At 50.6% G+C, this 57,671-nt stretch carries 49 protein-coding genes (2 of these 49 cut by a window edge); 25 read left to right on the forward strand and 24 right to left on the reverse strand.

Annotated features, from left to right (window positions below):
• The 3 genes from GU926_RS10110 to gldB form a co-directional block, all read right to left on the reverse strand.
• Positions 1–563, reverse strand: the 5' end (the start) of a protein-coding gene (locus GU926_RS10110) for a CHAT domain-containing protein (RefSeq protein WP_160691474.1). The gene continues 2,284 nt to the left of window position 1, outside the view; the window shows 563 of its 2,847 coding nt (coding positions 1–563); the start codon lies at positions 561–563; the stop codon falls past the left edge of the window.
• A 105-nt stretch (positions 564–668) separates the two neighbouring features.
• Positions 669–1,871 carry a glycosyltransferase family 4 protein gene (locus GU926_RS10115; protein WP_160691476.1) on the reverse strand — a complete coding sequence of 401 codons (1,203 nt, stop codon included), beginning with the start codon at positions 1,869–1,871 and terminating at the stop codon, positions 669–671.
• 480 nt (positions 1,872–2,351) lie between these two features.
• Positions 2,352–3,344, reverse strand: a complete 993-nt coding sequence (gene gldB / locus GU926_RS10120) for a gliding motility lipoprotein GldB (RefSeq protein ID WP_232058290.1) — start codon at positions 3,342–3,344, stop codon at positions 2,352–2,354.
• Positions 3,345–3,409: 65 nt separating this feature from the next.
• Here gldB and GU926_RS10125 point away from each other — a divergent pair, with 65 nt between their 5' ends.
• Positions 3,410–4,111, forward strand: a complete 702-nt coding sequence (locus GU926_RS10125; protein WP_160691478.1) for a porin family protein — start codon at positions 3,410–3,412, stop codon at positions 4,109–4,111.
• 116 nt (positions 4,112–4,227) lie between these two features.
• Here GU926_RS10125 and GU926_RS10130 read toward each other — a convergent pair whose 3' ends face one another.
• The 3 genes from GU926_RS10130 to GU926_RS10140 form a co-directional block, all read right to left on the reverse strand.
• Positions 4,228–5,832 (reverse strand): Rne/Rng family ribonuclease, encoded by a 1,605-nt coding sequence (locus GU926_RS10130; protein ID WP_160691480.1) that lies wholly within the window; start codon positions 5,830–5,832, stop codon positions 4,228–4,230.
• Between the two features lie 224 nt (positions 5,833–6,056).
• Positions 6,057–6,953 carry a tetratricopeptide repeat protein gene (locus GU926_RS10135; RefSeq protein WP_160691482.1) on the reverse strand — a complete coding sequence of 299 codons (897 nt, stop codon included), beginning with the start codon at positions 6,951–6,953 and terminating at the stop codon, positions 6,057–6,059.
• Between the two features lie 61 nt (positions 6,954–7,014).
• Positions 7,015–7,320: an HU family DNA-binding protein gene (locus GU926_RS10140; RefSeq protein ID WP_066506288.1), complete on the reverse strand. Its 306-nt coding sequence runs from the start codon at positions 7,318–7,320 to the stop codon at positions 7,015–7,017.
• Positions 7,321–7,506: 186 nt separating this feature from the next.
• Here GU926_RS10140 and mutY point away from each other — a divergent pair, with 186 nt between their 5' ends.
• From mutY to recG, 13 genes are all read left to right on the forward strand, one after another.
• Entirely contained in the window at positions 7,507–8,583 is a 1,077-nt protein-coding gene (gene mutY, locus GU926_RS10145) for an A/G-specific adenine glycosylase (RefSeq protein WP_160691484.1), read from the forward strand.
• 49 nt (positions 8,584–8,632) lie between these two features.
• Positions 8,633–9,112, forward strand: a complete 480-nt coding sequence (locus tag GU926_RS10150) for a single-stranded DNA-binding protein (RefSeq protein WP_160691486.1) — start codon at positions 8,633–8,635, stop codon at positions 9,110–9,112.
• Between the two features lie 124 nt (positions 9,113–9,236).
• On the forward strand, positions 9,237–10,502 hold the full coding sequence (locus GU926_RS10155) for a transporter associated domain-containing protein (protein WP_232058291.1): 1,266 nt from the start codon (positions 9,237–9,239) through the stop codon (positions 10,500–10,502).
• A complete protein-coding gene (gene gldD / locus GU926_RS10160; protein WP_160691488.1) occupies positions 10,489–11,091 on the forward strand; it encodes a gliding motility lipoprotein GldD in 603 nt (200 codons plus the stop codon). Before GU926_RS10155 ends, gldD begins: the two co-directional genes overlap by 14 nt.
• Before the next feature lie 329 nt (positions 11,092–11,420).
• On the forward strand, positions 11,421–11,930 hold the full coding sequence (locus GU926_RS10165; protein WP_160691490.1) for a hypothetical protein: 510 nt from the start codon (positions 11,421–11,423) through the stop codon (positions 11,928–11,930).
• A 163-nt stretch (positions 11,931–12,093) separates the two neighbouring features.
• Positions 12,094–13,014, forward strand: a complete 921-nt coding sequence (locus GU926_RS10170; protein WP_160691492.1) for a M28 family peptidase — start codon at positions 12,094–12,096, stop codon at positions 13,012–13,014.
• A gap of 32 nt (positions 13,015–13,046) precedes the next feature.
• Positions 13,047–13,574 carry a GNAT family N-acetyltransferase gene (locus GU926_RS10175; protein WP_160691493.1) on the forward strand — a complete coding sequence of 176 codons (528 nt, stop codon included), beginning with the start codon at positions 13,047–13,049 and terminating at the stop codon, positions 13,572–13,574.
• Between the two features lie 206 nt (positions 13,575–13,780).
• The gene (locus tag GU926_RS10180; protein WP_160691494.1) at positions 13,781–15,067 is read left to right on the forward strand and encodes a metallophosphoesterase; all 1,287 of its coding nucleotides are present in this window, start codon (positions 13,781–13,783) and stop codon (positions 15,065–15,067) included.
• A 233-nt stretch (positions 15,068–15,300) separates the two neighbouring features.
• Complete coding sequence (locus tag GU926_RS10185; protein ID WP_160691495.1) at positions 15,301–15,870, forward strand: Crp/Fnr family transcriptional regulator; 570 nt, start codon at positions 15,301–15,303, stop codon at positions 15,868–15,870.
• 65 nt (positions 15,871–15,935) lie between these two features.
• A complete protein-coding gene (locus tag GU926_RS10190) occupies positions 15,936–16,493 on the forward strand; it encodes a GlcG/HbpS family heme-binding protein (RefSeq protein WP_160691496.1) in 558 nt (185 codons plus the stop codon).
• 14 nt (positions 16,494–16,507) lie between these two features.
• Positions 16,508–16,915 (forward strand): hydroxyisourate hydrolase, encoded by a 408-nt coding sequence (gene uraH / locus GU926_RS10195; protein WP_160691497.1) that lies wholly within the window; start codon positions 16,508–16,510, stop codon positions 16,913–16,915.
• 533 nt (positions 16,916–17,448) lie between these two features.
• Positions 17,449–17,790, forward strand: a complete 342-nt coding sequence (locus GU926_RS10200; RefSeq protein WP_160691498.1) for a zinc ribbon domain-containing protein YjdM — start codon at positions 17,449–17,451, stop codon at positions 17,788–17,790.
• 145 nt (positions 17,791–17,935) lie between these two features.
• Entirely contained in the window at positions 17,936–20,032 is a 2,097-nt protein-coding gene (gene recG, locus GU926_RS10205; RefSeq protein WP_160691499.1) for an ATP-dependent DNA helicase RecG, read from the forward strand.
• 85 nt (positions 20,033–20,117) lie between these two features.
• On the opposite strand, the gene GU926_RS10210 is transcribed toward recG, so the two are convergent.
• A complete protein-coding gene (locus GU926_RS10210) occupies positions 20,118–20,306 on the reverse strand; it encodes a hypothetical protein (protein ID WP_160691500.1) in 189 nt (62 codons plus the stop codon).
• A gap of 443 nt (positions 20,307–20,749) precedes the next feature.
• Between GU926_RS10210 and GU926_RS10215 the strand changes: the two genes are divergently transcribed.
• On the forward strand, positions 20,750–22,168 hold the full coding sequence (locus GU926_RS10215; RefSeq protein WP_160691501.1) for a hypothetical protein: 1,419 nt from the start codon (positions 20,750–20,752) through the stop codon (positions 22,166–22,168).
• Positions 22,169–22,280: 112 nt separating this feature from the next.
• Positions 22,281–22,913: an LURP-one-related/scramblase family protein gene (locus tag GU926_RS10220; RefSeq protein WP_160691502.1), complete on the forward strand. Its 633-nt coding sequence runs from the start codon at positions 22,281–22,283 to the stop codon at positions 22,911–22,913.
• Positions 22,914–23,155: 242 nt separating this feature from the next.
• On the opposite strand, the gene GU926_RS10225 is transcribed toward GU926_RS10220, so the two are convergent.
• The 6 genes from GU926_RS10225 to GU926_RS10250 all read right to left on the reverse strand — a co-directional run bounded on the left by GU926_RS10225 (position 23,156) and on the right by GU926_RS10250 (position 31,600).
• Complete coding sequence (locus GU926_RS10225; RefSeq protein ID WP_160691503.1) at positions 23,156–24,952, reverse strand: acyl-CoA dehydrogenase family protein; 1,797 nt, start codon at positions 24,950–24,952, stop codon at positions 23,156–23,158.
• A 47-nt stretch (positions 24,953–24,999) separates the two neighbouring features.
• Complete coding sequence (locus tag GU926_RS10230; RefSeq protein ID WP_160691504.1) at positions 25,000–25,371, reverse strand: four helix bundle protein; 372 nt, start codon at positions 25,369–25,371, stop codon at positions 25,000–25,002.
• A gap of 44 nt (positions 25,372–25,415) precedes the next feature.
• A complete protein-coding gene (locus GU926_RS10235) occupies positions 25,416–26,594 on the reverse strand; it encodes an acetyl-CoA C-acyltransferase (RefSeq protein WP_160691505.1) in 1,179 nt (392 codons plus the stop codon).
• 130 nt (positions 26,595–26,724) lie between these two features.
• A complete protein-coding gene (locus GU926_RS10240; RefSeq protein WP_160691506.1) occupies positions 26,725–29,127 on the reverse strand; it encodes a 3-hydroxyacyl-CoA dehydrogenase/enoyl-CoA hydratase family protein in 2,403 nt (800 codons plus the stop codon).
• 105 nt (positions 29,128–29,232) lie between these two features.
• The gene (locus GU926_RS10245; RefSeq protein WP_160691507.1) at positions 29,233–29,667 is read right to left on the reverse strand and encodes a MarR family winged helix-turn-helix transcriptional regulator; all 435 of its coding nucleotides are present in this window, start codon (positions 29,665–29,667) and stop codon (positions 29,233–29,235) included.
• Between the two features lie 166 nt (positions 29,668–29,833).
• Positions 29,834–31,600 (reverse strand): AMP-dependent synthetase/ligase, encoded by a 1,767-nt coding sequence (locus tag GU926_RS10250; protein ID WP_160691508.1) that lies wholly within the window; start codon positions 31,598–31,600, stop codon positions 29,834–29,836.
• 151 nt (positions 31,601–31,751) lie between these two features.
• Between GU926_RS10250 and GU926_RS10255 the strand changes: the two genes are divergently transcribed.
• The 5 genes from GU926_RS10255 to GU926_RS10275 all read left to right on the forward strand — a co-directional run bounded on the left by GU926_RS10255 (position 31,752) and on the right by GU926_RS10275 (position 35,942).
• Positions 31,752–32,900 (forward strand): formimidoylglutamase, encoded by a 1,149-nt coding sequence (locus GU926_RS10255; protein ID WP_160691510.1) that lies wholly within the window; start codon positions 31,752–31,754, stop codon positions 32,898–32,900.
• A gap of 386 nt (positions 32,901–33,286) precedes the next feature.
• Complete coding sequence (locus GU926_RS10260) at positions 33,287–33,520, forward strand: cytochrome b5 domain-containing protein (protein ID WP_160691512.1); 234 nt, start codon at positions 33,287–33,289, stop codon at positions 33,518–33,520.
• A gap of 50 nt (positions 33,521–33,570) precedes the next feature.
• Positions 33,571–34,419, forward strand: a complete 849-nt coding sequence (locus tag GU926_RS10265; RefSeq protein WP_160691514.1) for an N-acetylglucosamine kinase — start codon at positions 33,571–33,573, stop codon at positions 34,417–34,419.
• Positions 34,419–35,225: an N-acetylmuramic acid 6-phosphate etherase gene (gene murQ, locus GU926_RS10270; RefSeq protein WP_160691516.1), complete on the forward strand. Its 807-nt coding sequence runs from the start codon at positions 34,419–34,421 to the stop codon at positions 35,223–35,225. Before GU926_RS10265 ends, murQ begins: the two co-directional genes overlap by 1 nt.
• Positions 35,226–35,372: 147 nt before the next feature.
• On the forward strand, positions 35,373–35,942 hold the full coding sequence (locus GU926_RS10275; protein WP_160691518.1) for a hypothetical protein: 570 nt from the start codon (positions 35,373–35,375) through the stop codon (positions 35,940–35,942).
• Positions 35,943–36,032: 90 nt separating this feature from the next.
• Here the strand turns inward: GU926_RS10275 and GU926_RS10280 are convergent, their stop codons facing one another.
• The 4 genes from GU926_RS10280 to era all read right to left on the reverse strand — a co-directional run bounded on the left by GU926_RS10280 (position 36,033) and on the right by era (position 39,165).
• The gene (locus GU926_RS10280; RefSeq protein ID WP_198001403.1) at positions 36,033–36,230 is read right to left on the reverse strand and encodes a hypothetical protein; all 198 of its coding nucleotides are present in this window, start codon (positions 36,228–36,230) and stop codon (positions 36,033–36,035) included.
• Positions 36,231–36,468: 238 nt separating this feature from the next.
• Entirely contained in the window at positions 36,469–36,690 is a 222-nt protein-coding gene (locus tag GU926_RS10285) for a hypothetical protein (protein WP_160691520.1), read from the reverse strand.
• 74 nt (positions 36,691–36,764) lie between these two features.
• On the reverse strand, positions 36,765–38,075 hold the full coding sequence (gene der, locus GU926_RS10290; RefSeq protein WP_198001404.1) for a ribosome biogenesis GTPase Der: 1,311 nt from the start codon (positions 38,073–38,075) through the stop codon (positions 36,765–36,767).
• Positions 38,076–38,274: 199 nt separating this feature from the next.
• Entirely contained in the window at positions 38,275–39,165 is an 891-nt protein-coding gene (era, locus tag GU926_RS10295) for a GTPase Era (RefSeq protein WP_160691522.1), read from the reverse strand.
• A 412-nt stretch (positions 39,166–39,577) separates the two neighbouring features.
• On the opposite strand from era, the gene hemH reads away from it, so the two are divergent.
• Positions 39,578–40,609, forward strand: a complete 1,032-nt coding sequence (hemH, locus tag GU926_RS10300) for a ferrochelatase (RefSeq protein WP_160691524.1) — start codon at positions 39,578–39,580, stop codon at positions 40,607–40,609.
• A gap of 82 nt (positions 40,610–40,691) precedes the next feature.
• Here hemH and GU926_RS10305 read toward each other — a convergent pair whose 3' ends face one another.
• Together GU926_RS10305 and GU926_RS10310 are read right to left on the reverse strand one after the other, a co-directional pair.
• Entirely contained in the window at positions 40,692–41,654 is a 963-nt protein-coding gene (locus GU926_RS10305; RefSeq protein WP_160691526.1) for a S41 family peptidase, read from the reverse strand.
• Between the two features lie 254 nt (positions 41,655–41,908).
• Positions 41,909–42,490: an LOG family protein gene (locus GU926_RS10310; protein WP_160691528.1), complete on the reverse strand. Its 582-nt coding sequence runs from the start codon at positions 42,488–42,490 to the stop codon at positions 41,909–41,911.
• Positions 42,491–42,817: 327 nt separating this feature from the next.
• Between GU926_RS10310 and GU926_RS10315 the strand changes: the two genes are divergently transcribed.
• Positions 42,818–45,055, forward strand: a complete 2,238-nt coding sequence (locus tag GU926_RS10315; protein ID WP_160691530.1) for a cation:proton antiporter domain-containing protein — start codon at positions 42,818–42,820, stop codon at positions 45,053–45,055.
• 832 nt (positions 45,056–45,887) lie between these two features.
• On the opposite strand, the gene proS is transcribed toward GU926_RS10315, so the two are convergent.
• On the reverse strand, positions 45,888–47,366 hold the full coding sequence (gene proS / locus GU926_RS10320) for a proline--tRNA ligase (RefSeq protein ID WP_160691532.1): 1,479 nt from the start codon (positions 47,364–47,366) through the stop codon (positions 45,888–45,890).
• A 211-nt stretch (positions 47,367–47,577) separates the two neighbouring features.
• Here proS and GU926_RS10325 point away from each other — a divergent pair, with 211 nt between their 5' ends.
• Both GU926_RS10325 and GU926_RS10330 read left to right on the forward strand, forming a co-directional pair.
• On the forward strand, positions 47,578–48,669 hold the full coding sequence (locus GU926_RS10325; protein WP_160691534.1) for a hypothetical protein: 1,092 nt from the start codon (positions 47,578–47,580) through the stop codon (positions 48,667–48,669).
• A 24-nt stretch (positions 48,670–48,693) separates the two neighbouring features.
• Positions 48,694–50,193, forward strand: coding sequence for an OmpP1/FadL family transporter (locus tag GU926_RS10330; RefSeq protein WP_160691536.1), 1,500 nt, complete (start codon positions 48,694–48,696; stop codon positions 50,191–50,193).
• A 111-nt stretch (positions 50,194–50,304) separates the two neighbouring features.
• Here GU926_RS10330 and lpdA read toward each other — a convergent pair whose 3' ends face one another.
• The 4 genes from lpdA to GU926_RS10350 form a co-directional block, all read right to left on the reverse strand.
• Positions 50,305–51,708: a dihydrolipoyl dehydrogenase gene (lpdA, locus tag GU926_RS10335; RefSeq protein ID WP_160691538.1), complete on the reverse strand. Its 1,404-nt coding sequence runs from the start codon at positions 51,706–51,708 to the stop codon at positions 50,305–50,307.
• Positions 51,709–52,009: 301 nt separating this feature from the next.
• A complete protein-coding gene (odhB, locus tag GU926_RS10340) occupies positions 52,010–53,656 on the reverse strand; it encodes a 2-oxoglutarate dehydrogenase complex dihydrolipoyllysine-residue succinyltransferase (protein WP_160691540.1) in 1,647 nt (548 codons plus the stop codon).
• A gap of 84 nt (positions 53,657–53,740) precedes the next feature.
• Positions 53,741–56,497: a 2-oxoglutarate dehydrogenase E1 component gene (locus GU926_RS10345; RefSeq protein ID WP_160691542.1), complete on the reverse strand. Its 2,757-nt coding sequence runs from the start codon at positions 56,495–56,497 to the stop codon at positions 53,741–53,743.
• Between the two features lie 219 nt (positions 56,498–56,716).
• Positions 56,717–57,671: the 3' portion of a hypothetical protein gene (locus GU926_RS10350; RefSeq protein WP_160691544.1), read on the reverse strand. The gene runs 650 nt beyond the window's last position; only the last 955 of its 1,605 coding nucleotides appear in the window; its start codon lies beyond the right edge, outside the window; its stop codon occupies positions 56,717–56,719.

Here is a 57,671-nt window from a genome sequence, read left to right on the forward strand (position 1 = left end):
TTATGTTGCAGATGCTGGGGCTGGTGCCTTAGAATTTGTACGGCTTTGAGGGCATACGAGACCGCCAAACCAGCTTCCCCGATGAAGAAGCGACCCAGTTGGCGGTAGGTTCTGGCCGTTTGCATATGCGCCGGGCCGTACAATTCCAAGGCCAGTTGGTTGGCCTTCTTCCAGTAGGCTAAGGCAGGATCAGCTACCAGACGCTTGTAATACAACTCGCCCATGAGGTCATACCATTCCAGCATCTGGGGACTTTTCTCCCCAAACCGGCGCTGGATTACCTTCTGGGTGGCACTCAATAGTTCCTGGGCAGCTTCGGGCGCATTCAATCTGATTAGGCAGGAAGCCAGGCCATGTTTCACGGCAATCCATTGGACAGAATCTGAGGGAGAAAGAAGGGTCATCGCCTTCTCATAGGTAAGATAGGCGGGCACGTATTGCATAGTGAGCCGGTCTTCCTCTGCGGCGGCCAACAGTTGCTGTACCTGGCTCACCGGACGCTTAACAGCCTGAGCATTTGTCTGATAGGCAGTCAGGGCAAGAAACAGTCCTACAAGAAACATAATCCGCTGGACGGGGAACACGCAAAAGGGGAAGGAGTGCCTTAAATGCAGTACATACATATGTCCTCTAAGCTAACTATTTTTCATCAGAACGCCAGTGGCTGGCTACCTTGCCCCGTGCACTGCCCTATTGAAAATGGCTTCCAGGTGAGGCACCATCTGGCCTCGGTCAAACTGGGCGGCGGCTACCTGCCCGGCGTTTTGGCTCATGGTTTGCAAAGTGGTCTTGTCAGAGAGGAGGCGTTCTAAGGAATGAGCTAATTGAGCACTGTCCCCAGACGGCACATACCAGCCGCACTGGTGCTGCTCCACCAGGTCTTTGGTCCAACCAGGATTGGTCACTACCACGGGCGTTCCGGCCGCCAAACTGTCGAAGAACTTTCCGGGGGAGTTGGCCTGCAGCACCGGCAGATCTATAAACGAAACCACAGATACTGCTGCCAAAGCAAACAAGGCAAAAACCTGATGGCGGGGCAAGGGTGGCAACAAAAGTATATTGGAAAGCTCTTGGGCCGCCTTTTGTAGCAGAGGCTCATCATAACCTTGCCCCGTGAACACAAACACTATATCTGGGTGGTGCTGCAACCGTTTGGCTGTTTCTAACAGCAAGGGCATATCATTGGCGCGGCCATAAGTGCCCGCGTATAAAACCACCTGCTTTCCCTGCACGCCAATAGACTGCCTAAGCGCTTCCTGTGCTTGCGTAGACACATGGGCCAACTCTACCTCCGTGCCGTTCACCAGGGTAGTCACTTTGTCTGCCGGCACGCCTTTGCCCAGCACATACTGCTCCATGCCCGGTGACAGCGTGATGATGTGACTAGCCGATTGGTACAAGTTATTTTCAAGCTCATACAGCGGACGTTGCAGCGGCTTAAACGGCAAGGCGCCCATCTCAATGGGAAAAGAAGGCCACAAATCCTGCACTTCAAATATCCAGGGCACCTTTTTGAAACTGGCTACTCTGGCAGCAGCCCAGGCGGTGGTCAAAGGCGTAGACACGCCCCAGATGACATCTGGCTTAACAAGTTTCAGACCTTGGGTGAAGGCATGCAGACCGAAGGAGGCAAAGGCTTGCAGCCTCCGCAGTTTTCCCATCTTGTTATGGTAAGGCACATGTACAGACACCAACTCCACTCCTTCAGGCACCCACGGAAACTGGTGCGTGAGGCGCTTGCTTTCCCAGGCATCTGAAGTGATCAAGGTAACCTGGTGCCGTTTTACCAACTCCTCCATAAACGTATAATGCCGGCACGTGGCAGGGCAGTCTGGATTATGATGGTACTGATGAAACAGGGCGATGTGCATGCAGGAATGATAAACCGTTTTTGGGCTGTTTTCTGGAAATCAGGCTAAAAACGAAGGAAATAAGTAATGAGTTGGTTAATGGAAACTGTCTCGCTATGATACGATTACCTTTCAAAAACTAACAACCATGCGCCAAATGACTTCTTCGTTTAAGGTACAACAAGGCACATAAAAGCAAGCGGATGCCTGCCACTTGTAGACCAATCTGCCGCCAAGTGTTTTATCAGAAAGCTATAATACCCCATGCTGCCTTTTTTCTTGAACCTAGACTATGAGTGATAACACCAACCATGACAAGGACCCTAGGTATGGCAGCGTGTATAGGCTAGAATTTGGTAATTCTCGGCTGTAAGCCGGAAATTGATATTAGCAAAGATCCAGACTTGAGGTAGATATCGTTTTTGGGCTGTTTTGGTGAAAACAGCCCAAAAACGGAGTATCAAACTCGTCTTGAATCTAATGTCTTGTGTCTCGAAAAATCTATTTCTTCTGAGGCTTGTACTTGGACTGGTCCAGGATTTTGCGTGCGTCTTTCTCATTCATAAGCTGCGGCAGGGTCACGTTTGGATTCTTTTCCATGTATTGGCGCACAATCTGCCAACCCACCCAGGCACCCACGCGGCCCGGACAGCGGGCACTAATCTCTGGGATGTTGGGCCGCTCGCCAATGTACTTTCTTATGGTGAACTGGCTGGTCTCATACAATAGGCCCTTCTCAATAAAGTGGGCCCAGATTTTCCCTTCGTTGTGCTGCACATCGGCCACGGCTTGGCCGGTGTACCCAATAATGAGCGAGTCTGGCGTGCAGGGCACCATGCGTTCCACAAAATAAAAAGACTTGCCGTAGTCAATCATCTCTTCCAGCATGGTGCTGTTCACAAAGTCTGTCTTATTAAACTTGTTGGACACCAGCAGCATGACAGACGGCGCCAGGTTCTCCTTTTCATAGCGCTCCAGAATGTACTGCGGCGCCTGCGGACGGAACGCGGCCTTTCTGCCAATGAAGAAGTCCAGCCCCAGCACAATCAGGCTGTCAGACACCAGCAAGTCGCGGCTCAGGCCAGAGACGAAGGATTTTACCGGCGGCACGTAAAAATTGGGGTAGTAATGTTTCACGTGCTTGAAGCCGTTCTCCAGCTCCTTCTCCACTTCGGTCAAATCCCCGAAGGCGGCGTCTGACTGCTTGACCAAGCGGGCCAGGCTGGTGTCTGTGGCCATGCGCAGAAGGTTCTGGGCCAGCAGTTGGTCATTGGGATAGCTTTTGCGCTGCAGGAAACGGTCTGCAAACAAGGGCTCCTGCTGCAGAAACTGCTGCATCTGGGGCAGGCCGTTGATGGCGTAGAAGCGCTTCTCCAGTTGCTCCACTTCTATCTTTACCGGTACATTGGCAATCTCCTCTGGTATCTGGCAGCCTTTCTTTTGGCAACCAAACCACAGCAGTGCAGTAAAAAGCAACAGCAGACGTCCTTTCATGGGTTTCCTTCTTTATCTTTGGTCAAATTTACTTAACATTCACCAATACCTTCTTATTCTTAAACATGAAGATGATTCGTTGTATCACAGCCACCGCGTTTGCGCTGGCCTTGGTGTTCAGTTCACATAACGCAAGTGCCCAGGTAGAAATTGGCGTGAAGATCTCCCCTTCTCTGGCCTTTAGCCGAACCATTGCCCAGGACAAGTATAAGTTTGACGGCGAAGGCGCAAAACCAGGCTTTGGGATTGGCGTGATAGCCGACTACTTCTTTGGCGCCAACTACGCCGTGTCTTCTGGCTTGATCTATAACATCAAAGGCGGCAACGTGGCCTATAACTACTCGTACCCAGACCCGGCTTCTGTGGGCGGCACCATCACCAAAAGCGGCAAGGACGAGCTGAGCCTGCAGTACCTGGAGATTCCAGTGGCCCTCAAGTTGTTCACCAATGAAATCACGCCAGAGACGCGGTTTTACTTTCAGGCGGGTACTTCTTTGAACACCATGCTCAACGCCAAGGTGAACGAGAAGAAAGTAGACCCAGACGGCGACAAGTACACCAAGCGCTTCAACACCTTTGAGATTGACGTGCTCATTGGCATTGGGGCAGAAAGAAACCTGGGCCAGAGCACCAAGCTGTTTGGCGGCATCACCTACCACCGCGGCCTCACAGACGCAGATGACAGCTACTACTCAGACCTGTTTGGCGACGACAAGGTAGAGCTCAAGAACAATTCCTTCTCCCTGGATCTAGGCATTAAATTCTAAGTCGTTTTTGGCCTGTTTTCCAGAAAACAGGCCAAAAACGGAAGTCCTTGAAAAGAAGAAGCCCCTGTCTCTGTTGAGGCAGGGGCTTCTTCTTGTATTATAAGGCGCAGCAGATGTTATTCTTCTACCACGTCTCTGTCTTGTAAACTATTCACTTCTGAGTAAGCCGATTTCAGCTCAATCTCATCGCCGTGCTCGTCCATCACTTTGAAATCTGTGAGGGCCATGGCCGTATCCTTCATCACGGTCACCCACTTCATGTGCTTCAGGAACCATCTCCGTTGCTTGGAGAGTAATCCCTTGGTGTAGTAGGCGTGCAAGAACGGATGCACGTACAGCGTAATGTTTTTCTGATTCTGGCGGGTTAACAGATCTTCAATGGTCTGATCAATGTCATCCGTTACCAGAATGCTGGCCGAGATCTTGCCGCTTCCCTGACAGGTGGGGCAGACTTCACCGGTTACAATGTTTTGCTCAGGCCGTACGCGCTGGCGGGTAATCTGCATGAGTCCGAATTTGGAGATGGGCAGCACCGTGTACTTAGACCGGTCTTTTTTCATCTCTTCCTTTACTACATCCTGCACTTTTTGCCGGTTCTCGGCAGACTTCATATCAATAAAGTCTACTACAATGATTCCGCCCAGGTCCCGGAGGCGCAGCTGACGCGCTACCTCTTTGGCCGCAGTAAGATTCACATTCAGAGCGGTGGCCTCCTGGTCTGTCTCAGAGTTGGATTTGTTGCCGCTGTTCACATCTACCACGTGCAGGGCCTCTGTGTGTTCAATCACAAGGTAGCCGCCGCCTGGTATGCTCACTGTCTTCCCAAACAGGGACTTCAGCTGCTTTTCAATGTTAAAGTGTTCAAAGGTTTTCACCTTGCCCGTGTAATGCTTCAGAATCTTCAGCTTATCCGGGGCGATGGTCTCAATGTAAGTTTTGATCTCGTCGTATAACTTGGCATCATCTACCACGATGTTGTCAAAACTTTCATTCAATATGTCTCTCAACATGGAGGAGGAGCGTCCTAGCTCCCCAATCACTTTGTCGCGCTCTTTGGCGGTCTTCAAAGTGTTAATCCCTTCTTCCCAGGTGGCCACCATGCCACGCAGGTCCTTGTCTAGTTCTGCTACTTCCCGGCCTTCGGCCACGGTCCTGATAATGACGCCAAAGTTCTCCGGCTTAATGGAGGTGATGAGGCGTTTCAGGCGGGTGCGTTCCTCTTTGCTGACAATCTTCTTAGACACGCTTACCGTGTTTGAGAAGGGTACCAGCACCAGGTAACGGCCGGCCAGGGAAATCTCACAAGAAAGACGCGGGCCTTTGGTGGAGATAGGCTCTTTGACAATCTGTACCAAGATCTGCTGTCCTTTTTTGAGGACGTCTGCCATCTTGCCCAGCTTTTCTATCTCGGGCTCAAACTTGACTTGGTTTAGCTTGGCAGAGGCGTTTCTCTGGTTCTGCACCACTTTCACAAACTTGTTGAGAGTCTTAATGTTCTCTCCCAAATCATGGTAGTGCAGAAACGCGTCTTTGGAGTACCCAATGTCTACGAACGCTGCGTTCAGACCGGGCATTACCTTTTTGACGGTTCCCAGGAAAATATCTCCCACTGAGTAGTTGGTGTCATTTCTATCAAAATGATACTCTACCAGTCGCTTATCCTGCAGAAGGGCTATTCGTTCTCCATCTTGAGTAGAATTAATAATTAATTCGTTACTCAATGTGTTTGATGCTTAGATGAAAGAATATACCAAAAGCCCATCATTACCAAATACTTGGCAATGTGGGCTTTTAAGATCAAAGGACTATGCCTTATTTCTTCTTATGTCTGTTTTTGCGCAGACGCTTCTTTCTCTTGTGGGTAGCAATCTTATGTCTTTTTCTTTTTTTACCGCAAGGCATAGTCTTGATCTTTTTATAAGTGAAAAATATTTTAACTCTTGTGTTACTGGGCGTTGTTCATCTTCTGCAGATAGCTGTCTACAGAAGCCAACACCTCTGGGTCTTTGCTTAACTCCTTTACTCTGGCAAACGCCTTCTGGGCTTCTCCCTTCTGCTTGGTCTCTGCCAGCGACACGCCCAGGTAGAAATTGCCGTCTACGTGGCTAGGGTTCACCATCACCAGCTCCCTGAAACGCTCCACCGCCTTGTCATATTGATTAGACTGCATGGAAAGTACGCCCAGGTTAAAGAGCGCCTTTTCGTTTTTAGGGTCTGTGGCAATCACTTCTCTCAGCAGCGTCACGCCTTTCATGGGGTTGTCGCTGGCGATGTAGGTCATAGCCGTGTTGGTCTTGGCGTCCAGGTTGGCAGGGTTGTTTTTCAAGACCTTCTCATAGAGCTCCCGCGCTTTCTGTCCCATGGTCTGGGATCTATCTTGCGTGGCAGCAAAGGTGAAGGCTTCAAAATACTGGTCTGCCGCTTTCTGGTAGCTTTTCTCACCAGGTCTGGCCAGCGCTGCCTGCTCAAAGAAGTAGCCGGCACTGTCATACTTGCTGATGTTGGCAAACTTTTCTCCCAGTTGGGTGGCCGTCTGGGCTTTTGCCTGGCTGTTGCTTTCGCGGTTAAACTTGGTGCGCAATTCTGCGATTTCCTTTAACTGGGCGGGCGTAGCGGCGGCGTGAGCCTCTGCCGGATTACCTGGCATAGGGGCCGCTGCCTCTTCTGCGTGGTCTTCATGGCCCGGGTGATTAGGGTCATGCTCCTGTGCAACGGGGGCGGCGGTACCATCGGCGGCAAAGGTACCTTTCTTGTCTTTGTTTATAATCACTTTTGGCAAAAGGGCCAGCACAACAACCAGTACAATGGCAGAAATGACAAGCGCAACACGTCCTTTAGACATAATTCTCAGACCAATAGGTAATTAAAAACTCAGGTTTTAAGGCTGCAAAGATACAAAAAGCTTAGGAAACAACCGCCTCCTTGATTTTTTTGCTGTTTTTGATCTTAGCTACAAAGGTCTTAGACGGTTTGAAGCTAGGAATAAAGTGCTCGTCAATGATGATAGAGGTGTTCTTGGAGATGTTACGGGCTACTTTCTTGGCGCGCTTCTTATTCACAAAGCTTCCAAAGCCACGCACATAAATGTTATTGCCATCGGCCATAGAGTCCTTAACCACTTTGAAGAACGCCTCTACGGTTGCCGTAACATCAGATTTCTCAATCCCTGTCTTGTCCGCAATTTCTGATATAACTTCTGCTTTAGTCACTTGTTTAAACGATTAGTATTTGAGTGAAGATGAATATGTTTGTTGCAACTTGGCTGCACTGCTGCAGCACTCCGAAATCGGGGCACAAAGGTAACCGGCCTTTTTGGAAAGTAAAACATTTAATTAAAAAATAAACTGCGTTTTTATTCGCATAGTAACAGCAAACCAACACGTTAAAGACCGCACATGCCCGCTCCCACCCCCTCTTTCTTTAGTTCTGCGCTCATTCAATGGTACCACCGGCACCAGCGGGCCCTGCCCTGGCGCGAAACCCGTGACCCCTACGCTATCTGGCTGTCTGAGATCATCTTACAGCAAACCAGGGTAAAACAAGGCCTGCCGTACTACCTGCGGTTCATGGAACGGTTCCCCACGGTCTCTGACTTAGCAAACGCCCCGCAGGATGAAGTATTGCGCCTCTGGCAAGGTTTGGGCTATTACTCCCGGGCCCGCAACCTGCATTTCACGGCCAAACAGGTGGTAGAAGAATTTGGCGGTCAGTTCCCGGGCACGTACCAAGAGTTATTGAAGCTCAAGGGCGTAGGAAGTTATACTGCGGCGGCCATTGCGTCTTTTGCCTACAGAGAGCCGGTGGCCGTGCTGGACGGCAACGTGTACCGGGTGCTGGCGCGGGTGTTTGGCAAGTATGAGAACATTGCCGCGCCCGCCAGCAAGAAAGTGTTTGAAGAATTAGCCAACTCCCTCATTCCGCAAGACGAGCCTGACACGTTCAACCAGGCCATCATGGAGTTTGGCGCCATCCAGTGCACACCCGTGGCACCAGACTGCTTGTTTTGCCCTTTGCAGCAGACCTGTTTCGCGTTTTTGAATGGCTTGGTGAATGCCCTGCCGCTCAAGGAAAAGGCCAAAAGCAGCCGGCAAAGATTTTTCCAGTACCTGGTCCTGCAGGTGGGCGACCAGGTGTACATGAAAAAGCGCACGCAGAACGATATCTGGATGGGCCTGTATGACTTCTTTCTGGTAGAGTCTGAGGCGCCAGGTTTACCCGCACCTGAAGTAAAATCTCAGCTGGAACAAGCCCTTCAGGAAGCCGTGGCTGCATTTACCCCCGTTGACCAAACCTACAAGCATGTGCTGAGCCACCAAAAAATTATGGCGCAATTTTATCTGGTTTCGTTGCCAAACCGTTTAAGGAAAGAGGTTGAAGAATCAATAGGCCTGAGTCTATATAGTTTAGAAGCCATAGAGGAATTACCCAAAGCGGTCTTGATAAATTCGTTTTTGAAAGACCATTTATTTTAAGTATATTTAAAGTTACAGTTATATATTTTTGCACTTTTTGAACCAACATATGGCAAGCATTAACAAAGTAATTTTAATAGGAAACCTGGGCAAAGACCCAGAGGTGCGTCACTTAGAAGGCGGCGTGGCCGTGGCCCGTTTCCCGTTGGCTACTTCTGAGACGTTCAAAGACAAAAACGGCGAGCGCCAGGAGCGCACCGAGTGGCACAACATTGTGGTTTGGCGCGGTCTAGCCGAGGTAACGGAGAAGTACCTGAAGAAAGGCCAGTCTGTCTACATTGAAGGCAAGATCAGAACCAACAGCTACCAGGACAAAGAAGGCGTGCAACGCTACAGCACAGAGATTGTGGCAGACAACATGACCATGTTGGGCGGCCGCTCTGAAGGCGGTTCTGGTAACGGCAACGGCAGCAGCTATGAGCAAAGCAACAGCAGCGCCAACGCCCCGGCCAGCAGTGCCTCCACTTCTTCTAAAGGAAATACGTCTTCTTTCTCTGCAGAACAGGAGCCCGACGACCTTCCTTTCTAAACCTTATTGTTGAACCAATACCTTCATTTTGGAAAGTATACCATCCTTGGGAGAGCCCTCCAGTTGGGGCTCTCTTCTTCTCTTTTCCCCTGTCAGCTTCTGGTGGGCACCTTGGGCAGGCCCTTTGTCCCTGCTGCTCATCTTTCTGCCGGGCATCTTCTTCCTTACCGCGGCCCTGGCCGCTTTCCTAAGACAGCTTCAGTCTTACACCTCCGTAGATAAAAAATCAGCTGGGTTTAGCACCTCGGCAGAAAAGCTGTTGCAGCACCCTGACCGGGTATTGGGCGCCGGCACGCTTTTGTCTACCACCCTGCACCTGGTACTGGCCATGGTAGCCTACCGCGCGCTGGTACAACTCAGTGTTTCCTTTGCGCAACCATTAGCTGTTATTTGGGGCGGCTTTCTGGGCGCAGCCGTGGTTATGTTCCTGGTCAGAAGCCTGGCCCTGAAGTGGGGCAGACAGCTCCAGGCGACTGGGACCTACCTACCCCTGGCTCCAGTCTTGCGGCTTACCTGCGCACTAGGTACTCCCTTTGTGAAACTGCTACAGCCCCTGCAACAGATTACCGGCCATACGCGCAACGTGCTGGGCACCCCGTCAGCCACTGAAGAAGCTCATAACTCTCTGGACAACTCCCCGGCCGAACCCGCTTCGCCGCAGGAAAAAGGACTTTTAAAAGCCATCATCAACTTCAGTTCCATCACGGTTAGGCAGATTATGCGGGCCCGGGTAGACGTGGTGGGCATTCACAGAAAGATGCCCTATTCCGCCTTGATTAAGCAGATTCATCAGTGGGGCTACTCGCGCATGCCGGTGTACACAGAGGGCTTGGACAAAATTGACGGCGTGCTGTACGTGAAGGATTTGCTGCCGTATTTGGGCGCGCCCTCTGACTTTGTGTGGCAAAACCTCATCAGAACCCCTTACTTTGTACCTGAGACCAAGAAGATAGATGACCTGCTGCGCGATTTCCAGGAACGGCACGTGCACATGGCCATTGTAGTGGATGAATATGGCGAAACCACTGGCCTCCTCACCCTGGAAGATGTGATTGAGGAGATTGTAGGCGAGATTCATGATGAATTAGACGACGAAGAGGACCGCTACTACACGCAATTAGACGAACATACGTTTCTGTTTGAGGGCCGGGCCTCATTGCATGACTTCTGCAAGATCATTGACCCGCCCACTGATCTGTTTAAAGAGGTACGGCACGAGGTAGAATCTGTGGCGGGGCTCATGCTCAGGTTGTTCTCCAGAATTCCGCACACCGGCGAAGAAATTTACCTGGGGCCCTACCAGTTTACCATTGAAGCGGCAGACAGTAAGAAAATTAAAAAAGTACGCGTGCATGAAACAGTGGCGCACTCAGAGAATGAAGAAGAATAAGCTCTTTTCACTAATTGCCGTTTTGGTGGCCATGGCCGGCTTTTCTGCCTGTGAGCCTGAATACACCCCCAAGCCGAAGGGCTACAACCGCATAGACCTTCCGCCAGCCAAATACACCGTGCTCAGCCAGCCGCACCCGTATGTATTTGAACATTCTGTGTATGCCAAGGTCCTCAAAGATTCTTCGCGCATTGCAGAGCCGCACTGGATAGACCTGTATTACCCACAGTTTGACGCCAACATTCAGCTCACGTACAAAGACTTCAACCAGGATCCCAAGAAGTTCAATGAGTTGGTGGAAGATGCCCGTAGGCTCACCAGCCGGCACCAGATCAAGGCCTACGCCATTGAAGAAAGCCAAATTAAAACGCCCACCGGCATCACGGCCAGCGTCTTTGAACTAGAAGGAGAAGTGCCCAGCCAGTTCCAGTTCTACCTCACTGACAGCACCAAGCACTTCTTCCGGGGGGCCTTGTATTTCAGGACCGCCACCGCCAATGACTCTCTGGCTCCGGTCATTGAGTACATCAAGAAAGACGTGGTCCATTTGTTGAACACGCTTCATTGGTCTGACCAGATAAAAAAATAAAGCGCTTCCGTTTTTGGCCTGTTTTCTGTAAAAGAGGCTGAAAACGGGTTTGCGTATAGCCTCTAACTCTTCAGTTAGCCTTGCTAGCCGCGTTATTACGCGAGTATACTCGCGTAATAACGCGGCTATGCGGTTTCCAGTGAAATCACTATCTATAAGAAAAATCACTATATCGTTAGTACAATGCCAATTAATTAGGGCTCTTTGTCGGCATGGAAGAAAATCTTACCTTTCCTGTATACCATGCGCACCACATCACCTCCGCACATAGTACAGATAAGCGTATGTTTACGTTTATCCGGTAGTTATGTACAACTATAAAAAATTGAATGAAAAAATTATTGATACTATTTCTCTTCGTTACTCTCCTAAGTTGCCAGCGAACGGATTCCCAAGATACTGCCGATAAAAAACAAGAAACTGTACAAGCTTCTTCAATAGACCCTGCAAAAGCGGATTCTGAAAAAACCAGCGACACCTTAACTATCGACGGAAAAAGCGTTGTATTTTTTTCAATCTCGCAAACGGAGTACGACAAGATAATACAGGAAGAAGGTGAAGATTCTGGAATCAATGAAATTATCAGCGACTTCGAATACTATTCTTCAGAAGTAACCGACACTCTTAATAAAGCAGGATTCAAAACAATATTGACGACTAGTAAAACCTTTGCAATCGTAAATAAGCAAGGCGACAAAAGGTTTATCAATAGAGACATCAAAGAAGGGAAAGTAGGTATATTACTTTTCGACGGCACGAAAGAACCATTACTTGATTATGGTGTTGGGACGGACATTGATTATCTTTCCATAGTAGACGAATATTTCAAGAAGAAATAGCTGTACATAACACTGTGTAAAAAATATGCGTCGGCTGACGGCCTAGCACACTTTTTACACTAGCCGTTACCAAACCTAGAACACCTCATGCATCCAACTTCCAGGATTCACGGCAATAAGCCAATCCTATGCGCAGTTATCATTATGGCAAAAGCATTCTTACATGAGACTTTCCAGGCGGTATAGCGCATTCCTTCTTTTCCTGCTCCCTACTTTCTGCTATGCCGCTGCCCAGGCAGATACCATCCAGATAAAGAACCACCTCACCACCATCACCAAAACCCCCAAGCCCCGAAACTATCAGAACGTAGACCAGCTCAACCAAACGGCCAACTACCTGATAAGCGTCTTCAGCCAATACACTCCTAGCGTTTCTGTGCAGGAGTACACGGTAGACGGGCAGGTGTACAAGAACGTGATTGCCTCCTTCGGGATGGAGCATACCAAACGCATCATAGTCGGCGCGCATTATGACGTCTGCGGAAACCAGGAAGGCGCAGATGACAATGCCACCGGCGTAGTAGGCTTGCTGGAACTGGCCCGGCTCCTGAAAGGCCAGCAGCTGAACCACCGCATAGACCTGGTGGCCTACACCCTGGAAGAGCCGCCGTATTTCAGGACGGAGCACATGGGCAGTTATGTACACGCCAAGTCCTTGGCAGAGACTAAGGCAGACGTGTTTGGCATGGTGTCGTTGGAGATGATCGGGTACTTTAAAGAAGAGAAGAAATCGCAGACCTATCCGGTGGGCATCCTTTCCTGGTTTTATGGCAACAGAGGCAATTACATTACGCTGGTAAACAAGTTTGGAGCCGGTGCCTTCGCTAAGAGTTTCAGCAGAGAGTTCAAGGCCAGCAACCAGATTAAAACCAAGAAATTCACCGGTCCGCCGGCCCTGCCCGGTATTGACTTCTCAGACCACCTCAACTACTGGCAGTTTGGCTACAGCGCCCTGATGCTCACAGACACGTCCTTCTACCGGAACAAGAATTACCATGAGCCCACAGACACGCTGGAAACCCTGGACCTACCCAAAATGGCCTTGGTCTTAGACGGCGTTTACCAGGCCTTGCGCCAACTCTAGGCTTGTGTTGAAATCAATACCCTTCCGTAGTTATGCCTCTTTCAACGTTCACCATCAGACCCGCCCTTCCCTCAGAATTCACGTCCTTGGGCCAGCTCATGGTGCAGGTGTATTCCCAACTAGACGGCTTCCCGACACCTTCTGAACAACCCGCCTATTACCACCTGCTGGCCAACATAGGCGATTTTACCCAGAAGCCCGGCGTAGAACTGCTGGTGGCCGTCTCTGAACAAGGAGAATTAGCCGGCGGCGTAGTGTATTTTAGTGACATGCAACACTATGGCTCTGGCGGAACGGCTACCCAAGAGAAAGACGCGGCGGGTTTCAGGTTTCTGGCCGTAGGTCCAAGTACCAGAGGCAAGGGCCTAGGCAAAGCCTTGACGCTGGCCTGCGTGAAGAAAGCAAAAGATGCCGGGCGCAGACAACTCATCCTTCACAGCACCAAAGCCATGCAAACGGCGTGGAAAATGTACGAGCAACTGGGCTTTCAAAGGGCGGAAGAGCTTGACTTTATGCAGGGAGAATTACCGGTCTTCGGGTTTAGGTTGTTTTTGACCTAATTGGCAAGCTGTCCTAAAAATCAGCGCATTGCGTAAATACATCAAGGACCAGCTGCCGTTTTTGGCCTGTTTCCTGAAAAAGAAGCCAAAAACGAACTGCCTACTTTGCTTCAGGTTAGGTCAACTGCTTTCCTGCTAATCGGGTAATTTTATGGATATTGTCTCCTGAATGTACGCCATGCCCCTCCTTTTCTATGCCAACCAGAATGCCAACGCAACCTTCTGCCAACATCTTTAAAACGTTCTTCAAATGGTCTTTGCTGGCTATAATTGGCTATTGGCCCGTTGCCACCCTGGTGTTTGGGCACAGCAGCATAGATGAGAGCAAAGGCATTTACACCTTCCACTGGTCGGGGCTGAACGCGCTGGTCAATGACGAAGAGTTTGGATTTGCCAATGGCGAGGAAGTGGCCACCAAGCTGGACGGGGCAGACGGGCCTTACGTCTTCGGGCAAGAGCAGTTCATTGTCACGGCAGACAACAAGATAATTAAGTCACAGATTGACCCGCGTTTGCCTATTAAGGTAAAAGCTGCCAATGAAGACCAGGACTCTTTTTACGTCACGTTAAAAACCACGTACCAACCCCAGCAAGACCAGTATGCGCTGCCGGCCAAGCTCATGGCCATCTCAGACATTGAGGGCAATTTTGACGCCTTCGCCAGCTTTCTCATTAAACACGGGGTCATGGACCGGCACTACAACTGGACGTTTGGCCAGGGGCACCTGGTCCTTAACGGTGACTTTGTGGACCGCGGCGAGAACGAACCCCAGGTGCTCTGGCTCATTTACCTACTGGAAGACAAGGCGGCGGCGCAGGGCGGCCAGGTGCATTACATTCTGGGCAACCATGAGGTCATGAAACTCTACGGCGACTATTCCTACACCGAGTACAAATACCGCGAGGTGGCCAAGCAGATCAGTGGCTTTTCTGACTGGGGCACCAGCGCTAAGTTTTTGTACGGCCCCACCTCTGAGCTGGGCAAATGGCTGAAGACCAAGAACGTGGTCCTCAAGATGGGGCCTTATTTGTTTGTGCACGCCGGCATCAATTCCAATCTTCTGGCCCACCAGCTTACGGTGTCTGAAATCAACCAGATTGCCCGCAAGTACTACGGGCAGGACGCCAAAGACAAGGTAACCGACCCCAAAGAAAAGACCGTGTTGAGCAAGTATGACAGCCCGTACTGGGACCGAAGCCTTTCCATGAACCTGGTTTACCGGATTATGTACCTGTTCAGAGACCCACTAGAAGCCAACTACCACAAAACTACCCAGGCCGAGCTAGAGCAGATTTTAGCTTTTTATGATGTCTCTCAACTGGTGGTGGGACACTCTGTGGTACAAGACATTACAACGGATTACCAGGGAAAGGTAGTGAAGATTGACGTGCGGCACGGCCAGGAAAAGAACAGTGACAAGACAGAGGGCATTCTCATTGAGAACAACACCGTCTACCGGATTGACGGCCAAGGTCACAAGGAGAAACTCTAACTAGACCCTTTCGCCAGGCAAATCAAATCCTACTCATCATACTCCTGTGACCACTTTTTCTTGTGACTTCGCCCGGTGGAATCATTCTTGAAGAAACCGGCATTTACCAGCAGAGGATAAGCTCCGCTTCGTTTTTGGGCTGTTTCCCAGAAAATAAGCCAAAAACGCCTTTGCGAAACAACTGCCGCGTCTAACGGTTAGAAGAGGATGACCCCTCACCACTTTCTTGCAGCATGTACCAACGGTTAAGAGACTACCTCACGGCCAGAATACCCACAGACGAGGCCACGCTAGAAAGCATCTGCGCCTGTTTCACGCCGCTCAAGACCAGACGAAACCAACTCCTGCTCCAGTACGGCGAAACCTGCCAGCATTACTATTTCGTCAACCAGGGGTGCATCAGGTTATTTACTCTCAACAAAGACGGGTTGGAAACGTCACGGTTCTTTGCGTTTGAGGGGGGATTTTGCACCGCCCTGCCCAGCTTTATTGAAAACACGCCCGCCTTTGAATACATGCAGACCATTGAGAAGTCAGAGCTGCTGCAGATTTCCAGAACAGACTTTTACCATCTAGTGGACACGGTGCCAGCCTTCGGGTTTATTTACCGCCAGATTCTGGAGCTGGGCTTTATCACGGCTCAGAAGCGCATCTATGGCTTTCAGGGGTATGATGCGCTGGAGAAGGTGCAATGGGTGATCCAGTACCAGCCAGACTTTCTGCTGCGCGTCTCTAACAAGATAGCAGCCTCGTACCTGGGTCTCTCTCCCAGCACCTTGAGCAGGGTAAAAGCCAGGCTCTGAAAACGTTGCCTTAGGTCAATGTTTACGGGCGGGGCCTCATGTACCTTTGTCAAAAGAATAACAAAATGAAAAACCGCCTCTTTCTATACCTGCCCCTGCTCCCCGGCTGGCTGTTTGCGCAAGGCACTTCGGCCACTAAAACTACCCGCAAATCCGTTGCCCAATCCACCATTGCCTTGGCTGGGAAAGAGCTGGTAACACCTACTTTTCAACTCACGCAACAAGCGGCCTTGCGCATGCACCAACAGGTCCTTGCCCAGGCGGCCGCCCTGCAAAAGAACGTCACTTTTGCGGTGGTAGACGCCTCGGGGCAGACCATTTTACTTATCAAAGGCGATGGCGTGGGTCCGCACAACACAGAAGCCGCCCGAAGAAAAGCCTTCACCGCCCTTTCCACCAAGACCAGCAGCCTGGTCCTGGGCAGAAACGCCAAAGCCAACCCAGACGCTCAGAACCTAGCCCACCTGCCAGAGCTTTTACTGCTGGGTGGCGGGGTACCCCTCTGGTACCAGGGCCAGGTAATTGGAGCGGTGGGCGTAGCCGGCGGCGGCGGTCCTGCACAAGACGACCTGCTGGCCAAAGCCGCCGCCCTCCCAGAAGCCGGCATTACTGTTCACATTTAACTTACCACCAACTCATGAAAAAGATTCTTTTTAGTTTCCTGCTGAGCGTGCTCACAATGAGCGCCTTTGCCCAGACGCAGACGCACCAACTTTCCAGCCACATTCTGGACATTTCCACGGGCAAGCCGGCCGTAGGAGTGCCCGTGAAGCTGGAAAAGCTCAACGAACAGACCAAAGCCTGGACGCAGCTAGACCTTAAAACCACCGACGCCAACGGCCGCATCAAAGACTTTCTGGACTACAAAAAATCAGAGCAAGGCATTTACCGCCTCACTTTTCTAACAGCTGATCATTTCAAGGCGCAGAAAGCAGACAGCTTCTACCCATTCATTGAAGTAGTGTTTCGGATTAAAGACAAGGACCATTACCATGTGCCCATCACCTTGTCTCCGTACGGCTACAGCACTTACCGCGGGAATTAAGACCGCTGATACGTACTCATAAAAAAGAGGAACCCGTAGATGGGTTCCTCTTTTTTTTTAGGGCTTGTATAAATTTGAATGCCGCTTTTAGCTTCTTTTCTGGAAAACAGCCCAAAAACGGCCCTCATCAGATTGGCAAAAAAGAAAAGCCCCGGCGTAGACCGAGGCTTCCCAATTGCCACTCAATGGCTTAACGCTCGCCCAGCGTGAAGGTGCTTGCCGTTAACCCGTAACCGCCTAGCACAGATAGTATCTCCTTTCTTTAGTGAGTAGATGTTGATATATACGAACGGTCAAATATTTTGGTATGCGTTTAAATACTCTTTTTAGCGAGTAAATACCTGTATTTTTTCCACTAAAGAGCAGCGACATTACCAAACGACAGCCATCTTGGCAAACAGGCCAAGCACATTAGCCCGCCTCATGTCTTTTCTGTATTTTTGCAGGGCGGCCGGGCTGGCGTTTTTGGGGTGTTTTCCAGAAAACAGGCTAAAAACGCCACGCCGTCTTCGCTTCCATAAAATAGAAATACCATGTCTGAAGAATTGAAACCTTGCCCCTCTTGCAGTTCACCGTACGGCTACGCCACCGGCCCTGACAGTTATGCCTGCCCAGAGTGCGCCCATGAGTGGACTGTAGCTGAAGGAAACGAGGAAACCGGACTGCAAATAAAAGACGCCAACGGAAACGTACTGCAAAACGGCGACTCGGTGGTGGTCATCAAAGACTTGCCCGTGAAAGGCGCCCCCAAACCGGTAAAGGCCGGCACCAAAGTGAAAAACATACGCCTCACAGACGGTGACCACAACATTGACTGCAAGATTGAAGGCTTCGGGTCTATGGCGCTTAAGTCTGAGTTTGTTAGAAAAGCATAAGTTCTTGACCATGGGGCTGCGTTATTCTTCAACGACGGCGGTAGCCCCGCTCACCACTTTTTAGTAACTTTACAGAACGGCTTGGCTGGCGTTTTTGGGCTATTTTCCAGAAAACAGGCTAAAAACGGAGCTGTGTCTTGTATAAGTGTCTTCCGGCTTTTTCCATACCAAAATTGAGTTCTTGAAGGGCGTGGGCCCGCAACGTGCCAACCTGCTTCAATTGGAGCTGGGCATCTTCACGTACGGCGACCTCATCCAGCACTACCCCTTCCGGTACATGGACCGTACACAGTTTCACGCCATTGCAGACCTCACCGAGGACATGCAGTACGTCCAGATCAAAGGCCGCGTGCTGGAGAAGAACCTCTTGGGCGAAGGCCGGAAACAGCGCCTGTCCGCTATCATTCGGGACGCTTCTGGGGAGATTGAGTTGGTCTGGTTCAAGGGCGTGAAATGGATGAACGTCCAGCTGAAGGTGAACCAAGAGTACATCGCCTTCGGGAAGCCCAGCTTGTTCAACGGCAAGTTCAACATGGCCCACCCAGACCTGGAAGAAGCCACCGAGGTGAAGCAGGAACAGACCTACCTGCAACCTGTTTATAACACCACCGACAAGCTCAAGAACCACCGCGTAGACAGCAAAGTCATCTCTAAGATGATGATGGAGCTGCTCAAGCTGGCGCCTACGCATTTGCCTGAGACGCTCACGCCAGAACTGGTAGACCAATACCGAATGGTGTCCAAGCGCGAGGCCATGATCCAGATTCACTTCCCCAAGAACTGGGACACCCTGCAGGCCGCGCGGTTCCGACTCAAGTTTGAAGAACTCTTTTATACTCAGCTCAAGCTCCTACGCACCCGCACCAAGCGCAAAGCAGAACTGGCCGGGCAGATTTTCAGCAAAACCCCCACTCTCACCGAGTTCTATAAAAACCACCTGCCCTTTGACCTTACCGGCGCCCAGAAACGCGTGGTGCGCGAGATTTACCAGGACGTGATTGCGGGTAAGCAGATGAACCGGCTGTTGCAGGGTGATGTGGGCAGCGGCAAGACCATTGTGGCCTTCGTGACCATGCTCCTGGCCACCGACAACGGCGCACAGGCCTGTATCATGGCCCCCACAGAAATCCTCGCCGACCAGCACTACCAAGGCTTAAAGCAGTTTGCAGACAAGCTGGGCATTGTGTTAGGCAAGCTCACTGGCTCCACTAAAAAGGCTGATAGAAGAATCCTGCATGAGCAATTGCGTAGTGGCGAGATGAAAATGATTGTGGGCACCCACGCCTTATTGGAAGATGAAGTGCAGTTTCAGAACCTGGGTCTTTGCATAGTAGACGAACAGCACCGTTTTGGCGTGGCTCAGCGCTCCAAGCTCTGGCAGAAGAATCCACGGGTCATTCCTCATGTGCTGGTCATGACGGCCACGCCTATCCCCCGCACACTGGCCATGACCTTGTACGGCGATCTGGAAGTGTCTGTGATTGACGAGATGCCCGCTGGCCGGAAAGAGATTATTACCGTGCACCGCTATGACAGCAACCGCTTAAAAGTGTTTGGGTTTATACGTGAGCAGATAAAGCTGGGAAGGCAGATTTACATTGTCTACCCGCTTATTGAAGAATCTGAAGGCTTGGAGTACAAAGACCTGATGGACGGTTATGAAAGCATCACCCGCGCATTCCCAGAATACCAGGTGAGCATGGTGCACGGCCGGTTAAAGCCCGCAGACAAAGACTATGAGATGCAGCGCTTTGTCAAGCATGAGACGCAGATCATGGTGGCTACCACCGTGATTGAAGTGGGCGTGAACGTGCCCAACGCCAGCGTGATGGTGATTGAGAACGCAGAACGATTTGGCTTGGCGCAGTTGCACCAATTAAGAGGACGCGTAGGCCGGGGCGCTGACCAGAGTTATTGTATCTTAATGACGGGTTATAAACTCAGCAAAGAAGGCAAGACGCGCATTGAGACCATGGTGCGCACCAACAACGGCTTTGAGATTGCAGACATTGACTTGAAGCTGCGCGGTCCGGGAGACTTGATGGGCACCCAACAGAGCGGGGTTTTGGATTTGTTGATTGCGGATTTGGCCAAAGATGCCACCATTTTGAAAGAGAGCCGGGTGGCGGCCCTGGAGATCATAGAAAAAGACCCTGACTTAAGTCTTCCGGAGCATGCCAACCTGTTGCGGCATATTCGGTCACTGAGTGCCAACGCCGTTAATTGGAGCCGGATCAGTTAGACTAAAGTTTGGGTCTTTCTGGGGGAGAGTGGGGGAAAATACGTTTAATCAGTAAAGTAAAGTTTTCTATCAGTTGGGGTTCTTTCTAATTACTAGGGTTAAACATGTAATTGGCCTGCTGTGTCATTACTTTAGGAGTGTTTTCCTTCATTGAATATACATCTGCAGACTTGGGGGATTTTTCAGTCACTACGGCACTTGTGTTATCTTCTTTCAAAAACTTGCCAATGATTATAATCCCTACCAGCACAAAAATCTTAAAAATAAATTTCATAGGCGAAAAGTTAACGTTGATCATTCACTACAGTAAAGTACGGGTCCAGAAGGGGCTTAGATGTTGTCAGCTAATTACCTTTTTGTTAAGGATTGATTATTTCAGCTTTCCGGCCTCCCTCTGGAGAGAAGCCTACCTAGTTACGGGCGGACTCTGTTTGAGTTTTCGCTTTGCTGAAATAATTTTCCACAAACCAACACTTTATTGAATTAATGCTCTGCTTGCTTTGTTTATTGCCAACTCCGGCTAAGCGGGCTTTAAACACCCAAAGATACAACTTAAAATTCATAATTATTTAGTTGTGAATTATTTACGTTACAAACAACATTCCAAACCGTATAAACCGCAAGGGCAATTCATAAGGAAACTGGCTTAAATCCTGCTATATTTACAGCTAAACCTTCTTTGCCATGCTTAAAAAAATTACAATTATTTTTTTAGCCGTGTGTTTTTTCATTTTTGGCAATACACAGGCTCAAAAAATTAAATCGGTAAATTTTTCACTTTTCTCAGAAACCACCCAAGATCATTATAATCAACCGCTTACCCAGAAGGCTTTTGCCCTCAACAGCACAGACTTTATCATCTTAAGCCAGAAGGCACTGGGCGCTTATCACGTAGAGCGCTTCGGGAAAGACTTAAAGGCGAAGTGGTCTACCAATCTGGCCCTACTTCCGCAAGAGACGGTAGAGGCCTTTGCCAGGCAGCAGGAGACGGCGCTGGTCATCACGCGCCGCGTAGATGAAGCACAAGGCAGCCAAGCGCTTCTTGCCCGGGTCTACAATCTGGCCACCGGCCAGGAACTGCAGCAAAAGAAACTGATGGAGGCTCCCAGCCAAAGCCGCAAACTGGTGGTCTCGCTCTCTGAAGATGGGTCCAAATTGGTGACTCAACACTATTTACAGCAGGAAGACCGGCTGTTGGGCATTCAGGCAACGGTGTATGATGGCGCCTTGACCAAGATCAAGGACAGACGCTATGAGTTTCCGGTGCACACGGGCAGCCTTACGGCGCAGGTGCACGTGGACAACCACGGCAGCCAGTACCTTACCCTGCTCACCGAAAACGCCATGCGCCTGAGCGTGCGCCACTACAACAACCAGGACAATGAGATCAAGGTGATGGAGGTGATGCTGGGCGGCATGTTCCAGCAAGAGAAGCAGTACGTTTTAGACTTGAAGTTTCAACTGCAACAGGACAGCACCCTGTTTGCCGCCGCACTAATAGCCGATGAGAAAACCGGCGAGTACCGCAGCCTCAAGCTGGTACGCTTTGACTACCGCCTCAATGACATGCGCTTTGCCCAGGAGTTTCTGTTCACGCCAGACTTTCTGGCCCGCATCTCCCAAGCCAACAACCTGTCTACCACCGCCCAACTGGAAGACCTTTACTTGGCAGACATCATCATAAGCCAGGAGGGCCAGTTGCTGATCATGACAGAGAAGAAGTTTCTGGAGGCCGGCCCAGAGGGCAAGTACAAAGCTCAGGAACTAATGTTGTTTGCCTACAATGAGTACCTGCAGCCCAGCTGGCACTCCATGATCAAGAAAAACCAGGAAGCACCCGCCACCGCCGGCTTTTCTGGCATCTCGTACCGCTCACAGCTGTTTGGGAACCGCCTGCAACTGCTCACCCTGGAGACGCTCAATGGCAAGACAGATTTGTACGACCGCTCCGTCCACTTGGTGACCGGTGCTTCTTCAGAGCCTAAGGCGGCGGGACTCAAGATTGCAAACAACCAGAAAGAAGTCTATGACAAAAGCTTCACTATTTGGCTGGAGGAACGCACTTTTACCGCTGTCAGCAAGCCCGCCAAGGCAGCAAAAGGATTTAGGCTGAGCCGAGTGCGGCTAAAGAATTAAAAGGTCGTTTTTGGCCTGTTTTATCCAAAACAGGCCAAAAACGACCTTTTAATTCTTTAGAACAGCGCCACATCTTTCCCCTTTCAGCTCGTCCAATCCTTCTCCTACATCTATGCCAGAGCTCAGCTTCCCCCTGGAGTTTACTTTCAAGACGCCGTCCCTGGCCAATAAAATTACGGTAAAGGACACACAGGGGCTGGAGATATTCTCTGTACACCAGGTGCATTCTGATGTGCTGTCAGAGTCCTCGCTGCTCAACATTGACCCATTTCTGGACGAAGCCTTTGTCTATACAGATGCTTCTGAGGCCCACCTGCGCTATTCCATCAAAGCCTACCAGTCCAAGGAATTCTACGCCTCTTTCATGTTTACTGACCATGAGAACCTGCTGTTCGGGCATATTGTCAGAAGGCACTGGGACTATGTGTTGAGAGCGCATTATTCCGTTTTTGACCAATACTGGCGCCCGGTCTTCACCATCAAGGAAGCCGATGTAATGACAAGGGTGCACGACACCATGCTGGGCAGAATTCCCTTCATCAGTTTGCTGACCGGCTATTTCTTTAATCCCTCTTACTACATTACCCGGCCAGACGGCAGTCACGTGGCCACCGTCACCAAAGAGAAGTCCTTCCTCTCCAGCCGGTTCACCCTCACCCAAGCGGGCCCATGTACGCCGCATGAACAGGAACGACTCTTGTTAAGCACGATGCTGTTGGTACTCCAGGAAAGACGCCGAGGATAAATTAGTAGTTGGCGCTCAGCTCATAGAACCTTCTCAGCGGACCTTATTCCAATGCTTCTAAATACATTCTTTAGGTGCATCTTAGAATTTATCACTTAGACGAACCCCTGCTAAAAACGGTAAGCCCCACCAATTGGCGGGGCTTACCGTTTTTAAGCTACTTTGACCAAAACAGGTCAAAAACGCTTTTATTAGATTCAAGAGACGTCTTGCGTCTTATGTCTTGAATCTTGGGTATTTAACTAGTACACGTAGTCGTTGGCTTTGATCATCTCAGCGGCAATGCGTCTGCGGGCTTCTTTGGTGTTGTACGGCTCCAGTTTGGTGAAACGTTTCAAGCCAATGAGCAACAGTTTCTGCTCATCACCCGGCTCAGACATGGCAGCCAACGCTTCTTTACCAGCTTTGTTGATACGATCAGCGGCGTCATTGATGACCACACGGGCGATGTCCAGTTGACGAGATGTCGCTTCTTCACCATTTAGGCTTACCAGTTTCTCTACGCGTAGCAAAGTAGACTCAGCTATGTAGGTTTGAATGGCCATGTCGGCGATGTACATCAAGACTTCCTGCTCTTTGTCCAGGGTCATCATGAATTTCTGCACGGCGGTACCGGCGGTTAACAGGACAGCCTTCTTGAATTTCTCAACGGCCTTTTTCTCATAGGCGAACAGGCTGGTGTCCTCGTCCCCGAAATCTGGAATAGCCATTAACTCTTGCTGTACGGCGGCGGCAGGTCCCATCAAATCCAGCTCACCTTTCATAGCTTTCTTCAACACCATGTCCACAATGAGCATGCGGTTGATTTCATTGGTGCCTTCAAAGATGCGGTTGATACGGGCATCGCGGTACGCGCGGTCCATTGGATAATCCGCTGAGAAGCCATAGCCACCGTAGATCTGAACGCCTTCGTCTACCACGTAATCCAATACCTCAGAACCATCCACTTTCAAAATGGCGGCCTCTACGGCAAATTCGCGGGCGGCTTCTAACACAGCCTCATTGTAGTTTTTACCAGCGGCCAGTAACTCTTGCTCTTTGTTGTAGATGTCGTTACCGCAACGGTAAATGGCCGACTCAACAGCGAAAATTCTAATGGCCTGCTCCGCCAGCTTATGACGGATGGCTCCGAACTTAGAGATCGGAATTTTGAACTGGATACGCTCGTTGGCATACTTCACAGACAGTTCGGCAACGCTCTTACAAGCACCCAAACAAGCCGCAGCCAATTTAATACGACCAATGTTCAAGATGTTGAAAGCGATCAAGTGGCCTTTGCCAATCTCGCCCAACACGTTTTCTTTTGGCACTTTGCAGTCGGTTAGGAACACCTGGCGGGTAGAAGAACCCTTGATACCCATCTTGTGCTCCTCATTGCCTAAGCTTAAGCCTTCATAGCCTTTCTCTACAATGAAGCCCGTGAACTTGTCACCGTCTACTTGCGCGAACACAATGAACACATCTGCAAAGCCCGCGTTGGTGATCCACATCTTCACGCCGTTCAAGATGTAGTTGTCGCCTTCTACGTCTAGCACCGCTTTGGTTTTGGCGGCCAAGGCATCTGACCCGGAACCTGGCTCTGTCAAGCAATAAGACGCTGCCCACTCACCGGTAGTCAGCTTGGGAATGTATTTGGCTTTCTGCTCTTCCGTACCGAAGTATAAAATAGGCAAGGTGCCAATACCCGTGTGCGCCGCGAAGGCCACTGGGAACGAGTGCCCCGCCCCTACCGATTCTGTTACCAATAGTGAGGAGTTGAAGTCCATGTTCAATCCGCCGTACTCCTCTGGAATAGCCACCCCGAACAAGCCCAATTCGCCCGCCTTCTTCATAAGGTTTTCCATCAGGCCTTCTTCGTGGTTGTCCAAGCGCTCCACCATGGGCATAACCTCGGCCTGCACAAATTGCTGGGCCGTCTCGGCCATCATGCGCTGTTCCTCAGAGAACTCCTCTGGGATGAAAATATCCTGGGCGCTGGTCTGCTTGATGATGAACTCACCGCCTTTAAGCGTTCTAGAAGCTGATTCTGTATTTGCCATTTTGTTACTGTTTTATCTGTTAAGACATAAGACACAGGACGTAAGACTCAAGACTTTTCTTTTGCATTCTTGAGCAATCTATCCTTAAAACCATTTATCATGCGTTGTACCAGACTTACCTGCTGGAGCAACTTCTGCAATCTTGCATCTTCTATAAACCCGAAACTCTGGGCCAAGAGCAATTGTGTTTCTAATTCAAAGGCAGAGCCTCTGGCAATAGTCAGGAACTGAATAAATTCCTTATCACCGCCTCTGCCTGCTCCTTCAGCAATATTGGAAGGAACAGACACCGCAGCTCTGTTTATTTGAGATGTAAGACCATACTTCTCATTTGCTGGAAATGAAGAAGAAGCTTCATACACCATCTTCGCCAGTGTCATCGCTTCTTGCCAAATCTTCAGTTCCTTAAAGTTGTGCATGAGCGTCTTGAATCTTGTGTCTTACGTCTTGTGTCTGTTGCGCGCTAGCGCAACAACTCGTAGATACCGGCTACGCCTTGACCACCGCCTACGCAGGCAGTTACCATTCCGTATTTCTTGTTCTGACGACGAAGCTCGTTAAAAAGCTGAACGCTGAGTTTGGCACCCGAGCAACCCAGTGGGTGACCCAAGGCGATGGCGCCCCCGTTCGGGTTAACTTTCTCTGGGTCAATGCCTAATTCTCTGATGACGGCGATAGATTGAGAAGCGAAGGCCTCGTTTAGCTCAAACAAGTCCACGTCCTGCAAGCTCATGCCGGCGTTTTTCAAGGCCTTCGGTATGGCTTTCACGGGTCCCATGCCCATGATGCGCGGGTCCACGCCTTCGGCGGCATAAGACACCAGGCGGGCGATTGGCTCCAGGTTCAGTTCTTTGACCATGCGCTCGCTCATCACAATAGTAAAAGCGGCACCGTCTGAAGTCTGAGACGAGTTACCGGCCGTCACCGAACCATTCGTGGCAAACACCGGACGCAACTTGGCCAGTTTCTCCACAGAGGTATCAGCACGCGGGCCTTCATCTGTGTCTACCACATAGGAGCGGGTTTTCTTCTTGCCATTCTCATCCAGGAAAGTCTCTTCTACATTGATAGGCACAATCTGGTCTTTGAACCGGCCTTCTTCAATGGCTCTGATAGCCTTCTGGTGCGAGGCGAATGCAAAAGCATCCTGGTCTTCGCGGCTCACTTTAAAGTCATTGGCCACGGCCTCTGCCGTTAAGCCCATGCTCAGGTAATACTCTGGGTGCTCTTTGGCAATCTTGTAGTTAGGAACGGTTTTCCAGCCTACTACGGGCACCATGCTCATGGACTCGGCACCACCGGCTATGATACAGTCGGCCATGCCGGCTTGTATCTTGAAGGCGGCCGTGGCGATGGTCTCAATCCCAGACCCGCAGTAACGGTTCATGATGGCACCGGGCACGTTAATAGGCAAAGACAAGAGGGAAATCATACGCCCCATCTGCAGGCCTTGCTCAGCCTCGGGCACCGCGTTCCCTACCAAAAGGTCATCCACGCGGGCGGGGTCTAGTTGTGGCACCGATGCCAGCAAATGCTTGATTACATCGGCGGCCAAATCATCTGGCCGGGTGAAACGGAATACGCCGCGGGGCGCTTTCCCCACTGCACTTCTGAATCCGGCAACTATATAGGCAGTTTGCATTTTCTTTTCTGTTTGTTGGTAATGTGTTCACTCTTAATGTGCTGTTCTTAGCTTTCGTTTTTGGCTTATTTTCTGGAAAACAGGCCAAAAACGACTAGCACATCAATCATTCAACACTTTTCATGATTCATTAATTGCGCAATGGCTTACCCGTGGTCAAGATGCTTTTGATACGCTCTAAGGTCTTGCGCTCACCCGTTAAACTCAAGAAGGCTTCGCGCTCCAAATCCAGCAGGTATTGTTCAGAGACTTCAGACGGCATAGACAAGTCACCACCGCACATCACGTAGGCTAACTTCTCAGAGATTTTGCGGTCATGGTCAGAGATGAAGCCCGCGACCTGCATGGCGTAAGCACCGGTCGTGAACATACCCAATCCACCACGGCCCTGCACCTTGATGTTGGTCTTAGGCGTCGGTTTGGTGTAACCAGCCTCAGCAAGGGCAATAGCGGCGGCTTTGGCCTCAGCTAATTGACGGTTGTTGTTGAGCGTGATGCCATCGCCGCGGCGCAGGAATTTCAAGTCATAGGCCTCAGCGGCCGAGGTTGAAACTTTGGCCGTACCTATGGTCATGAACGCGTTCCGGAGCGAGTTGAATTCGGTATCGCCTTCTTCATACTCAGCAGAGGTGCGCAAGGTCATTTCCTTAGTTCCGCCCCCGCCTGGGATTAAGCCCACGCCAAACTCTACCAAGCCAATGTAAGATTCAGCAGCGGCCTGTACGTGGTCGGCGTGCAAGCAAAGCTCACAGCCTCCGCCCAGGGTCAACCCGTGCGGCGCGGCCACAACTGGTATAGCCGAATAGCGCAAACGCATCATGGCATTCTGGAACTGACGAATCATCAAATTCAACTCATCATACTCCTGGTCCAGCGCGTACATGAACACCAGACCCAGATTAGCACCCGCCGAGAAGTTGGCGGCCTCGTTGCCTACTACCAGTCCTCTAAAGTCCTGTTCGGCTAAATCAACGCCTTTCATCAGGCCTTGAATCACCTCAGAACCCAAAGCATTCATCTTGGTATGGAATTCCACATTCAGGATGCCGTCGCCTAAGTCAATGATGGACGCCCCAGCGTTCTTCCAAACCACGTTGGTACCGCGCAGCACATCCAACAGCACGAAGCTTTCGGTACCCGGAATTACTTTATAAGTCTTAGACGAAATGTCATAATACTGACGCTGGTTGTTCTGGCTGCGGTAGAAGCTCTCATGGCCGCCTTCCAACATTTCATACACCCAGTCGGCGGGTTTGTAGCCGGCGGTTTCCATAGCACTCACGGTCTCGCGCACGCCTAAGACGTCCCAAGTCTCAAACGGCCCTAACTCCCACCCGAAGCCGGCGCGCATAGCATCATCAATGCGGTACAGCTCGTCAGAGATTTCAGGGATGCGGTTGGTCACGTACTGGAACAAGCCGTACGATGTTTCTCTAAAGAAATCACCGGCTTTGTCCTGCGCTTGGCTGAAGGCCTTGAGACGCTTGCGCAAGTCTTCAATGGGCTTCAGGATTTCCATGCTCTGGAATTTGACCTTCTGCTTAGGCCCGTATTCCATGGTCTTGAGGTCCAGCGTCAGAATTTCGGTGCCACCTTGCTCGTTCTTGGTTTTCTTGTAGAAGCCCTGCTTGGTCTTATCGCCTAGCCAGTTCTTCTCTACCATCTGCTGAATGTACGCGGGCAACTGGAACAGGTCGCGCTTCTCATCGGTCTCGCCGGTTTGGTACAAGCCCTGCGCTACTTTGGCAAGCGTGTCTAAGCCTACCAGGTCAGAGGTTCTGAACGTAGCCGATTTTGGACGGCCTACCACCGGACCAGTGAGACGGTCTACTTCGTCCACGTTCAAGCCTAGTTTCTCCATCACGTGCAACACCTGCATGATGCCATAGATACCCACGCGGTTGGCAATGAACGCCGGCGTGTCTTTGGCTAGAACGGTGGTTTTACCTAAGAACAGGTCACCGTACTTTAATAAGAAAGCAGTGATTTCTGGGTCGGTTTTGTCAGTGGGGATAATCTCCAACAACTTGAGATAGCGGGGCGGGTTGAAGAAGTGGGTACCGCAGAAGTGCTTCTGGAAATCCTCTGACCGTCCTTCCAACATCAAGTGGATAGGAATACCCGATGTGTTTGAGGTAATAAGCGTGCCCGGCTTTCTGAACTGCTCTACCTTCTCAAAGATAGACTGCTTGATTTTGAGGTTCTCCACCACCACTTCAATGGTCCAGTCACAGCTGGCGATGTCTTTCAAATCATCGTCAAAGTTACCGGTCTGAATGAGGCGCACGTCCTCTTTCTTGTACAAGGGTGACGGGTTGGAGGCAACCGCCGTTTGCAGGGCCGTGTTGACAATCCTGTTGCGCACCTGCTTGTTGTCCAGCGTCAGACCTTTGGCCTGTTCCTCGGGTAGCAGTTCGCGGGGTACCATGTCCAGAAGCAGGACCTGCACCCCAATGTTGGCGAAGTGGCAGGCAATGCGGGAACCCATGATTCCGGAGCCTAAGACTGCCACTTTCTTAATAATTCTTTTCATGTTTTATGATTGAGCTTACTAATAGATTACAAAACTGTACTAGCCGTTTTTAGCCTCTTTTCTGGAAATCAGGCCAAAAACGGAAACGGTATTATGTTATAACAGCTAAAAGACTTTCTTGCTCTCAATGAGCTCATTAATCTGGCCCACCACCTGAAAGAAGACCTGCAACTGGCTTTCCGGGATCAACTCACGCACCTTTTTATTGAACTGACGCACGGTTATGCGGCTTACTTCGCGCTTCTCCAAGCCCAACTCCGTCAACAGAATACGCACCGACCGCTTGTCTACAGTGTCTCCTTGCTTGTAGATGAGGCGTTTCTCTTCCATGCTTTTGAGAATACGGGTCAGACTGCGGGCTTCCAAACCCAGTAAGGGAGCAATCTTGGTGGCGGGCGTTCCTTTCTCTGGGTCTATGTTCAAGAGCACGAACCCAATGGAGGTGGTGATGTCGTTCTTGGCCGCCTCTGTATTATACATACGGGCAATGGCGTGCCAGCATACCTTGATATTATAGTCAACCGTTTCAGATGCTTTCATGCTGCTCATTCAGTATACATACCAAATATAGAAAAATATGTTATGCTTGCATACTATAATTAAATAATTTTTCTCTCCCGTCTTGGCGTTTTCTACCTCTTTTACGGAAACTAAGCCAAAAACGAAGGCAATAAAAAAACCCCGCGGTGGGCGGGGCTTTCTGATATTAGGCAGACCTGTAAAGGCCTTCTATCAATGGGCGGTAGTTGTTGGTGATAATCTTCCGCTTGATGCTCAGCTTAGGCGTCATCTCACCAGTTTCTACACTCCAGAGCTTAGGTAAGAGTACAAACTTTTTGATTTTCTCCCACTGGGCCAACTGCTCATTGAGGCGGTCAATCTCTTTCTGGTATTTCTCCAGCACCTCGGGCTTGGTAATCATGTCTGCGTCTGAGGTGTAGGGCATATTGTGGATTTTACACCAGTCCTTGAGACCTTCAAAAGCCGGCACAATCAGCGCACCCGGGAATTTCTCCCCTTCGCCCACTACCATCACCTGCTCAATCACCAGAGACTCTTTGAGTTTGTTCTCAATTAACTGCGGCGCGATGTACTTACCGCCAGAGGTCTTGAACATCTCTTTCTTGCGGTCGGTGATTTTGAGGAACTTGCCTTCTACCAACTCGCCTATGTCACCGGTATGGAACCAGCCGTCTGGGTCAATTACTTCGGCAGTGAGGTCTGGGCGTTTGTAGTAGCCCACCATCACGCTTTCAGAACGAGTCAGGATTTCGCCGTCCTCGGCAATTTTCACTTCTACGTTGTTAATCACAGGCCCTACGGTGCCAATCACGTTGTTTTCGGGCTCATAGCGGTTCACGGCAATTACCGGCGATGTCTCTGTCAAGCCATAGCCTTCCATGATTCTAATGTTGGCTCCCCAGAAAACTCTGGCCAAACGCGGTTGCAAAGCAGCGCCACCAGACACGATCACTTTCACGTTGCCGCCCAACGCCTCTTGCCATTTAGAGAAGATAAGCTTGCGCGCCAGTTTCAATTGCAGGTCATACAAAATGCCTGGTGAGGTGCGGGTGTCGTATTTTTGCCCTAGGGCCAGCGCCCAGAAGAACAGGCCTTTCTTAGCACCCGTCAGCTCAGCGCCTTTGGCTACAATCTTGTCATAGACTTTCTCCAGCAAGCGCGGCACGGTCACAAAGATGTCTGGCTTTACTTCTTTCAGGTTATCGCCTACCTTTTCAATACTTTCAGCGAAGTAAATGGACACGCCCACCGAGAAGTAGATGCAGGACACCATGCGCTCATAGATGTGGCAGAGCGGCAGGAAGCTTAGGGCACGGTGGTCTTTGTTGACCGGTACAAAAGGCTTCACGTTGGTAAAGTTGCTCACCAGGTTGTTATGGGACAGCATTACGCCTTTGGGCGCACCAGTGGTACCAGACGTGTAGATGATGGATAGCAAGTCTGACGGCTGCACGGCGTCTTTGTAAGGCTGTAGCGTGCTTACGTCTTCGCCTTCGCCCATTTTCAAAAGCTCGGTCCAGTGCTTGGCGCCGTCCACGTGGTCAAAGGTGTAAATCTCTTGTATGCCTGGTATGTCACTGCAGGCTTCCTTTACTTTATTATATAGTTCCTCCGTAGACACAAAGATGAGCTTGGTCTCTGAGTCCTTTAAGATGTAGCGGTAATCTTCTACCGTGATGGTAGGGTACATGGGTACGCTCACCGCGCCAGTCTGCTGAATGCCGTAGTCGGCGAACATCCACTCTGGCCGGTTCATAGAGATCAGCGCGACCTTGTCATCCTTCTTGATGCCAGACTTGATCAAGGCCAGGCTGAGCTTGTTGGCGGTGTCCACCAAGTCCTGGGTGCTGTACTTCACCCACTCTCCGTTAATCTTGGCAGCCAGGCAGTCGGGCTGCGGAAAATCCTGTACCTGTTGCGTTAGAAGGTCAAAAACGCGGGTCACTTTCATAAGGTCGTTTGTCTAGTTGGTTCAGTAAATTAAACTAAATTATTATTAAAAAAAACTTACGTGCATTTATCCCCCTCGGCCTATTAAGATTAAAAAGGCCTGCTGCCCTGCGCAATAATTCTCTAAATTTGGTTTTTGGCCTTTACGAAACATGAACCTCTCCATCTTTTTTGAGCCCCTTCCAGAAGACGCCTTCGGTTATCCAGAAGATGTCAAGTCGGTGGGCGGGTATATTGCCCCGTTTCTGCATACGTTCCCAGACTGGCGCCAGGCCGAAGTGGTGTTGATTGGCCTACCCGAGTACCGGGGTGCCCACTCTCCCGCCGATGTGTCTTACCAAGGCCCCAACCTGATACGCGAGCAGCTTTATAAATTAAAGAAAGGCACCGGCTCCTGGCTTTTGATGGACCTGGGCAATCTGCTGCCCGGCATCTCCTTGGAGGATACCTACCTGCGCCTGAAGGAAGTGATTGAGATGGTGGTAGACGCGGGCAAGTTTCCCATTCTGCTGGGCGGTTCTCATGATTTGACCTACGGCCAGTTTCTAGGCTATGAGTACCTGCACAAGAAGATTGGCGTGGTGCTAATAGACAGCCAGCTGGATATACAGGAAAACCCAGACGTAGCCCCCGAGGGAAGCCACCTGCACCGCCTGCTGCTGCACGAACCCAACTATCTGTTCAGCTTCAGCCATCTGGCGCACCAGTCCTACCTCACCGACAATGACACCCTCATTGCGCTGGAGAAGCTGCATTTTGACTTGTTCAGGATTGGTCAGGTACGCCAGCAACTAAAAGAAATTGAGCCGGTGATTCGGCAAGCCGATATGCTCAGTTTTGACGTTTCCGCCATCCGGCACCAGGACGCGCCCGGCCAGCGCCAGGCCAACCCCTTCGGCCTCACCGGCGAAGAGGCCTGCCAGCTCTGCTGGTACGCCGGCCAGAACGACCAGCTGAGTTCACTGGGCTTGTACGGCTACCGGCCCGAGTTTGACCAGCGCTCATTGACAGCCATGACCGTGGCCACCATGGCCTGGTACGCCATTGAAGGATTTTACCATCGCCAGCGCACCCTGGATTTTCAGAGCAATCATTTCCTGCGGTTTGCCGTGGGCTTCCATGACAACCCGCACAAGATGTTGTTCTATAAAAACCGCCACACAGAAAAATGGTGGATGGAGGTAGAGGATTTGGCCGGCGAGCGTCCTTCTCTCATTATTCCCTGCAGCTACCAAGACTACCTCACCGCCGCCGACGGAGACGTACCCAGCCGATGGATACAGGTGCAGGCACGTATGTAATGTGCTAATGGAGGACATAAGACACAAGATATAAGATGCAGGACTTTAAGGAATTTTCCTCTTTGTCAACCTGAAGGAATCTTGTGGGCGAACTGTAATAGCAATTGCTAAAAGAGCAAATGCCCTTGCCACCAAGAATCTATTTGTAAAAGATATAGAGCGTTTATTGCATAATGATGGTCTTTCTAGCTTGCCCACAAGGTCCTTTCAGGATGACAACTGGAGGGAAGCAAACAATCAAGCCCATGATATTGAAAGGCGAGACCCAAATGAATGAAGGTGTTTTTGGCCTATTTCCTAGAAAACAGACCAAAAACGAATTAGAAAAATTAATTAGCACATCAGCACATTATTCTTTAGCACATTAGACATCATTCAATCGCTCAATGCAAAAAGAATACACTAAACATCAGCTAGCCCTCAGGAACGGGCAGGACCGGGATGAGATTTGGGTGGCGTATCTGGGAGTGATCTATGATGTGACCAAGTCCCGGCTCTGGCGGAAAGGAAATCATTATGAGCATTGGGCGGGCCAGGACTTAACCGAAGAACTCAAAGACGCCCCGCATACTGACTATGTCTTTGACAAGTTTGACGTGATTGGCGTATTGAAAAAATAAGCAGGCACACCGTCTCATCGTTTACTTAAAAATCACCTTACAATCCCCGCATGATCCTTATTGCAGACAGTGGCTCTACTAAAACAGCTTGGCGGCAGATAACCAAAGATGGCGTGCTGGCAGAAACCAAGACGGCGGGCATCAACCCGTATTATCAAAGCTCAGAAGAGATTGCCCAGATGCTGGAGCAAAGCCTGCTGGAGCAGTGGCCGGACATAACACCCAAAGAAGTCTACTTTTACGGAGCCGGCTGCAGCGCGCCAGATAAGAAGGCCATGGTAGAAGCCGCCCTCCAGCAAGCATTCCCAGCAAGCAAGATAGAGATACACCATGACCTGGAAGCGGCGGCTAGAGCCCTCTGCGGCGAAGAACCCGGTATTGCCTGCATTCTGGGCACCGGTTCCAATTCCTGTCTGTATAACGGCCACCAGATTGTGCACAACCTCCCAAACCTGGGCTTCATTCTAGGCGATGAGGGCAGTGGCGGTTACATGGGCAAACGACTGGTCCAGACCTTTCTCAATAATGAACTACCGGCAGACCTGCACCAGGCGTTCCAGCAACGGTACCACCTCACCCGGGATGAGGTGGTAGACAACGTGTACAGAAAACCTTACCCTAACCGGTACATGGCTACGTTTGCCAAATTTCTGTTTGACCATCGGCAGCATCCGTTCATCTACCAGATGATTTATCAGAGCTTTTCAGACTTCTTTGAGAAGACAATCGTCAAATACCCAGACTACCAGCAATACAATGTGCATTTTGTGGGGTCCATTGCCTTCCACTTTAGTGACATTCTGCGTAAAGTAGCCCAGCAGTACGCTGTACGGGTACAACATATTTTAGAGAACCCCATGGCAGGCCTGAGCTTGTACCACCAACAAAAGATAGCCTAATGAGCACCACAGAAACCCCCTCGCACTATGACCATCTGGAGCAGATGAGCGTGCATGAGTTACTGACCAACATCAACAAAGAAGACAAGACCGTTCCGCTGGCCGTGGAAAAAGCCATTCCGCAGTTGGAGAAGCTGGTGGAGGTGACCGTGGCCAGGATGAAGGAAGGCGGCCGCCTGTTCTACATAGGCGCAGGCACCAGCGGCCGTCTGGGCGTGGTAGACGCGTCTGAGTGCCCGCCCACCTATGGCGTACCTTTTGACATGGTCATTGGCATCATGGCCGGCGGCGACACCGCCATCAGAAAAGCCGTGGAGTTTGCCGAGGATGATTTTGAGCAGGCCATCAAAGACATGAACGCTTATGGCCTCAACGAGAAAGACGTGGTGGTGGGCATTGCCGCATCGGGCCGTACGCCGTACGTGATTGGCGGTCTGGAAGCCTGCAACGCGCGCGGCATCACCACGGGTTGTATTGTCTGCAACGCCCACAGCAAAGTAGCAGAAGTTGCCAAGTTCCCGGTGGAAGTAGTGACCGGTCCCGAGTTCCTGACTGGCAGCACCCGCATGAAAGCCGGTACCGGACAGAAGCTGGCCCTCAATATGCTCACCACCTCTGTCATGATTCAACTGGGCCGCGTGAAGGGCAACAAGATGGTAGACATGCAGCTCACCAACCACAAGCTGGTAGACCGCGGCACGCGCATGATCATGGAAGAACTCAACATTTCAGAAGAGAAGGCCCGTGAACTCCTGGATTTACATGGCAGCGTACGCGCCGCCATTACCGGCGCTCAAAGTCATTAGAAATTCGTTTTTGGCGTATTTCCCAGAAAAGAAGCTAAAAACGACAGAAAGGATTCGCTCTCATCTAGGGCGAATCTTTTTTATGCATTTGGGTGACCTTGCCGCAGGTTTCTTCGTTAGCTTTCAAGCATCTTTTTCTTTTGAACCATGCATACCATTGAGCCTTTTTATAACTGGATAGAAGCCTACAGCGCCTCAGAAGATCCGCGGTCGCCGCTGTACGGGGCAGAGAACAGCGAGCTGGAATACATTGACACCATCTACGGCTACTACATCCATCCGCAGTGGGACAACATAGAGTCAGAGACGCTCTTTTTGAAGATTCTGTATGTGGACTACGTGGAGGAATATGCCATCCTTGAGTTCATTGGCGAGTGGAACGATGCCATCAACAATGACATCATGACCCTTAAGCGCAACATCCTGGATCTGATGGTGGGCGAAGGCATCCGTCACTTCATTCTGGTAGGCGAGAACGTCTTCAACTTCCATGGGTCAGATGACGCGTACTATGAAGAGTGGTTTGAGGACGTGGAAGACGGCTGGATTGCAGGCATTGGCTTCCAGGACTTCGTGTTGCAGGAAATGCAGCAGTTTCACGTAGACTATTACATCAATTTTGGCGGTCCGCTAGACAAGATTCCGTGGCGTACCTTGACTCCGCCGCAACTGTTTAGAGTCGTGGACCAGCTTATCCAGAAACGGCTGGGCATGTAGTCCCAGTTTTGTTTTCATATAGCGTTTACATAAAAAGAGAGGCCACCTTGCATGGTGGCCTCTCTTTTTATGATCTATGTGGTTGATCGCTTATTGCGGGTCAACAGTATCAGCGCTGTCAGACATGTCTTCGGCGGCATCTTCAGCAGCTGGGTTGTCTGCATCATCAGCGGCATCTTCCATTTGCTCAGCGTTTTCTTCGATTTGGTTTTCTTTCTTAGAATCACAAGAAGAAGCGAAGGCGGTCATCCCGACAGCCAAAGCCATCATTAAAAATGTCTTTTTCATAGTTTTATTTTGTAGGTGATATTGGTTCTATTTCTTCCTCTATTCCTTGCCTGACAAAAGAGCAGAACAAGGGTTTTGAGTAATATTACTGCTTTTACGCAAGTATGGCAGAATAGATATATCTTTTTCTCCACATACATGAATAATGCAATCATATTCTTTTCTGGGCATAAAAAAGGCCCGGCGTTTACTGCGCCGGACCTTCTTGTACATATCTGCCCAAAGACAAGGAAACAGGCTAGTTTCCGGTGGTGGTCTGCGCGGTAGTGTCTGACGTTGAGGAAGTAGTATCTGCAACGGCAGCCGCTGAATCCACAGAAGTAGAAATAGTCTCAGAAACGTCAGTCGCGTCTGTATTTTCCACTGTGTCAGCTGTGGTTGCCTCCTCTGTCTTCTTTGCATCACAAGATGCTACTGAGAACATGCCGGCCACAAATAAAAACGCTAATACTTTCTTCATGGTAATAAAGGGGTTGGTAAGGTTGGAGTACCTACAAAAATAGAACTTTCTCCTAGTTACCACCCAATAAATTATTATTTTTTACGATAAAGAATATTCACCGGCACGCCCTCAAACCCGAAGTTCTCTCTAATGCGCTTCTCCAGCCAGCGGGAATACTGATCTTTGATGTACTGCGGCAGGTTGCAGAAGAACGCAAACGTAGGCGTGTTGGTAGGCAGCTGCGTCACGTACTTGATTTTGATGAACTTGCCTTTGATGGCCGGCGGCGGATAACGCTCAATCTCGGCTAGCAATACTTCATTCAGCTTAGAGGTAGGAATCTTGGTCTTCTTGTTTTCATAGACCTCAATGGCTTTCTCCATGGCTTTGTGCACGCGCTGTTTGGTGAGCACAGAAATGAAGATGATAGGTGGGTAGGCGATAGGCGCAATACGCTCTCTAATGGCGTCTTCCAGCATTTTCATGGTGTTGGTTTCCTTCTCCACCAAGTCCCATTTGTTCACCAGAATCACCAGGCCTTTGCGGTTCTTGTCTGCCAGGCCAATGATGTTCAAGTCTTGTGACTCAATACCACGGGTGGCATCCAGCATCACAACCACTACATCACTTTCCTCTAAGGCTCTGATGGAACGCAACACCGAGTAGAACTCAATGTCCTCGTGCACTTTCGCCTTGCGGCGAAGTCCGGCGGTGTCTACCAAGATAAACTCCTTGCCATACGCGTTGTAGTGCGAGTGGATGGAGTCACGGGTGGTACCGGCTATGTCAGTTACTATGTTTCTGTCTTCACCCAAAAGCAAATTCACGAACGAAGATTTACCCACGTTAGGTCTACCCACCACGGCAATGCGCGGAATGCCCTGGTCTGGGTTTTCAATGCCTTCTTCTTTGAAGTGCTTTACTACTTCATCCAACAACTCGCCCGTACCCGAGCCGTTCTGGCTGGAAACCGGGAAAATCTCTGACTCAAAGCCCAAAGCGTAGAACTCACCGGCCATGTGGCCTCTGGCGTGCGTGTCTGCTTTGTTGGCTACAATGTAAATGGGTTTGTCTGTGCGGCGCAACACATCCGCGAACTCCTGGTCCAAACCAGTCAGGCCTGCGTCAACGTCTACCATGAACAGAATCACGTCTGCTTCTTTGATAGCCAGTTCTACCTGCTTGCGTATTTCGCCTTCAAAAATATCTTCAGAGCCGTGCACGTATCCACCAGTGTCAATCACGGTGAAGAATTTTTCGCACCAGTCTCCGTAGCCATAATGACGGTCGCGGGTTACACCGCTCTCGTTGTCCATGATGGCTTTGCGTTCTCCCACCAAGCGGTTGAACAAGGTTGATTTGCCCACATTTGGGCGTCCTACAATGGCGATGGTATTTGCCATAATCAATAAATAAATGTGCGTTTTTAGCCTCCTTTAGCAGAATCTAGCCAAAAACGCGTGTGATGCTCCCGCGGTATCGCCGTCGTGGCGCCACTAGGAGTACTAGGGTGTTTATTTTTGTTAGATGTTAGTATCTAGATCTTAGATATTAGACTTACTAAAAGAGTCTAGTGTCTAACTACTAATATCTAGCGTCTTTCTATAAGCTATTATACCCGAACCTGTCCAGCAAGCGCTTGTCGGCGCGCCAGTTTTCGTTGACGCGTACGTACAGGTCCAGGAATACTTTCTTCCCGAAGAACTCTTCCATGTCCAGGCGGGCTTGGGTACCAACTTTCTTCAAAGCGGCGCCTTTGTCGCCTATCACAATGCCCTTTTGGGATTTGCGTTCCACGGATATTTCGGCGCGCATTCTGATAATGGTGTCGTCTTCCTTGAACTCCTCAATCACCACTTCACAGCTGTAAGGAATCTCTTTTTTGTAGTTGAGGAAGATTTTCTCGCGTATCATCTCAGCCGCAAAGAAACGCTCGGGCTTGTCGGTTAGTTCATCTTTGGGGTAATAGGCGGGATGCTCAGGCAACAGGTCCAGAATCTTCTGGAAGACGCCGGGCGTGCCCTGGCTGTGCAACGCAGAGATAGCCATGTATTCTTGGGCCGGCAACTGCTCTTTCCAGTATTCTACTTTGGCTACTACCTCTTCTTGTGTGGCTTGGTCAATCTTGTTGATGAGCAACAGAATGGGCGCTTTGGCTTTGCGCAGACGCTCCACCACTTCGCTCTCATCATGCTTCTCGTAGATGTCCGTGACAAACAGAATCACGTCTGCATCTTCTAAGGACGCATGCACAAACCGCATCATGGACTCATGCAGTTCATACTGGGGTTGGATGATGCCGGGCGTATCTGAGTAGACAATCTGGAAATCGTCACTGTTCAAGATACCCATGATGCGGTGACGGGTGGTCTGGGCTTTGGAGGTGATAATGGAAAGCTTCTCCCCTACCATCACGTTCATCAACGTTGACTTGCCTACGTTGGGCTTGCCTATGATGCTTACAAAACCTGCTTTGTGCGGCTGCTCTGCCATTTTTACCTCGCTTTTTAAATAATCTGCAAAGGTAAGGCTTTTAAATGAGTTCTGAGTCTATCCTCCTGGGTCCTGTGTTTTTTAAATCTTGTAAATGAGCAGACTAGCCATTCATTGGCTAGCTTTTCTACCTGAAAGAGAGAATTCACAACCCTTCGCTGTTTTTGGTCACTTTTCTGGAAAACAAGCCAAAAACGACGACAATCCCCTTCTAGCCAACCTCCTTCTGGGCGATTCTTATGTGGGCATGAAACCAACCAGCAGGTAAACAATTGGCAGCGGCGGCTGTTGCATGCTCAAAGCACCAAAAAAAGACCATGCTTACACCTGCCCCTGGACATGACGTATATCATTTGGTAAACCTGAAGGATGTATTGTTCTATCCGTATCTTTGCACTTCAATTGAACACCTATGAAAAGTGGAGCCAACTCTGGTAAGACAGGGGTTTTGTTAGTCAATCTGGGTACGCCAGACACACCCAGCGTGCCGCACGTACGTAAATACCTGCGCGAATTCTTACTAGACAAGCGTGTGCTGGACATTGCCGCTCCCAGCCGTTTCATGCTGGTGAATGGCGTCATCGCCCCGTTCAGAGCCCCAAAATCGGCTAAGATTTATGCCGAGCTGTGGACCGAGCGTGGCTCGCCGTTGTTGTTCCATGGCCTGGATTTACAGAAGCTGGTGCAGGAGAAACTGGGCAAGAACTACCTTGTGGCCTTTGGCATGCGCTACCAGAGCCCTAGCATTGCCGCCGCTTTGCAGGAATTAAAAGACAAGGTGGTAGATCGCATCATCGTGTTGCCCTTGTTTCCGCAGTACGCGTCTGCCAGCACAGGCTCTGTGCAGGAGAAAGTAATGGAACTGGTGAGCAAATGGGAGATTATTCCAGACATTAAATTCATCAGCACGTTCTGCAACCACCCGGGCTTTATACAGGCGTTTACAGAGATTGCCAGCGCCCACATGGCAAAGCGCGACTATGACCACGTAGTGTTCAGCTACCATGGTCTGCCTGAGCGCCAGATCCTCAAAGGAAGCACCAAAGGCTACTGTAAACTGGGCGCCTGCTGCAACACCTACCATTCTCATAACCGCTACTGCTACCGCGCGCAATGTTTTGAGACGTCCAGACAACTGGCCGCGGCTTTGAACATACCAGAAGACAAGTACACGGTATCCTTCCAGTCACGCCTGGGCAAAGATCCTTGGCTACAGCCTTACACCGACTTCATTTTGAAGGACCTGGCCGCGGCCGGCGTGAAAAACGTGCTGGCCTTCAGCCCGGCGTTTGTGGCCGACTGCCTGGAAACCACCATTGAAGTAGGCAAGGAATTCAAGGAAGAGTTTGAAGCCGCCGGTGGTGAGCATTGGCAATTAGTAGAAAGTTTGAACACGCATCCTACCTGGGTGCAGGCCGTGGTAGACATGGTCTCTGAGGCATAAATCCTTCTCATATTTATGATAAAGCAAGAAGCCACGGCAGCACCGTGGCTTCTTGCTTTATCATAGTTTTTGTTACTGTACCTCAGCTTTTCTTCTTTGAGGATTTCTTCAGCCACTGCAATGCGGCGGTTACTTTCTTATCTTTCCTCCAATCCAGGAAGTTATCACCGCCTATGATCTCCACCTGGGGCTGCACATGCTCTTTGTAGAGGACTCCGGTGCGGTCGGCTTCATAGAGCACGGCCAGGTTAATGGCTGAATTCTTATCCAACACAAACCCTTGGTTGGCGGTGGTTAACCCAAAAGTGGTTTCGCCAAAAAAGCGAGTGGCTGGTCTGCCTTGTAAACTGATGGCCACGGCCTCGCCGGCGCTGGCCGTCATGTTGCTCAGGAGCACCGCCACAGGCAGGCCCGGCGCCACCTCCCCACCACTAGTCAGATGCGTAGCTTGGGCCTGGTTCACGAAGAAGTTACCGCCCTGTATGCTCCACTGTTCATCTGGCTGGCCTTCGGCGGTCATGAAACTGCCCACAGGTCCGTTGCCAATGATTTCGGCCAGGCCGCCTAGCATGGGGTACATATTGCCGCCAGTGTTCAATCTAAGGTCAATGATCCAGCCCTTGATTTTAGCTGGGTTGATTCTGCTGATGGAGTCCCGGATGGCTTGGGCGTTTCGGTCTATGTTCTTCATGCCAAAATCACTGTTGCCTGGAATCAGAATATAGCCGATGCCGTTCTTAAGCACTTTCACCTGCACGCCCGGCTTGTTTTTGAGTGCCTCCTGTACCGCTGCATTCTTGGCCTGCCGGCTTTTCTTGCCCCAGTGATAGGGTTTGCCTTTGTAGGTGAGCCAACCATGGTAATCATTCAGCTGTTCAAACAAGAAAGGATAGACTGGCAGCACTTCTTCATAGGTCTGAGCGCCTTTGGCTTTGGCGTACGCAGCCTGACGCAAGTCCTGCCAGTTTACTTGCTGGCGGTTGAGGGCGTTCTGCTGCAAGACGTCCAGGCCTTTGTCAAGGTACGCTTTTACGCTGTCTGCCATGCCGTACGGATTGTTTTGACTGAACCCCAGCGTACTAAAAAGGAGAAGGAAAAAAAGGAGGAGGACGTGCTTTTTCATAAGGGAACAGAGGTTAGTCTATTCACCAGATGCCCAGAGTACCCATTTGGTTGCCTGATGTCCTACTAAAATTCAGTAGCCGTTTTTGGCTTGTTTTCCAGCAAACAGGCCAAAAACGGCAGACTCCATTAAATAGCATTATCCTGAAAATTCACTAGATCCAGTAAATCCTGTTTTTAGATTCGTTTTGTGTCTACCCATTTCTGCGTTAGGATGGGCGCATGGTGCAGGAGTTGGTCCAGCAGTTTTTCTGGCTCGCTTTCTACAATCAGATTGATGCGGTTCTCTTCTTTCAAGAAGCCTTCTGCCACGCTGTGGTCCAGCATCTGCAGAAACGCGTTGTAATACCCGTACACATTGTACAAGGCGGCAGGCTTTTGGATGATGCGGAGCTGGTTCCAGGTGACAATCTCACAGAACTCGTCAAACGTCCCGAAACCGCCGGGCATGGCCACAAACGCATCTGACTCCTCGGCCATCAGGGCTTTGCGCTCATGCATGGTCTGCACCACGTGTAGTTCTGTGAGGCCCATGTGCGCCACTTCCATGTCCACCAGACTCTGCGGAATCACGCCTAGCACGTCTCCACCGTGGGCCAGAACGGCATCGGCGATCACGCCCATGAGACCCACCTTTCCGCCGCCGTACACCAATCGTATGCCTTGCTGTGCAAACAAAACGCCCAGTTGGTGAGCAGCTTGCTGGTACACTGGATTGTGGCCGCTGCTGGCCCCGCAAAATATGGCTATGCTCTTCATGGAAATGGCTGGTTAAATGCGCTGCAAAAATAAGAAAAGGATTCTGGAAGAAGTCGCAGTTTTATGGTCGGGCTCTTTTAGGCAGCAGTGCGCAGTACGCACCTTTTAAACTTCATCAGGCCTCATGGATTTTCTACTGTGACTTATCCGCGTTTTTGGGCTCTTTTCCAGAAAACAGGCCAAAAACGACCTGCCTTACCCTCTCATGATTTCACTGGCAATCTTATTCCTCTGCCACGACACACCTGCCAGAACTGCGTATGCATAAAAGTCACCTGGCGGAGCCCGCTGGGCGGCGCATGTTTTCAGTCTCAACCCACCACCCAGATGGCAGACGTTACGGCCACCCATCTTCCGGCGCTCATCACAGACCTGGCCTTTATTCTGGGCACGGCAGGCATCACTACGCTCATCTTTAAGAAACTGAAACAGCCCTTAGTGCTGGGCTACATTCTGACGGGTCTGCTGGTAGGTCCCAACTTTGACTTCATGCCCACCATCACCGATGGAAAAACCATCAGCATCTGGGGCGAGATTGGGGTAATTTTCCTGCTGTTCAGCCTGGGGCTGGAGTTCAGTTTCAAGAAGCTGGCCAGGGTGGGCGGCACCGCATCGGTCACGGCCATGACCGAACTCCTGGGCATGATGACGCTGGGCTACGTGACCGGCCAGCTCCTGGGCTGGGACACCATCAACAGCTTGTTTTTGGGCGGCATCATGGCCATTTCCTCCACCACCATCATTCTTAGGGCCTTTGACGAGCTGGGCGTAAAAACCCAGAAGTTTACGGGCGTTGTCTTCGGGGTTCTGGTGGTGGAAGACTTGGTGGCCGTCTTGCTGCTGGTGCTTTTGTCTACGGTGGCCGTGAGCCAGCAGTTTGGCGGCGAGGCCTTGATGCTGGCCATGCTCAAGCTGGGCTTCTTTTTATCCATCTGGTTTCTGGGGGGCATTTACCTGGTACCGTCCTTTTTGCGCCGGGCCAGAAAACTCATGAGCGAAGAGACGCTGCTCATCATCTCGGTGGCCTTGTGTCTGCTCATGGTGGTACTGGCCTCTGAGGCCGGGTTTTCGCCGGCGCTGGGTGCCTTCATCATGGGTTCCATTCTGGCAGAGACGGTGTTCAACGAGAAGATTGAGCACCTCACCCGGTCTGTGAAGGATTTGTTTGGGGCCGTCTTCTTTGTGTCTGTGGGCATGCTCATCAACTTGTCTACCCTGGCAGAGCATCTAGGGCCGGTGCTGCTCATTTCCTGTATGCTCATTCTGGGCAAATTCACGTTCAGCACGCTGGGCGCGCTGGCTTCTGGGCAACCGCTCAAACAGGCCGTTCAGGTGGGGGTGAGCTTAACCCAGATTGGGGAGTTCTCCTTCATCATTGCCACGCTGGGCGTTACCTTGCAGGTCACCAGCCATTACCTGTATCCCATTGCGGTGGCGGTTTCTGCCCTCACTACCTTTACCACTCCGTTCCTGATCAGGTCTGCCGAGCCCCTGTATCATTTCCTGGAAAAGCACCTGCCCAGCCACTGGCAGAATAGACTGGACACCTACAGCTCCAGCGCCCAGTCCATCAGCCACGCCAGCGACTGGCAGTTGGTGCTGCGCGCGTTTGCCCAGATCATGATCACTAACTCAGTGGTATTGATTGGTATTATTCTACTCAACATCCAGTACCTGGGACCATTGGTGGCAGATACCTTTCCGGGGCTCTGGGGCAACCTCCTGACGGTGTTTCTGGCGCTGGTGCTCATGTCTCCGTTTATCTATGCCTTGTCCATCAGGCGCATTGGCTCACGCGCCTATTCCCGGCTCTGGCGCGACAAGAAATACGCCCGCGGCCCGCTGCTGGGGCTGGAGATCTGCCGGATTGTGCTGGCGCTTCTGTTTGTAGGGCTGTTGCTGGATCAGTTATTCTCCATCCAGGTGGCGCTTTTGATTGCGGCCCTTCTCATAGGCATCATTTTCCCGTTGCTCACGCACCGTCTGCGCAAAACCTATGACCGCATTGAACGCCGGTTCCTGACCAATCTCAACGAACGCGAGTTGGAGAATGAGTCGCCGGTGAAGAAGATTCTGCCCTGGGATGCCCACTTAGCTGAGTTCAGGGTGAGCCCGGACTCTTACTTTGCGGGCAGAACCCTGCTGGACCTGGCCCTGCGCGAGCGTTTTGGGGTGAACATTGCCCGCATAGAGCGCGGCAGTCGGGTCATTCCCGTCCCCCGGGGCACCGAGTGGCTCTACCCCGCAGACAAAATCACGGTCATCGGCACGGATGAGCAGCTAGCCCAGTTCAAACCCCACGTAGAGATTGACACCTCTGTCATGGACCTGGCCATGGACCAACCCGACATCTCACTGAGGCAAGTGGTGGTAGACAGCAAGTTTCCCTTTCTGCATCAGAGCATCCGAGACTCCGGCATCCGGGAAAAAACCAACGGCTTGATTGTAGGCATAGAACGACACGGCCACCGCATCTTAAACCCAGAGCCCAGCACCGTTTTTCAGACAGAGGACATTGTCTGGCTGGCCGGTGACACCCGCCTGATCAAATCCATTGATGGGTAAGTTGAACGCCTGTCTTTTGGGTGGCCCTTTGCTTTGAGATCGTTGGTTTTCAGCGGGTGGAATATATAGCCAAGACTATATTTTTAACGTCATTTATCTTATATTCGATGACCTCTGGCAGGTTTAGGTTTTTGGCACAAAGAGATGTTTTACTCCGCACTTAGTGCAGATAAATTGAATAGTTCTGCTTAGCAGATAGTTGGACAAAATTGATAAGATTAAAAATTTAAGGGATTGGAAACTGAATTCTTGATTACCTGCAGAGAGCTTTTCTTTAAAAAGACACATCCATTCGACTTTGAGAAAAGCACATTGGACGACTACCAAAAAGCAATAACATTAGGAAAAAGTATAATAGAAGAAAAAGGACTTCATAGTTTCCTGTACTTTCAAATGGAATGACAATACAGAGTCAACCTTTGGACAGCATTAATCGGACTTGAGTATATAAATCCAAACGAATCTCTAAAAGTACCAGAAAAGTTAATCGACGAGCTTTTAAATTCTGTTAAAGCTGGAGAAATAGCAGAGCTTCCAGAAACAACCACGAGAAACAGGCACAACTGGGTTAAAGAGCAAGAAATTAGGTTCGGCAAGAATGAGTAAAAACAACTTTCCTCAACATTGTATAACCGTCAGCTAGGCCGACGGCCGTCTCCGTGGTTTATACGAGACCGTTAGACATAACATTCAGAATGGAGTTAAAAACCGTTTTTAGCCTGTTTCCCAGAAAATAGCCCAAAAACGAAAAGCGGAAGCTGTTGTCACAACTTCCGCTTTTCTATGAATGACCGGAGACATTTTCACATCTCCTCATTTCCAAATCTTCAAATTAATACGCTCTGGCAAAGTATACGCGGCGCTTAGACGGCTGACCGGTGACCATGTCTACGCCGTCTTCCTCAGGCGTATCCAAGGCAATGCAACGAATAGTGGCCTTGGTTTCTTCCTTGATGCGTTCTTCGGTTTCTGGCGTGCCGTCCCAGTGCGCCAGGATGAAGCCCGGCTTCTCGTCTAGCAAACGCTTGAACTCCTCATAAGAATCTACCTTGGTGGTATTGGCTTCTCTAAAGTCAAAGGCGCGTTGGTAGATGTTGGCCTGAATCTCATCTAGTAAAGCCGGAATCAAATTCACCAGATCATCAAATTGCTGAGAGCTTTTCTCTTTGGTATCACGACGGGCAACCTCAGCGGTGCCATTTTCCAGGTCACGACCACCAATGGCGATGCGCACGGGTACGCCTTTCAGTTCCCACTCGGCAAACTTAAAGCCTGGGCGTTCGGTGTCACGGTCGTCAAACTTAACCGAGATGCCTTTGGCTTCCAGTTGTTTTTTCAGGGCCAAGACCTTTTCAGAAATCTGGGCCAGTTGCTCTTCGCCTTTGTAGATAGGCACAATCACTACCTGGATAGGTGCCAACTTTGGTGGCAATACCAGACCTTCATCATCTGAGTGGGCCATCACCAAGGCACCCATCAAACGCGTACTCACGCCCCAAGACGTTCCCCATACATATTCCAAGCCGCCTTCTTTGGTGGCGTATTTCACATCAAAGGCCTCGGCGAAGTTCTGCCCCAAAAAGTGAGACGTACCAGCCTGCAAGGCTTTGCCGTCTTGCATCAAACCTTCAATGCAATAAGTATCCAAAGCACCGGCAAAGCGCTCATTAGGCGTTTTCTTTCCGCGCACTACTGGCAATGCCAGGAAGTTCTCAGCGAAGTCAGCGTACACGTGCAGCATGCGCTCAGTTTCCTCTACGGCTTCTTGCGCGGTGGCGTGAGCAGTGTGGCCTTCTTGCCACAGGAACTCGGCGGTGCGCAGGAACAGGCGGGTGCGCATTTCCCAGCGCACTACGTTCGCCCATTGGTTGATGAGCAACGGCAAGTCGCGGTAGCTTTGAATCCATCCTTTGTAGGTGCTCCAGATGATGGCTTCTGAGGTAGGGCGCACAATCAGCTCTTCCTCCAGTTTGGCATTGGGGTCTACGCGCAGTTTTCCTTTTTTGTCGGGGTCGTTCTGCAGGCGGTAGTGGGTCACTACGGCGCATTCCTTGGCGAAGCCTTCGGCGTTCTGCTCTTCGGCCTCAAACAAACTTTTGGGTACAAATAGGGGGAAGTAGGCGTTGGAGTGTCCTGTAGCTTTAAACATGTCATCCAGGACGCGCTGCATTTTCTCCCAGATGGCGTAGCCGTACGGTTTAATGACCATACAGCCGCGCACGGCAGAATTCTCAGCCAGTCCGGCCTTTTTTACCAACTCATTGTACCAGAGGGAATAATCCTCACTGCGCTTAGGCAACCCTTTGCTCATTTTATGTATCTTTACTAGTGTGAATTATATAGCAATAATCTAATCTTCGGCATGGAATTTGCTTATTTATTCTTGAGCGCGTCCATACCTTTTCGGCTCAAAAATACGTTAATATATTATAATAGAAACGTTGGCGAACCGGATAGTAGTGATACCTGGCTTCGTGTTGAATAAAGTGTCCTTACCCAACTACTCTTATACCTGTACCATAATGAACCAGTTTACAAATAAAGTCCTGTTACTCCCCTTGCTTGGTTTCCTGGCGGCGGGCTGTAGCACGTCTTCTAACTTGCAGACCAGTGAGACAGATGACGTATATTTTTCCTCTAAAGACAAAGTCACGTACGTAGAGCCCACCTATGAGGAACGCTCCAACCAGGGAGCCTACGCAGAGGACGAAGGTTCTTCTGAGGACATCACGGAACGGGTAAGCGACCCAGAGACGTACGCGCAGGAACGCCGCTCTTCGCGCAACAATGACCCATACCAGTACTCGTACTATGATGCGCCGTTCGGCAACCCGTACTACGCGTACTCTCCTTATTATTCACCGTCCAGGTATTATGCCCGCGGGGCCATGTATGACCCGTGGTATGATCCTTTCTATGACCCGTTCTACAGACCTGTGGTCATGTATGATCCGTTCTGGCCGCGCCCTGTGTATGGTGGCGTAATGGTTTCCATTGGGCTGGGCTGGGGCAACCCCTGGGGCTACGGCTATGGCTACAGCCCTTATCGCTATGGCTATTACAACCCGTACCGCTACGGCGGCGGCTATTATGACGGTTACTACAGAGGCGATGTGTATGCCCGCAAAGTAAACTATGGCCCGCGCCATGACCGGTCTTCCAACGTTGGGAGCGCCGCTGCCACCAGAGCAGGTATTAGAGACAGCAGAGGTTCTGTGGTGGCGCCTAACAGCCGAAGCCGCTCTGCCAGTACGGCTCCAGATGGCGTAATCAGGTCTAGCCGCAGTTCAGACGCTTCTAGCTATCCGGCTACCAGAAGAAGAACCACCACGCGCCAATCTGAAGATGTGCAACCCGTGAACCGCAGCCGTTCTTCTGAGGTACAACAGCAGGAGCGTCCGGTACGCCGCAGAGAAAACGCGCCGTCCTCCCAAGGGCAGACGGAAACCCGCACCCGCGAAAGAACCCAGTCGCGGACTTCTTATGAACCAAGCCGTTCTTCTGAGCCTTCCCGCTCCTACGAACCTTCCCGTTCTTCTTCCTCCTCTTCTGGCAGCAGTGGCAGTTCTTCCGGAGGATCAAGTTCAGGATCAAGCCGAAGAGGCAGAAACTAATTTCTTCTTTTCTAACCCACGTACATGAAACGATACCGCTTTCTTCTGGCCTGCCTGGCGTTGCTAGGTAGTGCCGGGAAGGGCTTTGCTCAAAACGAAGCAGACGTCCTTAGATTCTCCCGCACTGATTTTGGCGGCACTGCCCGCACCTTAGGTCTTTCTGGCGCCAACGTGGCCCTGGGCGGCGATGCTGGCACATTGCTAGCCAACCCGGCTGGCCTGGGCCTGTTCAGACGTTCTGAAGTGACCGTCTCGGCGGGTCTTAACTTCAATGAGAACAACAGCACAGTCTACGGCACCTCGGCCTTGGATAACCGCAACAACCTGAACTTACCCCAGGTAGGCCTGGTCATTTCTACCCGCAAGGCAGATGACGAAGAGGGCGACTGGCGTTCTGGGGCGTTTGGTATTGGTTTTACCCGCATCAACAACTTCAACCAACGTCTGGCCTACAACGGCACCAGCCCGGCCTCTGCCATGAAGTTTGGCGAGTATGCCGCCCAACAGGCCAATGCCAACGGATTGAGTCCGTCTGGCTCCAACCCTTTCTCCCTGCAGGATCTGGCTTTTGACACCTATTTGATTGATGAGGATGCCCAAGGTTTCTTCGCGCCTAATCTCAATGATGTGAACCAATTCTCTGAAACCATCCAGACCAGCGGCTCACAGAACCAGTGGGACCTGTCTTACGGGGCCAGTTTTAGAGACAAGCTCTTCTTAGGGGCGTCTGTGGGCATTACCTCGCTGCGCTACAAACGCACCAGAACCTATTCAGAGCAGGACCCGGCTACAGACATCACCAGCCTCACGCTGCGCGATGAACTGCTTACCGAAGGTTCTGGCGTGATGCTGAAAGTGGGGGCTATCTTTAAACCAAGTGATGCTGTGCGCTTTGGGGTTACTGTGCAGACGCCTACCTGGTACACCTTGCGCGATGCCTACAATACCAGTCTGGAGGTAAACTATAAAAATGAGCCTGCGGCGGGCGTTAGCCTGAACCAATATGCGTACACAGACCCGGGCGAGTTTGAATACAACCTGACCACGCCCTTTAGAGCAAGCGGAGGAGCCGCCGTCTTCCTGGGTAAGAATGGATTCATCACCGCAGACGTAGAATATGTTGATTACAGCAACGGCCGTTTAAGCGCTGACGACTATTCTTTCAGTGAGGCCAACCAAGCCACTCGTTCTGCTTACAAAAGCGCAGTGAACTACCGACTGGGTGCCGAGGGACGCTTTGACGTCTTCAGAGTAAGAGCTGGTTACGGCCTTTACGGTGATCCATTCAAAGACAGTGACATTGACCAGTCTAAGACCTTCTTCAGCGGAGGCGTTGGTTTGAGACAAAACAACTACTTCATAGATGCGGCCTACGTGCACAGCCAATACAAGAGCCTGTATGCGCCCTACACCAACGTAGACGTGAACAACTCCAGCTCTGAGTACTTTGGCTTGGAGACGCCTTTGGTGACCACTGAAAACAAGAACCATAACTTCGTGCTCACCTTCGGCTGGAATTTCTAAACCCCGTTTTTGGGCTGTTTCCTGGAAAACAGGCCAAAAACGACATAAAAGAGAAGGCCTCTCCTGAATCATCAGGGGAGGCCTTCTCTTTTATAAGCTATCTGGTATGAATTAGATATGAATCGCTCTGTTCTCAGTAGCGGCTAGACAGGCTTCTTTCATGGCCTCGGTGTAGGTTGGGTGCGCGTGGCTCATGCGCGCGATGTCCTCAGCGGACGCTCTGAACTCCATGGCCACTACGGCCTCAGCGATCATATCTGCGGCGCGTGGCCCAATCATGTGCACACCCAAAATCTCATCTGTCTGCGCATCTGCCAACACCTTCACAAAACCGTCTGTGTCCATAGACGCTTTGGCACGTCCCGATGCTTTGAACGGGAAGGAACCCGCTTTGTAAGCACGGCCCTGTTCTTTCAATTGCTCCTCATTCAAACCAACACCAGCTACTTCTGGCCACGTATAGACTACACCCGGGATTAGGTTATAATTGATGTGCGGCTTTTGACCTACAATCTGCTCGGCAACTAGTACACCTTCTTCTTCGGCTTTGTGGGCCAGCATGGCACCGCGTACTACGTCCCCAATGGCGTAAATGCCCGGTACGTTGGTTTGCAAATGGTCATCTACGGCGATCATACCACGTTCTGCCATCTGAACACCAGCATTCTCCAAGCCCAGGCCCTCAGTGTACGGCTTACGGCCCACAGACACCAGGCAATAGTCGCCTTCCATGGTGATGGTTTCTCCTTTAGGGGTTTCGGCAGTTACCTTTACCACATCGCCTTCTACCTGCGCACCCGTCACTTTATGCCCGAAGAAGAACTGGAAGCCCAATGTCTTCTTTAACACGCGCTGTAGTTCTTTACCCAAGGCACGGTCCATAGTTGGAATCAAGGCGTCTGTGTATTCAACCACAGAAACTTTCGCGCCCAGACGCGCATAAACAGAACCTAGCTCCAAACCAATCACGCCGCCGCCAATCACAATCATGTGCTTAGGCACCTCTTTCAAGGTCAAAGCCTCGGTAGACGTGATGATGCGGTTTTTGTCAATGGGCAAGAATGGCAAATTCACCGGCTTAGAACCAGTCGCGATGATGGTTTTATCGGTTTCAATTTGCTGTTCGGCGCCGTCCTGACCGGTGATTTTAACGGTGTTTTTGTTCACGAAAGAGCCAAGACCGTTGTACACGTCAATCTTGTTCTTCTTCATGAGGTAGGCAATCCCGTCGTTGTTGGACTTCACCACGCCGCTTTTGCGGGTAATCATCTGCTCCAAATTCACCTGCAGGTTCTCCAAGTCAATGCCGTGCTCCTTAAAGGTGTGCGCGGCGTTGTGATAATGCTCAGACGAATCCAACAATGCCTTAGACGGAATACAGCCTACGTTTAAGCAAGTACCACCTAAAACCGAATATTTCTCAATGATGGCTGTTTTCAGACCCAACTGCGCACAGCGAATAGCGGCTACATAGCCTCCCGGACCTGAACCAATGACCGTTACATCGTATTTCATGTTCTTTCTTTTTTAAAGAGGAAGAATTCCTCGTTCTCAAAAATTTATGCAACAGAGTAAACTCTATAACTGTTTTTGGCTTCTTTTCGTGAAAACAAGCCAAAAACGCCCATCCTGTCATCCTGAAAGGATCTCGTGAGCAAGCTAGATAGGCACTTACTAAATGCCTTTACAGTTCCCACCAAGATCCTTTCAGGAAGACAAAGGGGGAAGAGATAACTAGCAATCTTTGCTTCTGTCGCTTATCAAAATAATGGAGGAGCAAACCCTTCGTTCACTCCTCCATCATTGAATCTATTTATTAAACACCTAAAAGCAGTCTCATTGGGTCTTCCAGCAATTCTTTCACGCGCACCAAGAAGCTTACCGACTCACGACCGTCAATAATGCGGTGGTCATACGATAGCGCCAGGTACATCATTGGTCTGATTTCCACTTGGTTGTTGATGGCTACCGGACGGTTCACGATGTTGTGCATACCCAGGATAGCTGACTGCGGTGCGTTGATGATAGGCGTTGACATCATAGACCCGAACACACCCCCGTTGGTGATAGTGAAGGTACCGCCGGTCATCTCGTCAATACCCAGTTTGTTCTCGCGGGCACGCTTGGCCAGACGCACTACCTCTTTCTCAATACCGTCCAGGCTCAGGCCTTCGGCGTTGCGGATAACCGGAACCACCAGACCTTTAGGCGCAGACACGGCAATAGAAATATCGCAGAAGTCGTTGAAGATCATTTCACCACCATCAATCTGGGCGTTTACCGCTGGCCATTCTTTAAGAGCTACGGTACAGGCTTTGATGAAGAAGGACATGAAGCCTAAACCTACCTCGTGCTTTTCTTTAAACGTCTCTTTGTACTTGGCTCTGATGTCCATGATTGGTTTCATGTCTACCTCATTGAAAGTAGTCAACATGGCCGTCTCATTTTTCACAGACACCAATCTGCGGGCCACCGTCTTGCGCAACGAGGTCATTTTCTCACGGCGTGAGTTTCTTGAACCCGCCACCGCTGGAGCTGATGCTTGAGAAGTAGCCGGGGCAGAAGCTGCGGCTGGTTGAGCGGCAGGAGCTGCCGGACGAGTCTGTGCGTTCTGCGCGTCTTCCTTGGTGATGCGTCCGTCACGGCCAGAACCGCTTACATCAGAAGCGGAGATGCCTTTCTCAGAAAGGATTTTACCCGCCGCTGGTGATGGAGTTCCGCTGGCGTAGGTAGATGCACCGCCTGCTAGAGCAGAAGCCGCTTGCGCTGGCTGTGCCGCTGGAGCACTTGCCTTAGGAGCCGAAGCGCCTGAACCAGCACCCACCTCAATACGGCATATGGTAGCGCCAATTTCTACGGTTTCGCCTTCCTGGGCTACAATACGCAATACGCCGGCGGCCTCAGCGGGTAACTCAAACGTGGCTTTGTCAGATTCTAGCTCGCATAGCACTTCGTCCATGTTCACTTGGTCACCGTCGGCTTTTACCCATTTGGCAATGGTTACTTCGGTGATAGATTCGCCTACGGTCGGGATTTTGATATCAATGGTTTGACCGGTCCCGGTACTCGCCTGCCCTGCGCTTCCGCCTTCTGTAGGTTGGTTCTGGGCATCGCGGCTAGGAACCTGCTCGGCTACCGGAGTGCTTTGCGGGTCAGAAACGGTTTTAGTTTCTACCATGCCTTCTTGCGTAGTGGCAGCGGCTGGTTTTGGAGCCGAAGCGCCAGCGCCTGAACCTTCAATCACGCAGATAACCGCGCCTACTGGAATAGTGTCTCCTTCTTGCGCTTGAATACGAAGTACACCAGCGGCTTCAGCGGGCAGTTCAAAGGTGGCCTTGTCAGATTCCAGCTCACAGATGATTTCATCCATGGCCACTTGGTCACCGTCATGCTTCAACCATTTGGCAACGGTTACTTCGGTGATGGATTCGCCGACTACCGGCACTTTCACTTCTAATGACATATCTTTTTGATTAAGATGAACTTAATACGCTTCCGTTTTTGGGCTATTTCCTGAAAAGTAGCACAAAAACGGAAGCTTTCTTAGTTAAATGGAAAAGGCTTTTTCTACAATGGCACGTTGCTCTTTCTGGTGCACTTTGTTGTAACCAGTAGCCGGCGACGAGCTTGATTTACGGGAAACCACGTCTACTACCGCATTGCGCATAGTGCTTAAAATGTACGTCCAAGCACCCATGTTATAAGGTTCTTCTTGTACCCAATAAATTTGGGCGTTCGGGTATTTGGCCAGCTCTGCCTGCAACTGCACTTTAGGGAACGGATGCAACTGCTCTAGACGAACAATGGCTACATCCGTACGGCCTGTCTTCTGCTGTTCCTCCAGAAGGTCATAGTATACTTTACCAGTACACAGCAACACTTTGGTTACAGCGTTCGCATCGGCAAAGCCGTCGCCAATCACTTCTTGGAACGAGCCTTGGGTGAAGTCTTCAATGGGAGACATCACTGCCTGGTGGCGCAACATAGACTTAGGCGACATGTGAATACACGGCTTTCTAAACGGCGTAGCCAACTGGCGACGCAGCATATGGAAGAAGTTAGCCGGCGTGGTACAGGTGGTCACATACATGTTGTACTCGGCGGCCAGCTGCAAGAAGCGCTCTGGGCGGGCATTGGAGTGCTCGGGTCCCTGGCCTTCATACCCGTGCGGCAATAACATCACCACGCCGTTCATGCGTTGCCACTTAGACTCTGTAGAAGAGATGAACTGGTCAATCATGACCTGCGCACCGTTGGCAAAATCCCCAAACTGGGCTTCCCAAATCACCAAGGCATTCGGGTTGGCCATGGCGTAACCAAACTCATATCCTAACACGCCATACTCAGAAAGCAGGGAGTTGTAGATATGCAGTTGTTGCTGGCCTTCGGCGATGTGATTCAAGTTGGTATAGGCGGCGCTGGTGTTGGCGTCATGCAACACCGCGTGGCGGTGTGAGAACGTACCCCGTTGCACGTCCTGTCCAGACATACGCACAATCTTGCCTTCCAGAAGAATAGAACCATAGGCTAACAATTCAGCCGAGGCCCAGTTCAACGAGCGGTTGTTGAAGAACATGTCCTGGCGCTCTTTGGTCAACTTCTCAATCTGCTTGAGCGGTTTGAAGTTTTCTGGCAGGGTGGTCAAAGCCTTTCCTACCTTCTCAATCGCCTCAATAGAAATGCCCGTCTCAGGTGATTGGTCAAAATCCTCTGGCGTTGAGCGGCGCAGTTCTTGCCATTCTTTCTCCAAGTTTTGGTAGTTGTAAGGCAAAGGCTTCTGCTTGACCATGTCCAGACGGTCTTGCAGCATGTTTCTAAACTGCTTGTCCATCTCCTCGGCCACCTGCGCGTCTACATCACCGCGGCTCACCAGGGTTTTGTTGTAAATCTCGCGGGGGTTCTGGTGCTTAGAGATTAAGTTATACAACTGCGGCTGCGTGAACTTAGGCTCATCTGCTTCATTGTGGCCATGACGTCTATAACACACCATGTCAATGAAGATGTCATTCTTGAATTTCTGACGATATTCTGTAGCCAGGCGTACGGCAAATACCACTGCCTCTGGATCATCTCCATTCACGTGCAGTACCGGTGCGTCAATGACTTTAGCCAAATCTGTGCAGTAGATAGACGTACGGGCGTCTTCAAAATCTGTGGTGAAACCAACCTGGTTGTTGATCACAAAGTGAACGGTACCGCCGGTGCTGTAGCCTTCCAGCTTCGCCATTTGAATCACCTCATAGCCAATGCCCTGACCGGCTACGGCCGCGTCACCGTGTATTAAGATAGGCAGGATTTTAGAAGAATCTTTGCCGTACATAGTGTCAATCTTGGCGCGCACGAAGCCTTCTACCACTGGGTTCACCGCTTCTAAGTGCGATGGGTTGGGTGCGAGTTTCAAGTTCACTTTATGGCCAGACGGCGTCTCTACCTCGCTGGAATAGCCCATGTGGTATTTCACATCGCCATCGCCCATGGTCAAATCCGGCACGGCCGTTCCCTCAAACTCAGAGAAGATCTGCTCATAGGTTTTGCCCATGATGTTGGCCAGCACGTTCAAACGACCGCGGTGCGCCATGCCAATCACCACTTCCTCCACGCCCAGTTCAGAGCCTTTGTCAATGATGGCATCTAAGGCCGGGATAGTGGTTTCTCCACCTTCCAGAGAGAAGCGTTTCTGCCCCAAGAATTTAGTGTGCAGGAAGTTCTCAAACACCACTGCCTCGTTCAGCTTGGAAAGAATGCGCTTCTTATATTCTATTGACGGATTAAACGCCAGAGAATCTTTCTCTACTTTCTTTTTAAACCAATCCAGCACCTCTGGGTCCCGGATGTACATGTATTCAAACCCGATGGAATCCTCATAAATGCTCTGCAGGGCGTTGATGATGTCCCGCAACTTGGCGTTGCCTAATCCAAGTTCAGTGCCAGACTGGAAGGATGTGTCCAGGTCTGCGTCAGAAAGGCCAAACTCCTGAATGTCAAGGCGGGCTTTTCTGTCTTTTCTGGGTCTAACCGGATTGGTTTTGGCTCTCAGGTGAGCCCGCGAACGGTACGCATGTATTAAATTACGTACCTGGATTTCTTTCTCCACTGCCCCGGCAGATGCACCAGCACCAGGCACTGAGGCGGGAGCAGAAGTAGCGCCGGCTCCGTTTTCCCCTGGGTAGGTATCAGAGAACTCATAACCTTCAAAAAACTTACGCCATCCAAATTCAACTGATTCTGGATCTGCCTTGAATTGCTTGTAAAGCTCATCTATGTAAGCTCCGTGGGCATTGGCGATATAAGAGTATTTATCCATAAGTGTGTGTTCTTCTTTACTCAACAATGCCAAAGTAAAGAAAGGTTTTTAAATTGATGTCCCTTTTATTCGCATAAGCAAATATAGATGATTATCAAATGATAGCTGACATGGCCGCAATATCTATAACCCTCTAAAGAGACGCACCATTTCTGTACGCAATACTAAAGGAAAAGATAAATTCCCATGGAAAGAGCTTCCTCAGAATGCAAGGGCCCTTTATTTATCTCTGAACCTAATGAGCGTTTCAATTTTTCCTTCAGATAATTGAACGTCTGTCTCCTCGCTTTTAGCCACTTTCACGTTGGCTTTACCATCAATGACCACCGTTTTCTTTCGCCAGCCTTCTACAGAAGAATTATCCGTTACCACGTCAACGCCTTTGCCTCCATACACATACAAGGTAGAGCCCACCAGCACATCGCCTTTTATATCAAAGACGTCATCACCGCCCAGGCCGTGCAATTCTATTTTACTTGTCTCACTGGCGAAAAACGTTCTGCTGTAGTTCTTACTCGCATTGACGCCGTTTTCATTCAATCTATAGACCTCTACCACGGTCCTGCCCTGCGCAAGACGCTGCACCAGAAAGCGCTCTGGCTCATCTGAGCCGGCCACTATCACTTGTTTGGCCAGGATATGGTAATACTCATCTGCCACCTTGGCAAGTTGCTGGCGCCTGATTCTAAGGGTTTCATACGTTTCCTGCCCTACCAAATCATACACAGACGGCGGAAGCTGGCGTACGGCGGTCTGCAGCACAGAATCTGTGAGCGACATCTGCAGCTCGCGGGCTATCCGCCTGAAATCTGCCAAGGAGACCTCTGAGAGCGCGCGGGCATCCAGAAAAGAAGCGTTGATGGTCAGCCCAAACACGTCTCTGAACGCGGGATGGAAAGACTCAAACTTACGGGCGGCAAACTTGCGCGTGGCCAGCCAGGGCAGCAACCCGTCATCATACCAGCAGAGGGCCTGGTCACGGTCTTTGGGAATGGGTTTGTACCAGGTCTCGGTGCCTTGCTTGTACTCGGCCCAGTCCCATTGTCCCTCATGCCGATCCCAGTCGCTCACCAGCAGGTCTAGCAGGCGCGCACGGGCAAAGGCCCACTGGTCTATCTTATGGTGCGGAGACGCATAACGGCGCTGCAACACATCTTCGGTTTCCACCAGGTCT

It is taken from the genome of Nibribacter ruber (assembly GCF_009913235.1).
Classification (GTDB): domain Bacteria; phylum Bacteroidota; class Bacteroidia; order Cytophagales; family Hymenobacteraceae; genus Nibribacter; species Nibribacter ruber.

Bases quoted from the DNA above. Each gene is read 5' to 3' on its own strand.
- GU926_RS10115 (WP_160691476.1), bottom strand. From the start codon at position 1,871: ATGCACATCGCCCTGTTTCATCAGTACCATCATAATCCAGACTGCCCT.
- gldB (WP_232058290.1), bottom strand. From the start codon at position 3,344: ATGAAAGGACGTCTGCTGTTGCTTTTTACTGCACTGCTGTGGTTTGGT.
- GU926_RS10125 (WP_160691478.1), top strand. From the start codon at position 3,410: ATGAAGATGATTCGTTGTATCACAGCCACCGCGTTTGCGCTGGCCTTG.
- GU926_RS10135 (WP_160691482.1), bottom strand. From the start codon at position 6,953: ATGTCTAAAGGACGTGTTGCGCTTGTCATTTCTGCCATTGTACTGGTT.
- mutY (WP_160691484.1), top strand. From the start codon at position 7,507: ATGCCCGCTCCCACCCCCTCTTTCTTTAGTTCTGCGCTCATTCAATGG.
- GU926_RS10150 (WP_160691486.1), top strand. From the start codon at position 8,633: ATGGCAAGCATTAACAAAGTAATTTTAATAGGAAACCTGGGCAAAGAC.
- gldD (WP_160691488.1), top strand. From the start codon at position 10,489: ATGAAGAAGAATAAGCTCTTTTCACTAATTGCCGTTTTGGTGGCCATG.
- GU926_RS10165 (WP_160691490.1), top strand. From the start codon at position 11,421: ATGAAAAAATTATTGATACTATTTCTCTTCGTTACTCTCCTAAGTTGC.
- GU926_RS10170 (WP_160691492.1), top strand. From the start codon at position 12,094: ATGAGACTTTCCAGGCGGTATAGCGCATTCCTTCTTTTCCTGCTCCCT.
- GU926_RS10175 (WP_160691493.1), top strand. From the start codon at position 13,047: ATGCCTCTTTCAACGTTCACCATCAGACCCGCCCTTCCCTCAGAATTC.
- GU926_RS10180 (WP_160691494.1), top strand. From the start codon at position 13,781: ATGCCAACGCAACCTTCTGCCAACATCTTTAAAACGTTCTTCAAATGG.
- GU926_RS10185 (WP_160691495.1), top strand. From the start codon at position 15,301: ATGTACCAACGGTTAAGAGACTACCTCACGGCCAGAATACCCACAGAC.
- GU926_RS10190 (WP_160691496.1), top strand. From the start codon at position 15,936: ATGAAAAACCGCCTCTTTCTATACCTGCCCCTGCTCCCCGGCTGGCTG.
- uraH (WP_160691497.1), top strand. From the start codon at position 16,508: ATGAAAAAGATTCTTTTTAGTTTCCTGCTGAGCGTGCTCACAATGAGC.
- GU926_RS10200 (WP_160691498.1), top strand. From the start codon at position 17,449: ATGTCTGAAGAATTGAAACCTTGCCCCTCTTGCAGTTCACCGTACGGC.
- GU926_RS10210 (WP_160691500.1), bottom strand. From the start codon at position 20,306: ATGAAATTTATTTTTAAGATTTTTGTGCTGGTAGGGATTATAATCATT.
- GU926_RS10220 (WP_160691502.1), top strand. From the start codon at position 22,281: ATGCCAGAGCTCAGCTTCCCCCTGGAGTTTACTTTCAAGACGCCGTCC.
- GU926_RS10225 (WP_160691503.1), bottom strand. From the start codon at position 24,952: ATGGCAAATACAGAATCAGCTTCTAGAACGCTTAAAGGCGGTGAGTTC.
- GU926_RS10230 (WP_160691504.1), bottom strand. From the start codon at position 25,371: ATGCACAACTTTAAGGAACTGAAGATTTGGCAAGAAGCGATGACACTG.
- GU926_RS10235 (WP_160691505.1), bottom strand. From the start codon at position 26,594: ATGCAAACTGCCTATATAGTTGCCGGATTCAGAAGTGCAGTGGGGAAA.
- GU926_RS10240 (WP_160691506.1), bottom strand. From the start codon at position 29,127: ATGAAAAGAATTATTAAGAAAGTGGCAGTCTTAGGCTCCGGAATCATG.
- GU926_RS10245 (WP_160691507.1), bottom strand. From the start codon at position 29,667: ATGAAAGCATCTGAAACGGTTGACTATAATATCAAGGTATGCTGGCAC.
- GU926_RS10250 (WP_160691508.1), bottom strand. From the start codon at position 31,600: ATGAAAGTGACCCGCGTTTTTGACCTTCTAACGCAACAGGTACAGGAT.
- GU926_RS10255 (WP_160691510.1), top strand. From the start codon at position 31,752: ATGAACCTCTCCATCTTTTTTGAGCCCCTTCCAGAAGACGCCTTCGGT.
- GU926_RS10260 (WP_160691512.1), top strand. From the start codon at position 33,287: ATGCAAAAAGAATACACTAAACATCAGCTAGCCCTCAGGAACGGGCAG.
- GU926_RS10265 (WP_160691514.1), top strand. From the start codon at position 33,571: ATGATCCTTATTGCAGACAGTGGCTCTACTAAAACAGCTTGGCGGCAG.
- murQ (WP_160691516.1), top strand. From the start codon at position 34,419: ATGAGCACCACAGAAACCCCCTCGCACTATGACCATCTGGAGCAGATG.
- GU926_RS10275 (WP_160691518.1), top strand. From the start codon at position 35,373: ATGCATACCATTGAGCCTTTTTATAACTGGATAGAAGCCTACAGCGCC.
- GU926_RS10280 (WP_198001403.1), bottom strand. From the start codon at position 36,230: ATGAAAAAGACATTTTTAATGATGGCTTTGGCTGTCGGGATGACCGCC.
- GU926_RS10285 (WP_160691520.1), bottom strand. From the start codon at position 36,690: ATGAAGAAAGTATTAGCGTTTTTATTTGTGGCCGGCATGTTCTCAGTA.
- der (WP_198001404.1), bottom strand. From the start codon at position 38,075: ATGGCAAATACCATCGCCATTGTAGGACGCCCAAATGTGGGCAAATCA.
- era (WP_160691522.1), bottom strand. From the start codon at position 39,165: ATGGCAGAGCAGCCGCACAAAGCAGGTTTTGTAAGCATCATAGGCAAG.
- hemH (WP_160691524.1), top strand. From the start codon at position 39,578: ATGAAAAGTGGAGCCAACTCTGGTAAGACAGGGGTTTTGTTAGTCAAT.
- GU926_RS10305 (WP_160691526.1), bottom strand. From the start codon at position 41,654: ATGGCAGACAGCGTAAAAGCGTACCTTGACAAAGGCCTGGACGTCTTG.
- GU926_RS10310 (WP_160691528.1), bottom strand. From the start codon at position 42,490: ATGAAGAGCATAGCCATATTTTGCGGGGCCAGCAGCGGCCACAATCCA.
- GU926_RS10315 (WP_160691530.1), top strand. From the start codon at position 42,818: ATGGCAGACGTTACGGCCACCCATCTTCCGGCGCTCATCACAGACCTG.
- proS (WP_160691532.1), bottom strand. From the start codon at position 47,366: ATGAGCAAAGGGTTGCCTAAGCGCAGTGAGGATTATTCCCTCTGGTAC.
- GU926_RS10325 (WP_160691534.1), top strand. From the start codon at position 47,578: ATGAACCAGTTTACAAATAAAGTCCTGTTACTCCCCTTGCTTGGTTTC.
- GU926_RS10330 (WP_160691536.1), top strand. From the start codon at position 48,694: ATGAAACGATACCGCTTTCTTCTGGCCTGCCTGGCGTTGCTAGGTAGT.
- lpdA (WP_160691538.1), bottom strand. From the start codon at position 51,708: ATGAAATACGATGTAACGGTCATTGGTTCAGGTCCGGGAGGCTATGTA.
- odhB (WP_160691540.1), bottom strand. From the start codon at position 53,656: ATGTCATTAGAAGTGAAAGTGCCGGTAGTCGGCGAATCCATCACCGAA.
- GU926_RS10345 (WP_160691542.1), bottom strand. From the start codon at position 56,497: ATGGATAAATACTCTTATATCGCCAATGCCCACGGAGCTTACATAGAT.